Here is a 47,486-nt window from a genome sequence, read left to right as displayed (position 1 = left end):
TGAACGAGCCCCTTGAAACACAGGACACCGTTTCCCCCTTACCATAAGGGATAGGCAAACGACTGTGTTTATGACTACCAGCAAAGACAAAACCATCGAAGTGCTCGGCCAGGAGCGGCGTCGCCGCTGGAGCGTCGAGGAAAAACTGGCCATGGTGCGCGAGAGTCTCGAGCCCGGGCAAAGCGTCTCGGTGGTGGCCCGGCGCAACGGCATCAACCCCAACCAACTGTTCCACTGGCGCAAGCTCTACCAGGACGGCAGCCTCTCGGCGGTCAGTGCCGGTGAAGCGGTGGTGCCCGCCTCCGAGTTGGCCGATGCCCTCAAGCAGATCCGCGAACTGCAACGGATGCTGGGCAAGAAGACCATGGAGGCCGAGATCCTCAAGGAAGCGGTGGAGATCGCCCGCTCGCGAAAATGGATTGCGCACTCACCCTTGTTGCCGGGGGACGACCAGTGAAGGCGGTCAGTGAGAGTCTCGGTGTGGCGCGCTCGCAATTGACGGCTCGACTCAAACAACCCGCTCCAGGGCTGCGGCCTCGTCGGCGCCGAGCGTTCAACGATGTGACCTTGGTCGAGCAGATCCAGCAGGCAGTCGGCGCCCTGCCCAGCTATGGCTATCGTCGGATCTGGGGTCTGTTGCGTCGGCAGCATGAGCAACAGGCCCTGCCACCGGTCAACGTGAAGCGGGTTTACCGCGTCATGCGTGATCACGATCTGTTGCTGGAACGCCGTCGCAAGCAGCCGGGTGTGGCGCGGCGTCACGAAGGTCGTGTCGCCGTGGATACAAGCAACACCCGCTGGTGTTCGGATGGCTTCGAGTTCCGCTGCGAGGATGGTGACAAACTGCGCGTGACCTTCGCTCTGGACTGCTGCGACCGCGAAGCCATCAGTTGGGTGGCCAGCCCACACGGCTACAGTGGCGACGATGTCCGCGACGTGATGCTGGAAGCCGTCGAGCAACGCTTCGGTAGCGAGCTGCCTGCGTCGCCGGTGCAATGGCTGAGCGATAACGGCTCGGCCTATACCGCCGAACAGACCCGGGTCTTTGCCCGGCAGATCGGCCTGCTACCTCTGACAACACCGGTGTGCAGCCCACAGAGCAACGGGATGGCGGAGAGCTTCGTGAAGACCATGAAGCGCGACTATATCCGCCACATGCCCAAGCCCGATCGAGCGACGGCCCTGCGCAACCTGGCCATCGCCTTCGAGCATTACAACGAGGAACATCCGCACAGCGCACTGAACTACCGCTCACCTCGGGAGTTCAGACGCTTGGCTGAGGCATCAACTTAACGGGGTACCGGTGTCCGGTTTGATAGGGGCAAGTCCATGGCAAGATGTTGCTATTGAAGTCTTGAAGAAAGGCACCGAAGAACATAACTACTCTGCGGTAAAGGAACTGCTCAAGGCTGTAGGCATTACTCGACCAGTAGGTAGGCCACCTAAGGCAGAAGTAGAAAGACATATAGCGGTAGAAGCAAAGATTGCTGCGGACTATCAGAAGGACTTAGATAGGATGAACTCTATCCATCCACTGAAAGCGGTAAATTGAGAGGAATTATTTATTAAGACAAAGGGGCAGCATAGCCTTTCAGAAGGCATGACCACTTCTGACCTATGCGTTAGATGAATCTAACTGCCCTTTTAGGGTGCGCCAACAGTCACCTGCTAGGCCTTTCTTCAATGGGGGCCACGCCCGACATTGCCCAACTATTCGGTAGTGGTTCCCGTCCAAGCGTACTAAGCCCCTGCTTGGATATGGCTTATGCCTATGCGTCGACATATGACGGGGCTCTACCAACTGTGCCGTAGTCACTTAGAGCTTTCACTTAGAACTACGCCATTCAAGGCTGCGCCCTAAGGTACTTACACCTCATGCCCGATGCTTGCCATCGAGTACAGTTGGTGATTGCTGATCTTCGATCAACCTTCACAGGGCCCGTTTGCCCGAAGGGCTTTATATACCCGATTCACAAACATTGCAACGGGCTACAAAAAAGTAACTTGATAATCCACTACCACCAGCTCAACACCTTCCGCTAAACGCTTATACCGATTGGTTGCGTCCAACATATCACCCAGTTTAACTCCCGGACCTCGCTTGAAAGACCCAAATGCAGCATCGCTGAAGCACCCCACTCGGGAGCGGAAGGGCTTTACCACCCCTGTGAATGCATACCCTTTACCATCAAGAATGTTTCGACTATCCCCATCTCGCCAACCCTCCAATTTGACAGTGACCCGAGCAACCCTCTGAAAGGTGTAATTGCTCACTGAAATCTGAATAGGCGACTCCGAAGGACACCAATGATCGTCCTGACCGCTCAGGCTAGCTGTCACCTTCACCCCATAAAGCTGACTCAGCGCCACACCCGCCACAAGAGCCACCCCAGCAGCAGCGGCCGCTCCCTTTCCGAAGAGTTTCCAGCCCATATCACCACCCCCATCCATCCCTGCGAGAGCATATAGCCATCACGCACAAGACACGGAATTTCTTCTAGAAAATCTTGAGCGGCAATGTACATATAGGAAGCTCCCCCATATCCCCCTCCCTACCCCACCAGCAGCTAGCCCAGGATTTGCCATTGCAAAGCAATGAGCATTGAGCGGCCAAGCAAGCCCCTACGCTCTCGTATCAGCGTTGGTTGCGTCTCGCCCATGGCGTTATGGGGGATGAAGGATTACGCATTGCATACGAGCTTCTAGCACCCATCGAAGGCACATAGCTCAGCTGGATAGAGCTACCTGAGCGCAGCGATTCGGGGCGAATGCAATGAGTCCCACCTTAACTAGGTGGGGGATTCCCTAGGAGGATCAATAAGTTAGCTACCAGTTTTCACACTGAGAGCTGTGAAGGAGGGGCTTGGAGGCAGTGAAAGCAGACGTTCACATTGCCCCGTGTGAACGAGGCCTGTAAATTGTGAAGGTTTTCTAGGGGCAAACAAAAAAGGCAACCCTCTCGGATTGCCTTTTCTGCACCGCGCAATGCGGCTTTCGATTTGGTAGGCACAATTGGACTCGAACCAACGACCCCCACCATGTCAAGGTGGTGCTCTAACCAACTGAGCTATGTGCCTTCGATGGGTGCGCATTCTACGGACTGAGTTTTTCCTGTCAACACCTTTTTCCGCTAACTCTCTGAAAAAGTGGATTTTTTACTGTTCAGTGCCTCGTTGAATATTTTGCACAGAGGCTAGCCGGCCCGTTTCAACTCAGGTAGGATCACCACATCTGTAAAAAATAAAAAACAGAGATTCCATTATGACGCACACTCCCTACCCCCAGTCCTATTACGCGTTCTCGGCCAACCCGGTACCGGCACGCCCTGAACTGCAAGGTGAGATCGAAACCGACGTCTGCATTATTGGTGCAGGCTACACCGGTCTCTCCACCGCCCTCTTCCTTCTGGAGAACGGTTTCAAGGTCACCGTCCTCGAGGCTGCGAAGGTGGGCTTCGGCGCATCCGGTCGTAACGGCGGCCAGATCGTCAACAGCTACAGCCGCGACATCGATGCTATCGAGCGCACCGCGAATCCGAAGAACGCCAAGCTGATGGCTGACATGGCATTCGAAGGCGGCCGCATCATTCGCGACCGCATCAGCAAGTACAACATTCAGTGCGACCTGAAGGATGGCGGCGTGTTCGCAGCCTTCACCAAGAAGCAGATGGCGCACCTGGAATCCCAGAAGAAACTGTGGGAGCGCTTCGGCCACAACCAACTGGAATTGCTGGACGCCAAGGGCATCCGCAAAGTGGCGGCGACCGACAACTATATTGGCGGCATGCTGGACATGAGCGGCGGTCACATCCATCCGCTCAACCTGGCACTGGGCGAAGCCGCAGCCATCGAGTCCCTGGGTGGCGTGATTTACGAGCAGAGCCCTGCGACCCGCATCGAGCGTGGCGCCAATCCGGTGATCCACACCCCGAAAGGCCGCGTGAAGGCGAAATTCGTGGTGGTAGCCGGCAACGCCTACATGGGCAACCTGGTTCCCGAACTGGCCAGCAAATCCATGCCTTGCGGCACCCAGGTGGTCACCACCGAGCCGCTGTCGGATGAACTGGCCAAGTCCCTGCTGCCGCAGGACTACTGCGTCGAGGACTGCAACTACCTGCTGGACTACTACCGTCTTTCCGGCGACAAGCGCCTGATCTACGGCGGCGGCGTGGTATACGGTGCCCGTGACCCGGCGAACATCGAAGCCATCATCCGTCCGAAGCTGCTGAAGACCTTCCCGCAGCTGAAGAACGTGAAGATCGACTTCGCCTGGACCGGTAACTTCCTGCTGACCCTGTCGCGCCTGCCCCAGGTCGGCCGGATCGGCGACAACATCTACTACTCCCAGGGCTGCAGCGGCCACGGCGTCACCTACACCCACATCGCTGGCAAGGTGATCGCCGAAACCCTGCGTGGCCAGGCCGAGCGCTTCGACGCTTTCGCCAGCCTGCCGCACTACCCCTTCCCGGGTGGCCGCGTGTTCCGCGTGCCCTTCACCGCGATGGGTGCCTGGTACTACACCATGCGCGACAAGCTGGGCGTCTGATCCGCCTGCAAATGAAAACGGCGCCCTGGGGCGCCGTTTTTTATTTCCGCGATTGCCGATCAGGGCATCTGCAAGCGCGCCATCTTCGCGGCATTGACCTGGCCAGCCGCAGCAAGCTCATCGGCCGCCTTCAGCCAGCGAGCCCTCTCCACCGATGCCGGCAACTGATTCGGCGCCTGCACCAGCACTGCCCAATGACCTGCTTCCGCCCAACCCGACTCGAACTCACGGAAGCTCATCAGGGCGCGGCGCTTGTGGCCATGACGCAGCAGCACCTGCTGGTTGGCGCGGTCGTAACCGATCAGCAACGCGTAGCGCCAGGACGGCATCCAGCCAAACCCTTCGCGCAGATGCACGAGCACCGGATTGCCCGCCGCCACTTGCTCCAGCAGATCGTCTATCCGGCTACCCAGTGGATAGACCACAAGACCATGCTTGCGCGCCGTCTCCGCCAGCCCCTCGCGGAGGGAAGCTTCCTTCTGCGGCAGTTGCAGTTCCTTTTCGATCATGCCCGGCGTGACCTCGTCACCCTGCTGGGTCAGCAAGGCCGCCAATGAAGCCGGCGCGCTCTGATAGGCGTTCTGAGCGAAGAACGGGACACCGCTCAATTCCACCCGTTCCGGCCCCGAGCGCAGTTTCGGTGACAGCGGCTGAGCGCCACAGCCGGCCAACACGGCAATGCAAGTGGCCACAAGGATGGGACGAAACAGACGGCTCAGGACGGGCACGGCAACACTCGCTGTAAGCAACCTAGAACGGCCGTTGATGATACTGGCAGGAGCCCGGGCGGTACATCGCGAGAGGAATCGGACCCGATTCGGGACAATGCCGAGTGCACCCTGTATACCCAGTCCCACGAGAAAAACGCACAACGGCCGGTACAAAAATCGCTTACCCATTCATTTCAGCGACAAAAACTTAGTTTTTCACGACGTGCTGTGACTTATCGGTCGAGTCTCGCCATCCACATTCACGACGGTGCAATAAAGGTCTGAAGCTGCGCCGTCACCTTCATTGGGCACAATATGGAGAGACCCCCTCCCATGAATACTCCGCTGCGTTTCAACGAAGCACTGATCATTACCGGCCGTGCATTCAAACCCTTCCAGTGCGTTGCCTGGGCTTTGCAAGACGGCACCGGCGAACTCAGCATCAGCGTGATCGACCGTACCAACACCCGTCTTCTCGGCCGCTCGAAGATTCCCAGCAGCACCTATTCCGACCCGGAACAACTGGCGAGCATCCTCGAACAATCCCGCGAGGAACTGAGCCGCAAGGGTTACGACCTCGAACCCTGGTCGATGCCTGAGTAAAGGCTTCAGCGCCAGTGCCCAATGCGCGGCGAGCAGGCCTGACCTGCTCGCTCCGGCAAGTTTTCCCCCACGCTTCCCCCTCCTCGCTCGTGCCGCCCGGCCAATGCATGGCGCAAGTCGCCTGAATCCACGGTCTATCCCAGTACTGCCCCGTAAAGCCCTGCTGCGCGCAAGGAGCGGACTGGATGAATCCATTCGACTGGCAACGCATGCTGCTCCACGAGTTTCCCCTCGGATTCCTCGGCGAAGTGATGCTGCGGTCGTTGTTCGCCTTCATCGTCGTCTTCGCGTTCCTCCGACTCTCAGGACGGCGCGGTGTCCGCCAGATTTCGCTGTTCGAAGTCCTGGTCATCCTCACCCTCGGCTCCGCCGCCGGCGATGTGTCGTTCTACGAGGATGTCCCGCTCCTGCCCATACTCGCGGTGTTCGTCACACTGCTCGGTCTTTATCGCCTCACCACCTACGCCATGGAGCGCAACGCACAATTTGGCGCCTGGATGGAAGGCAAGCCGGTGGTGATCATCAAGGACGGGCTCTACGACACCGAAGCGCTCGGACGGAAGAACATCGCCAGTGACGAGTTCTTCATGGAGCTGCGTCGACAGAATGTCGAGCACCTTGGTCAGGTCCGCCTGGGGATACTCGAGGTCAATGGTGATGTCAGCCTCTACTATTTCGACGAGAGCGAAACGCGCCCCGGCCTTTCCGTCCTGCCACCTTGTCTGCGTCGTGACCACGCGCGGATTCCCTCCGACGGCCTCTACTCCTGCAACCATTGCGGCATGACCAGCCAGCAACGCGCCGGCGAAAAGCCGTCCTGCCAGCATTGCAACAACGACACCTGGTCAATGTCCATCGGCCGCAAGCGCCTGGCCTCGGCGACCCGCCCATGACAGAACGCAACAACCCGGACTGCCCCATCGACCTGCCCGCGCGGTTGCGCTATGTCGACGACGGGATGCCCGGAATTCGACGGCGCCGACTGCGCGGACGCTTCATTTACCTCGACCCGGACGGCGTGCGGATCCACGACCCGGACGAGGTGCACCGCATCAATCAGCTCGCCATCCCGCCTGCCTATCGTGATGTCTGGATCTGTCCGGACCCGAACGGGCATCTCCAGGCCACCGGTCGAGACGCCCGAGGGCGCAAGCAGTACCGCTATCACCCCTTGTGGAACGAGAACCGGAACAGCGCCAAGTACGAGCGCCTGCTGAGTTTCGGCAGCGCACTGCCCCAACTGCGCGCCAGGATCGACAAGCACCTCGGCGAAACGGGAATGGGGCGAGACAAGGTCATGGCCACCGTCGTCGCCTTGCTTGATGAGACGCTGATTCGGGTCGGCAATCGACGCTACGCACGGGAGAACAAATCCTATGGGCTGACCACCCTGCGCAATCGCCACATCAACGTAAACGGCAGCCAGATCCGCTTCAGCTTCAAGGGCAAGAGCGGCATCGAGCATGACGTGAGCCTGACCAGCCCACGCCTGGCAAGGATCCTTCGACGCTGCCTGGACCTACCCGGGCAGCAGCTTTTCCAGTACCTCGATGAAGACGGCCAACGGCACTCGGTCGGTTCCCATGACGTCAACGACTTCCTGCGCAGCCAGGCCAGCGGCGAGTTCACGGCCAAGGACTACCGAACCTGGGCCGGCAGCGCCTTGGCTCTGGAAGCGTTGCGCAAAGTAGCCCAAAGCACCCCGGAAAATCCCACCCAGCACGTAACAGAGATGGTCAAACAGGTCGCCCAACGCCTGGGCAACACCCCGGCCATTTGCCGCAAGTGCTATATCCATCCCGCCGTAGTCGACGCCTTCCTCACTGGCGAACTGGTCGGCTGCAAGCGACCACGCAAGCGCAAGGGCATGAGCCCGGAAGAAGTCGCCCTGCTTCAGTTTCTCCAGACCCGACAAACGAGCGGTTGAGCCTTTTGGCGAGATTTGTGGGCTTATTGTCGTTGTCGCCAGAACACGCTCGCAGCAGACTGGAGCCATCTTTCCTGCCGAGCCGGTCATGGACGCTATCCGCCACATCGCCTGCCTCACCTTCGCCGACGTCATGAGCCTGGACGTGACCGGTCCGCTGCAGGTGTTCGCCTCAGCCAACGACGAGCGTGCACGCCATGGCCTTCCGCCTTGCTATGGAATCCACGTGCTGGGCCCCAACGCGGGACCGGTGAAGACCTCCGCCGGCTTCGCCCTGGTGGCCGATCGGGCGTGGCGCGAGGTGGACCCGGCCAGCCTGGATACGCTGCTCGTTCCTGGCGGAATGGACATGGGAAGCCAATGCAAGGAAGGGCAACTGCTGGATTGGTTGCGGAATGCGGAGCCCCAGGTGCGGCGCTTCGGCTCAATCTGTTCGGGCGCACTGATCCTGGCCGCAGCGGAACTGCTGGATGGCCGCCAGGCCACCACCCACTGGGCGGACGTAGCAGCGCTGAGCTGCCATGAGGAAGTCGACGTGCACGGCGATCGGCTGCACACCTATGACCCCACAGGCCAGGATGGCGACCCCCACATCTTCACCTCGGCCGGCGTTACCGCCGGCATCGATCTGGCACTGGCATTGGTGGAAGCCGACCTAGGCCGTCCGATGGCACTGGCGATCGCCCGGCGGCTGGTCCTGTTCCTGCGACGCCCCGGAGGTCAGACGCAGTTCAGCGCACTGCTAACGCCGGAACCCAGCCGCACGCCCAAGTTGGCGGCTCTATTGGAATGGATTCCGGCCAACCTGGGCGCCGACCTGTCGCTGCAAGCGCTGGCCGCCCAGGCGAAGATGGCACCGCGCAGCCTGTCGCGCACCTTCGCTCAGGAACTGGGCGTGGGGCCCGGAAAGTATGTGGAACGGGTTCGGCTGGAAGCGGCCCGCACCCTACTGCAAGACTCCCAGGCCTCCATCGCCACCGTGGCGCGCCTGACCGGCTTCGGCCACCCGGAAAACCTCCGGCGCACCTTTCATAAGCACCTGTCCGTGGGCCCGCAGGAATACGCGGAACGCTTCGGACGCTCCACCACCGATTGAGGACCTGGCCATGCTCGAACTACGCCCCAACTGCGAATGCTGCGACAAGGACTTGCCCCCCGACTCCGAGCAGGCGCTGATCTGCTCATTCGAATGCACCTTCTGCCGGGACTGCACCGACCAGCACCTGCACGGCACCTGCCCCAACTGCGGCGGCGAACTGGTGCGGCGCCCCATTCGCCCCAAGACGAAACTGGCGAAATTCCCCGCCTCCGCTCAACGCGTCCTGAAGCCTGCCGGCTGCCCGGTCTAAGCTGAACGCCGACCATGAAAAAGGCGACCCGGGGGTCGCCTTTTTCATATCGCCACTACCTCAGTAGTAGGCGTTTTCCTTGTTGCTGTGATCGGTGACGTCACGTACGCCCTTCAGCTCCGGAATACGCTCCATCAGGGTCTTTTCGACGCCATCCTTCAGCGTCATGTCGACCATGCCACAGCCTTGGCAACCGCCGCCGAACTTCAGCACGGCGATGCCTTCTTCAACGACATCCACCAGGCTTACCTGACCGCCGTGGCTGGCCAGACCGGGGTTGATTTCGGTCTGCAGGTAATAGTTGATGCGCTCGGTGATCGGGCTGTCTTCATTGACCATCGGCACCTTGGCATTCGGCGCCTTGATGGTCAGCTGGCCGCCCATACGGTCGGTGGCGTAATCCACCACGGCGTCATCCAGGAAGGGTTCGCTCACGCCATCGATCCAGGCGGTGAAAGAAGCCAGCGCAACCGCATTGTCCTCGGGCTTCTGCTCGCCCGGCTTGCAGTAGGCAATGCAGGTTTCGGCGTACTGGGTACCGGGCTGGGTAATGAAGATACGAATGCCGATGCCCGGGGTGTTCTGCTTCTCCAGCAGGTCAGCCAGATAATCCTGGGCAGCTTGGGTAATGGTGATGGCGCTCATGGCAACTCCTCGCAAACATGGGCGCAGTGTACGCCAAAGGGGAACGGGGGTTAAAGCCTTACCAATTTGGTAGGAATTATTCTCGTCCAGTGTCTCAAAGGTTCTGATAGCGATTCATATCCAGTTCGCCGGCCTCGATGGGCTCGGTTTCGCGGATGTAGCCCGCCAGATCATGGAAGTAAGTCCAGAACTGCGGGTGAGTGCGACGGATGCCCCAGCGTTCCAGCACCTTGTCGAACGCTGCTCCATCCTTCGCCTGTTCCAGGGCAGCAACGAAGGCTTCGGCGTCTCCCGCCTTGAGACTGAAGATGAAGTTCGGGTAGCTGGACAGCACGCCCGGATACAACGTCAGCGTGTCCAGGCCCGGCTGGTAGCGCAATGCCTCGCCCAGCATGAAGGCCACATTGCTATGGGCCCGGTTGCGCAAGAGGCTGTAGACCTCGCGCCGGCCGTCACTCAGTTCTACCCGGAGCAGCGTCGCTTCCGGCAATTGATCGATCACCTTGAGCCCCGCGGCCGGCCGGCTCACCAGCCTGCTGAGTACCTGCTCTGCATCCTGCAGATCAGGCGCTATGCCCGGTCTGTAGCAACGCCCGTCCTGGCACCGGTTGATCGGATCGGGCCGCGCATTGAGGCCCGCGTAGCGAGTCAGCAGTTCCTGGGCAAAGGCACGTTTCGGGTCCTTCTCGGGCAGCGCCAGCGCGCTGGGGGTGTCGCTGTCGATGCTCTGGTAGTCCAGCCACATCTTCACTTTGCCGCTGTTCTGGTACCAGTCGCCAAGCAGCGCGGTGCGAGACTCGGCCGGCATCAAGCGAAGGAAGTTGACCTCGGCACCGTTGCGGATCAGATCGAAGTACAGACGTGTCTGCGCCTGGTGGGAAACATTGCCGAACACGTCGAAGTTGACCACCAACTGGTAATAGGTGCGTTCGAGCAGCGGGTAGTCCATCCACCAGATAGTCTGCGGGATCTCGCCGATCAGCCCTTTGCGCACCGAGGCGCTGTCGTACTGGCGGAAAATGGACAACAGCGCGTTGTCGTTGCCCGTCCAGATATGCGACCAGCTCGGCACCGGCGCATCGGCGTAGGCCTCCATGCGCAGCGCTTCGTACTCGTTGCGCTTGTTGCGGTAGGCGCGCCACAGACCGGGTAGGTCGCCAATCTCATCGAACTGACCCGGCATCGCCAGCAGCGGGGTTGCCTGCTCGCGGTAGCTGGCATCGGTGATGTACAGGTCATGGCTCGGTGCCTGGAACAACGCCCAGAAGTTGTCGCGAATCACGTCGGTGGCGATCTGGCCCCGGCACACCGGGCCGCGAATGAAGGTCCGCACGAAATACTCGGCGTTATCCAGCATGAACTGGTAGCGCGCCTGTGCCGGGATGGCCTGGAAGGTTTCAAAAGGATTGGCACGGCGCTGGGCGCCGTAGCCCGGCACTTGATCCGCCACCCAGTCACCGGAATAGAAGAGCTCCTTGACCCGCGCCAGCTTCTTCGCGCTCAGCGGATAGGTGATATGGGTCTTGTGCACGATCACGCCCTGGATGGGCCAGAGGCGGTAGTAGAAGGTGTTGCCCGGGTCTTCATTGGGGCGGCGCGTGGCAATGGGGTCGATGGGCTGGCCGCTAGGCGTACGTGAGCGCACCAGCTGGAAGAAGTGGCCGGGCTCATCGCCCTCGAAATAGAGATGCGCGAGGAACAGGTGCTCGAACAGCCAGCGACCGACCAGCACTTCCCGCGCTCCCGGCGCGTTCAACAGCGCCTCCCACTTGGCTACCTGACGAGCCTCGGCAATGCTGGGCTGCACCACCTGCTCCTCCACCTTCGCGCCCTGCGCCAACCAGCGTTGCAGGGTCTGGTACTCCGCCTCGCTGAGACCAGTGACGGCGAACGGCATGCCGGCCTGTGCGTGCTTACGCGCGTAGTCGTCGAACTCTCCCGGCAAGGGGCACTGGTTCTGGCGGTTGATGCTGATGTCGAGCTCGACGGAAAGCTTCTCATTGGCCTTCGGCGGATTGCTGCGACCCAGCTCCAGCATCCTTGCCATCAGGGCAGCCTGGGCGCCATTGGCGTCGAGCACGGAATGGAAGCCCTTGCGCCGCCAGGCTTCGGCGCCCTGCGCATCGAAGTACAAGCGGGTGGTCGCCTGAGCCTTGGTACGGCCCCCGTCATACACCGGCAGCTTGCTGGCGCCCCGCGCGGCACCTTCGGCACTGCCCAGGTTGAGCTGGCACGGCGAGTCATAGCAGGCGTGGCAGGCCACGCACTTCTGGGTGAAGATCGGCTGGACGTCGCGACTGTAGGAGAGCTCCTCAGCCACTGTCGGGCGAATCCACAGCATGAACAGAACAAACAGGGCGACACGGGCACGCAACGACATGACTCGATCCATGAGGAGCAAATGTGCGGATTCTACTGACTTACGGGACAGGTCGGCGAACCGACCCCGCCGCCAACATGAACAGAATTCATGGAAACGGCGAACAAGCTAAAAAATACTAAGGTTTTGCTATCATCCTCGCCTTTGTTCACGCCACCCCTCAGGTAGTTCCCATGTCCGACCGCATCGCCCGCCAGCAAGCCCTGCAACAGGCGCTCAAAGAGCGCATCCTGATCCTCGACGGCGGCATGGGCACCATGATCCAGAGCTACAAGCTGCAGGAAGAGGACTACCGTGGCGAGCGCTTCGCGGATTGGCCGCAGGACGTCAAGGGCAACAACGACCTGCTGATCCTGAGCCGCCCGGACGTGATCGGCGCCATCGAAAAAGCCTACCTGGACGCCGGCGCCGATATCCTGGAAACCAACACCTTCAACGCCACCCAGGTGTCCCAGGCCGACTACGGCATGGAATCGCTGGTATACGAACTGAACGTCGAAGGCGCGCGACTGGCCCGCAAGGTCGCCGACGCCAAGACCCTGGAAACCCCGGATCGCCCGCGCTTCGTCGCCGGCGTACTCGGCCCGACCAGCCGCACCTGCTCGATCTCCCCGGACGTCAACGACCCCGGCTACCGCAACGTCACCTTCGACGAACTGGTGGAGAACTACACCGAGGCCACCAAGGGCCTGATCGAGGGCGGTGCCGACCTGATCCTGATCGAAACCATCTTCGACACCCTCAATGCCAAGGCGGCGATCTTCGCCGTGCAGGGCGTCTTCGAGGAAATCGGCTTCGAACTGCCGATCATGATCTCCGGCACCATCACCGACGCCTCCGGCCGCACCCTGTCCGGACAAACCACCGAAGCCTTCTGGAACTCGGTGAGCCATGCCAGGCCGATTTCCGTCGGCCTTAACTGCGCCCTGGGCGCCGCCGAGCTGCGCCCCTACCTGGCCGAACTCGCGGCCAAGGCCGGCACCCATGTTTCCGCGCACCCCAACGCGGGCTTGCCCAACGCCTTCGGCGAGTACGACGAAACCGCGGAACAGATGGCCGAGGTGGTGGAAGAGTTCGCCAAGAGCGGCTTCCTCAACATCATCGGCGGTTGCTGCGGCACCACCCCGGCGCACATCAAGGCGATTGCCGAGGCCGTGGCCAAGTACCCGCCACGCGTCATCCCGGAAATTCCCCGGGCCTGCCGCCTCTCGGGCCTGGAGCCGTTCACCATCGATCGCAGCTCCTTGTTCGTGAACGTCGGTGAGCGCACCAACATCACCGGTAGCGCCAAGTTCGCCCGACTGATCCGCGAGGAGAACTACACCGAAGCCCTGGAAGTCGCCCTGCAGCAGGTGGAAGCCGGCGCCCAGGTGATCGACATCAACATGGACGAGGGCATGCTCGACTCCAAGGCGGCGATGGTGAAGTTCCTCAACCTCATCGCCGGCGAGCCGGACATCTCCCGCGTGCCGATCATGATCGACTCCTCCAAGTGGGAAGTGATCGAGGCGGGCCTGAAGTGCATTCAGGGCAAGGGCATCGTCAACTCGATTTCCATGAAGGAAGGCGTCGAGCAGTTCAAGCATCACGCCAACCTGTGCAAGCGCTACGGCGCCGCCGTGGTGGTCATGGCCTTCGACGAAGTCGGCCAGGCCGACACCGCCGCGCGCAAGAAGGAAATCTGCCAGCGCAGCTACGACATCCTGGTCAACGAAGTGGGCTTCCCGCCGGAAGACATCATCTTCGACCCGAACATCTTCGCCGTCGCCACTGGCATCGAAGAGCACAACAACTACGCGGTGGACTTCATCGAAGCCTGCGCCTACATCCGCGACCAGTTGCCCTACGCGCTGTCGTCCGGCGGTGTGTCCAACGTGTCGTTCTCGTTCCGCGGCAACAACCCGGTCCGCGAGGCCATCCACTCGGTATTCCTCTACCACGCGATCAGGAACGGCCTGACGATGGGTATCGTCAACGCCGGCCAGCTGGAAATCTATGACGAGATCCCGGCCGAGCTGCGTGAAAAAGTCGAAGACGTGGTGCTCAACCGCAACCCCGACTCCACCGAGGCCCTGCTGGCCATCGCCGACAACTTCAAGGGCGGCGGCGCGGTGAAGGAAGCCGAGAACGAAGAGTGGCGCAGCTACCCCGTCGGCAAGCGCCTGGAACATGCGCTGGTCAAGGGCATCACCACCTTCATCGTCGAAGACACCGAAGAGTGCCGCCAGCAATGCGCGCGTCCGATCGAAGTGATCGAAGGCCCGCTGATGAGCGGCATGAACGTGGTCGGCGACCTGTTCGGCTCGGGCAAGATGTTCCTGCCCCAGGTGGTCAAGTCGGCCCGCGTGATGAAGCAGGCCGTGGCGCACCTGATCCCCTTCATCGAAGAGGAAAAAGGCGACAAGCCCGAAGCCAAGGGCAAGATCCTCATGGCCACCGTGAAAGGTGATGTGCATGACATCGGCAAGAACATCGTCGGCGTGGTGCTGGGTTGCAACGGCTACGACATCGTCGACCTGGGCGTGATGGTGCCGGCGGAGAAGATCCTGCAGACCGCCATCGCCGAGAAGTGCGACATCATCGGCCTTTCCGGCCTGATCACCCCGTCGCTGGACGAGATGGTCCACGTTGCCAAGGAAATGCAGCGCCAGGGCTTCAACCTGCCGCTGATGATCGGTGGCGCCACCACGTCCAAAGCCCATACCGCCGTGAAGATCGACCCGCAGTACAGCAATGACGCGGTGGTCTACGTGACCGACGCCTCTCGCGCCGTGGGCGTTGCCACCCAACTGCTGTCGAAGGAACTCAAGGCCGGCTTCGTCGAGAAGACCCGCATCGAGTACGCCGAAGTCCGCGAGCGCACTGCCGCCCGTGCCTCCCGCACCGAGCGCCTGGCCTATGCCGACGCCCTGGCCAACAAGCCGCAGTTCGACTGGAACAGCTACCGCGCCGCCAAGCCGAGCTTCACCGGCGCCCAGGTACTGGAGGACATCGACCTGGCCGTGCTGGCCCAGTACATCGACTGGACCCCCTTCTTCATTTCCTGGGACCTGGCCGGCAAGTACCCGCGCATCCTCACCGATGAGGTCGTGGGCGAAGCGGCCACTTCGCTGTTCAACGATGCCCAGGCCATGCTCAAGCAGCTGATCGACGGCAAGCAGATCAAGGCCCGTGCGGTGTTCGGCTTCTGGCCGGCCAACCAGGTAGATCACGATGACATCGAGGTCTACGACAGCCACGGCAAGCCCCTCGCCCGACTGCATCACCTGCGCCAGCAGACCATCAAGCCCGACAGCAAGCCGAACTTCTGCCTGTCCGACTACGTCGCACCCAAAGAGAGCGGCATCACCGACTACGTGGGCGGTTTCATCACCACTGCCGGCATCGGCGCCGAAGAACTGGCCAAGCAGTACGAAGCCAAGGGCGACGACTACAGCGCGATCATGGTCAAGGCACTGGCTGACCGCCTGGCCGAAGCCTGCGCGGAATGGCTGCACGAGCGCGTGCGCAAGGAATACTGGGGCTATGCGGCCGACGAGCAACTGACCAACGAGGCGCTGATCAAGGAGCAGTACAAGGGCATTCGCCCTGCTCCCGGCTACCCGGCCTGCCCGGACCACACCGAGAAAGGCACCCTCTTCCGCCTGCTCGACCCGCAAGGCGCTTCCGGCGTCACCCTCACCGAGCACTACGCAATGTTCCCGGCAGCTGCCGTCAGCGGTTGGTACTTCGCCCACCCGGACGCGCAGTATTTTGCCGTCGGCAAAGTCGAGCGCGACCAGATCGAGAGCTACAGTAAACGCAAGGGCCAGGACCAGACCGTGAGCGAGCGCTGGCTGTCGCCGAATCTGGGATACGAGAACTGATCCCACAAGAAAAGCCCAAAGCCCAAAGCCGAAAACGAAAAAAAGCCCCGCATTGGCGGGGCTTTTTCATACCTGGGGATCAACCCTTGGTACGCCTCACAAACTTGATTGACCACTCGAAGTTGGGCTTGCGCGTCACGCTGATGGCGCGGCGGCTGACGGTGTCGAGGGTGACGTTCCAGAAGCCGGTGCTGGGGACCGCGATCTTTGCCGGGAAGCGATCGAACGCGCCGCCGATGTAATTGTGGCGGGCACCATTCTTGAAGCTGCGGAAGTTCGCATCGTTCATCAGGCGGATGTTGCAGGTCTGCGAGCACTGGATGACGACCAGGTCTCCCTCGTTGAGGTGCTCACGTTGATGGATGAACTTCATTTACAGCTCCTGGATCACTGGATCGAACAGCGCGCCAGAATACCACGGAGGCAAATGTCGCCGCCTCGCCTACGCTGAATAAGCCGACCAGGCGGGATGCCCGGATGAAGATGGACGACCACCAGCCGCGCATCCAACCCACATGGAACCCGATAGACAAGGTGGACACGATATGCCCCATTCCCGCCACATCCCTGCGCTCGTGATGACAATCAGCCTGCTCGCGGGTTGCAGCAGCCATGCCGAGAACGACGGCCTGGAAGCGACCACCAGCACAGGTGAAGCCTACGCCCAGGGTGTACCCGGTAGCGTCGTCACCGAGACGGAACGAGTCTCGGCGGTCGTCACCGCCATCGACCATCAGAAACGGACCTTTACCCTCGAAGACGACAAGGGCAATCGCCAGACCTTCAACGCGGTGCCGGAAATGCGCAATTTCCCGCAGCTGAAAGTCGGTGACCGGGTCAATGCGGTGGTGACCCACGAGCGCGTCATCCAGCTGCGCGCGCCCAATGAGCCCCACGAGGACGGGGCTGCGGGCTTGGTGGCAACTGCACCCGAAGGCGACAAGCCGGGCATTCTGGCGGCTAATACCGTGGAAGTCACGGCGGTGGTCAAGGCCATCGACACCACGCAGCACACGGCCACCCTTGAGTTCGACGATGGCACGCGCAAGGTCGTGAGAGTGCGCCCCGACATCGATCTCAAGCCGTCCTACCTCAACCAGGAAGTGGTCATCCGGATGACCTCCGCATTCGCCATCAGCGTAGAGGCTCCCTGAAGTCCTAGAACCGGGCGCCTGGCGGGTCTGCCAGGGTTTCGGGGACAGTGGTAGGATGCGCGCCCCATGCGTATCAGCGATATCCACCAGCACCTGGCCGACCTCGGCGCCCTCCCCGTCCACCGTGGACGGGTGGTGCGTGCCTGGCTGCAAGGCAAGCCCCTGGATGCCGGCACCCGGCGCCAACACACTGAAAACTTCCTGCCCCTGAGCGTCCGTGACGGCCTGCCCGCGCTGGCCGAACAGCTGGACGCTTTGGTGCGCCTGGATTCTCAGCACCCCGGCACCGACGGTTCAGCTCGCCTACTGGTGACGCTTGGCGATGGCCAGATGGTGGAAAGCGTGCTGCTGCCCCGCGACGGTCTCTGCGTCTCCACCCAGGTGGGTTGCGCCGTGGGTTGCGTGTTCTGCATGACGGGAAAAAGCGGCTTGCTGCGCCAGGTGGGCAGCGCCGAGATCGTCGCCCAGGTCGCCCTCGCCCGCCGCTTCCGACCAGTGAAGAAGGTCGTGTTCATGGGCATGGGCGAACCGGCCCACAATCTGGAGAACGTGCTGGAAGCCATCGATCTGTTGGGCACCGACGGCGGCATCGGCCACAAGAATCTGGTGTTCTCCACCGTCGGCGACATGCGCGTCTTCGAGCGCCTGCCTCGCGAGCGGGTCAAACCGGCCCTTGCCCTGTCGTTACACACCACCCGCGCCGATCTGCGCGAGCAGCTGTTGCCCAAGGCGCCGCGCATCACGCCGGACGAACTGGTGGAGCTGGGCGAAGGCTACGCCCGCACTATTGGCTACCCCATCCAGTACCAATGGACGTTGCTCAAGGGCATCAACGACAGCCAGGGCGAAATGGACGGCATCCTGCGCCTGCTCAAGGGCAAATACGCGGTGCTGAACCTCATCCCCTACAACAGCCTGGACGCGGACGAGTACCAGCGTCCGGACGGCGACCGTATCGTGCAGATCGTGCGCTACCTGCACAGCCGCGGCGTACTTACCAAGGTCCGCAACTCCGCCGGACAGGACGTCGAGGGTGGTTGCGGTCAGCTGCGCGCCCGCGCCGTGAAGTTGGTCAACACGCGTCGCCTGCACCGCACCGCGCCGTGAAACAACCCACGGCAATTCCGGGCCAACGAGCTAAGCTCAGGCCAGGAGGTGCTCCATGGACGACAAGAACCACGATCAACCCCTGACTTTCCGTGAAATGCTGCAAAGCGTGCTGGCTGCGGCCTTTGGCGTGCAGAGCGGGAAGAATCGCGCTCGCGACTTCAGCCGCGGCAAGCCCAGCCATTTCATCATCCTGGGCGTGCTGTTCACGGCGATCTTCGCGCTGGTGCTGTATGGGCTGGTGAAGCTGATACTGCACTTCGCAGGCATATGAGCCTCAATCGATCAGCGGCTCGAGGGAGAATCGATACGCGCCGGCCCCCTTCTTGCCGACCAGGCTGAACTTGCGGAAATCGAGCTCGAAGCCTTGCCGCTCGAAATGCCGTAGCAGGCGTGTCGCCCGGTTCCGATCCAGCGACATGAACAACCGCACTTCCTGGTCCTTGCCACCGTGCCTGGCGAAATCCAGCCCGGCGTCATAGTCGTGGATCAGCACCATGGCCCAGCCACCCAGGGTGAAGTGGCCGCTGACCAGCGCGCTGATCTTTCCATCGAGATAGGTGTGCAGGACTTCCGTGGAATTGTTCAAGGCGGAGAACACCACATCCTTTCCAGGTGCATGCCCAAGTTCAGTGGCAGCCTGCATTGCGCCGAAGGCCATCTCATCGTTGGCCGACCACACCACCTTCACGTCGGGATAGCGCTGGAACAATTGCAGCGCCTGCGTGTGGGCACGTTCGCGATTCCATTCGCTGTAGACCAGTTGCCGCAGGTGGGCATTGGGGACCTCAGCCAGGGCACGCATCAGGCCTTGCTCGCGTAGCTGGGCGGCGGGTGTCTGCTTCACGCCGGAAAATGCCAGCACATCGAAAGGCTGGCCGGGTGCGCGCTGCGCCTGCAGGTCCAGCAGCGTGCGCGCCATCAGGTAGCCGGCTTCCTCATCATTCGCGACCATGCTGCCGATCCAGTCGGGATAGCGCTCCCGGGTGCCGCCGGTGAGCGTCTGCTGGTCAGGAGTCAGGTTGCTGTTCACCGAGAACAGCTTGACCCCACTGCCGCGAGCCAGGCGCAAAATTTCCGGCCCCGCGTATTGTTCGTTGACGAACAGAAGGTAATCGGGCCGATTCTCGCCCTGCAGCACTTCGCGAGCCTGATCGAGCATCCGGTTCAGGTCGCGCTCGGCGTAACGGACCTCGAGATCCATGCCCAGGTCGCGGGCAGCGGCCTGCATGAACTGCACATAGCTGACCCAGAAGGGTTCGTTGGTCCGGCCGGGATTGAGAAACACCACGGAAGCGGCGCTCAGCGACTGGCTGAACACCAGGCAGAAGCCAAGGAGAAGGGAGGAGTAGCGACCTTTCATTCGATCACCCTGAAAAAGCAGCGGCGAAGTATAACCACTTCTTGCGGGGCAATCGGACGCGACGAAGCGGGCCGACTCTCGCCGGCCCGCTTCGCGCATCATTTATTGGTGGCTGACCCAGAAAACAGCAGTGGAAACGGCGATCAGAATCAGGAAGAAGATGGCCCAGGCATCAACCTTGCTGTCGCGGCTGGCGTCCTCGGAATGTTCGGTCATGGCGTCCCCCATTTGTTGTGGTTATAGGCGGCTTGCACAACGAGTAAAGACCACCCCCTGCGGCGGCTCAAGCCGAAGGGTTATGCACCCTCCAAAAGTAATAACCTTTGGTTCTTTACATATACTCAAACATCACTTTTGCGCATAACCCCGAACTGGTATCTTCCTCCGGCTCCGCGGGGAGTGCGCGGCCGTGCGCGCAGAAAAGCTGTAAGCAGCCTGATAACAGGACATTTCATGTACGTATACGACGAGTACGATCAACGGATCGTCGAGGACCGCGTCAAGCAGTTCCGCGATCAGACCCGCCGCTATCTGGAAGGCGCGCTTTCGGGGGAAGAATTCCGCCCGCTGCGCCTGCAGAACGGCCTGTACATCCAGCGTTTCGCGCCGATGCTGCGCGTTGCCGTGCCTTATGGCCTGCTCTCTTCGGTCCAGGTGCGTAAGCTGGCGCAGATCGCTCGCGACTACGACAAGGGCTACGCCCACATCAGCACGCGCCAGAACGTCCAGTACAACTGGCCGGAGCTGGAAGATGTGCCGGAAATTCTCGCCGAGCTGGCCACCGTGCAAATGCACGCTATCCAGACCAGCGGCAACTGCATCCGCAATACCACCACCGACCAGTTCGCCGGCGTCGCCCGTGACGAACTCGTCGACCCGCGCCCCTGGTGCGAGATCATCCGCCAGTGGTCGACGTTCCACCCGGAATTCTCCCACCTGCCGCGCAAGTTCAAGATCGCCGTCAATGGTGCCGTCAGCGACCGCGCCGCTATCGAAGTTCATGACATCGGCCTGGAAGCGGTACAGAACGCTGCTGGCGAGCTGGGCTTCCGTGTATCCGTCGGCGGCGGCCTGGGCCGTACCCCGATCGTGGGCAGCTTCATCAACGAGTTCCTGCCCTGGCAGCACCTGATCAGCTACCTCGACGCCATCCTGCGGGTGTACAACCGCTATGGCCGCCGCGACAACAAGTACAAGGCGCGCATCAAGATCCTGGTCAAGGCACTCACCCCGGAAGTCTTCGCCGAGCGCGTGAATGCCGAGTGGGCCAACCTGAAAGACGGTCCCACCACCCTGACCGAAGCCGAAGTGGTTCGCGTTGCCAAGCACTTCGTCGATCCGACCTACAAGGCACTGGAAGACCAGGACGCCGCCCTCGCCGCCCTGGATGCCGAGCACCCCGGCTTCGCCCGCTGGCGCACCCGTAACGTCGTGGCCCACAAGAAGCCCGGCTACGTGGCTGTGACCCTGTCGCTCAAGCCCACCGGCGTAGCCCCGGGCGACGTCACCGACAAACAGCTGGACGCCATCGCCGACCTGGCCGATCGCTACAGCTTCGGTGAAGTGCGCAACAGCCATAACCAGAACATCATCCTCGCGGATGTCGAGCAGTCCCAGCTCTTCACCCTGTGGGGCGAACTGCGCGAGCTCGGCTTCGCCACCCCGAACGTGGGCCTGCTGACCGACATCATCTGCTGCCCGGGCGGTGACTTCTGCTCCCTGGCCAACGCCAAGTCGATCCCGGTGGCCGAAGCCATCCAGCGTCGCTTCGACGACCTGGACTACCTGTTCGACATCGGCAACCTGGACCTGAACATCTCCGGTTGCATGAACGCCTGCGGCCACCACCATGTCGGCCACATCGGCATTCTCGGCGTGGACAAGAAAGGCCAGGAGTTCTATCAGGTTTCCCTCGGCGGCAGCGCCGGCCGTGATGCCAGCCTGGCACAGATCCTCGGCCCATCCTTCGCCCAGGACGAAATGGCCGATGTGATCGAGAAGATCATCAAGGTCTACGTGGAACAGCGCACCGAGGACGAGCAATTCCTCGACACCTTCCGCCGTATCGGTATCGATCCGTTCAAGGAGCGCGTTTATGCAGCGAATCATTAAGAACGGCCAGGTGATCGACGAAACCTGGCACCTGCTGGCCAAGGACTCGACCCTGGACGGCATTCCCAACTGCGACGACATCATCATCCCGCTGGCACTCTGGCGCGATCACGCCCACGCCCTGAAAGCCCGTGACGGCGGCCTTGGTGTCTGGCTGGACAGCGACGAGGAAATCGAGGAAATCGCCGGTGATCTGGAGCACTTCCAGGTCATCGCCCTGAATTTCCCGGCCTTCACCGACGGCCGCCACTCCTCCACCGCCTACCTGCTGCGCCAGCGTTATGACTACAAAGGTGAAGTGCGCGCCATCGGCGATGTACTGCGGGATCAGCTCTGGGCCCTCAAGCGTTGCGGTTTCGACGCCTTCGCCCTGCGTGCGGACAAGGATCCAGAGGACGCCCTCAAGGCCTTCGAAGAGTTCTCCGAGGTCTATCAGGCGTCCAGCGACCAGCCCCTGCCGCTGTTCCGCCGTCGCACGGCCTGAGTGATGCACCCACAAAAAGCCCCGCAATTGCGGGGCTTTTTGTTGGGCAGTGGGAGCGAATTCATTCGCGAATAAATTCGCTCCCACAAATACATCACCCCCATGAACTACGCACGAACCGCATCCCACGCCACCTGCATGAACAGCTCGCGGCAATCAGCCAGGCTCGTGCGGGTGCGCCCGGCCAGCCAGTTGCGGGTGAAGTCCTGGACCGGGCCGATGACGACTGAAACGAAGCAGTCGCGGGGCATCTCACGGTAGGCACCTGATTCGCGGTATGGCCGCAGGACCTCTTCGATACGCCCGTGGTGCAGGCGATTGGTTTCGCGGAGCTGCTCGCCCAGCTCGCTCGCCTCCACCCTCCCCCGGCTATGCAGGATGAAACGCGCCCAGTCCGGGTTCGCCAGCACCCAATCGACATAGCAACCCACCAGCAGCTTGATGCACCCCTCGGCACTGTCCACCTTGGCGAAACCTGCTTCCAGCAGTCGCGCATAGCCGCTGACCCCTTCGAGGTAGAGCGCGGCGATGATCCGCTCCTTGTTGCCGAAGTGGTGATAGAGACTGCCGATGCTGGCGCCTGAGCGATTGCGAATCATCTCGATGGTGGTGGCATCCACCCCCTGTTCGCCGAAGCAGGCCAGGGCGGCCTGGAGAATGTCGTCTTTGCGGGAGGGACGGCCCATGAATGTCCTCTGATGAAACTAGAATATTTTTCTAGAATACTTTTCTAGCTTTCGTATACTGCCCGGGTTCACGCTTTTCCAAAAGCCTCTCCACGTCAGGATGGACGCCATGATCAGCTCGACAGAAACCCGAATCGACAACGGCAACGGCCACTTCATCAGCGCCAACTGGTTCCGCCCCAAGGGCGAAGTCCAGGCCGCGGTGCTGATAGTACCTGCCATGGGTGTACCGCAACGCTATTACGCTCCTTTCGCCACCTGGCTGGCAGAACGTGGCTACCTGGTCGCCACGTTCGACTACGTCGGGATGGGCCAGTCGCGCAATGGCCATCTGCGTGACCTGAACGTGGACATCCTCGACTGGGCCCGCCATGACTGCAGCACCATGCTCTCGCTGGTGGTCAATGCCGCAGGCGGCAAGCCGCTGTACTGGATCGGCCACAGCCTGGGAGGACAGATCCTGCCCTTTGTGGAAGGGGCGGAGCGCATCAGCAAAGTGCTGACCATTGCCACGGGCAGCGGCTACTGGCGGGAAAATACTGCTGAACTGCGCCGCCGCGTCTGGCTCCTGTGGTTCCTGGTCGCACCATTGGTCACCCCCCTGGCCGGCTACTTCCCCGGCAAGCGTCTGGGCATGGTGGGTGACCTGCCCAAGGGCGTGATCAATCAGTGGCGTCGCTGGTGCCTCGATCCGGAATATGCCGTGGGTGCCGAAGGCGCGGAGGTGCGGGACGCCTACTCCGCAGTGCGCACGCCCATCACCTCCATCTCCTTCACCGACGACGAGATGATGTCTGGACGCAACACGGAGTCGCTGCACAGTTTCTATCGCCAGGCCGAGAAGCGCTTCAAGCGCATTGCCCCGGCGGATGTGGGGGAGAAGAACATCGGTCACTTCGGATTCTTCAAACCGCAGTACGAACAATCCCTGTGGCACGACGTGCTGCTACCCGAGCTGGCCTGATTTCCAGCGATCGCGGCCGCTACTGCCACCCTTTAACGCCCGTCATGTCGGGCAGGTGGTGCGCGATCCCTTTGTGACAGTCGATGCAGGTGGCTTCGCCGGAAGCCAGCGCGGTGGAGTGCATCTGCCGCGCACGCTGCCCCTGGCGGGTGAAGTCCATGTAGTCGAAGTTGTGGCAGTTGCGACATTCCAGCGAATCGTTGGCCTTGAGTCTCGCCCATTCGTGCTCGGCGAGTTCACGTCTCAAGGCCAGGAACTTGTCGCGGGTATCGATGGTGCCGAAGACCTTGCCCCAGACCTCCTTCGAGGCCTGCATCTTGCGCGCGATCTTGTCAGTCCACTTGTGCGGCACATGACAGTCCGGACACGTCGCGCGCACACCGGAGCGATTGGTGTAGTGGATGGTGTCCTTGAGTTCCGCAAAGACGTTGTCCCGCATCTCGTGGCAAGAGATGCAGAACTTCTCTGTATTGGTCGCCTCCAGCGCCGTGTTGAAGCCGCCCCAGAAGATGATCCCGGCGATGAATCCGGACAGGGTCAGAAAGCCCAGGCTGTAGTGCACGCTGGGTCGGCGCAGGATGCTCCAGTACCCGAGGAACCAGGCGAAAAGTGCTTTCATGGCGGCTCCTCAGGGCTTCTTGCCGGTGCTTTCTGTCTTCTGGAGCAACTGGTCGATGTTCTCGTAGGTGTTGCCGACCAGGGGCTGCACGTCCTTCTGCACCACGTGGCACTGGGTGCAGAAGTAGCGCCTGGGTGCCACTGCGGCCAGCGCCTGGCCGTCCCGGTCCATGTAATGGGTGATGCTGATCATCGGCGCCTGCGTCCTGGCGCTTGCAGCCCGGCTATGGCAGGTCAGGCACTTGTTGCTGTTGATGTCGATCAGATAGCCCCGGATGCTGTGGGGAATGGTTGGCGGCTGTTCGGGATAGTTGCGTTCACGTCGCAGGTCCTTGTTCTCGTCATTGGCCAACGGTGGCGCTGGCTGCGACTCGGCCAGGCTTCCGCCGGGGCGGCGGCCGTCGGGAGCCGGAGCATCCAGCGGGTAACCAGGGTCAGCGGCCGACACCGTCAGGCTGCACAGCAGGGCGAGGAGCGCGGGTGTGATCCGTTTCATGTCTGCGTCCTCACGCCAGGCTGACCAGTTCTATGCGGACCGCGCACTTCTTGAAATCGGTCTGCTTGGAGATGGGGTCAGTGGCATCCAGGGTGACCTTGTTGATCAGCTTGTTGGCATCGAAGAACGGTACGAACACCAGCCCCTGCGGTGGCTTGTTGCGCCCACGCGTTTCCACCCGCGCGCGGATCTCGCCGCGTCGGCTGATGACCTTCACTTCACTGCCACGGCGCAGCTTCAGCTCGCGCGCGTCGTCGGGATGCATGTAGACCAACGCATCGGGAACCGCCTTGTAGAGCTCGGGAACGCGCGCCGTCATGGTGCCGGTGTGCCAGTGTTCCAGCACCCGCCCGGTGCTTAGCCAGAAGGGAAATTCCTGGTCCGGCATCTCGGCTGGCGGCTCGTAAGGCAGCGCGAAAATGATCGCCTTCTTGTCCGGGTAGCCGTAGAACTGCACGCCGCTGCCTTTGGTGACATAGGGATCGTGCCCCTCCCGGTAGCGCCAACGGGTTTCCTTGCCATCCACCACCGGCCAGCGCAGTCCGCGCGTCTCGTGGTATGCGTCGAAGGGAGCCAGGTCGTGCCCGTGGCCTCGACCGAAACTGGCGTACTCCTCGAACAGGCCCTTCTGGAGGTAGAAACCGAACGCCTTGGCTTCGTCATTGGCGTAGCCCTGGGCGACCTCCTCTGAGCCATAGGCATCGACCTGGCCATTCTTGAAGAGCACCTCGAAAAGCGTCTTGCCCTTGAGTCCGGGCGCCGTGGCCAGCAACTCTTCTGGCCAGACCTCATCGGTGGTGAAGCGCTTGGAGAATTCGACCAGTTGCCAGAGATCGGACCTGGCCTGCCCCGGCGCACTGACCAGTTGATGCCAGAACTGCGTACGGCGTTCAGCATTGCCGTAGGCACCCTCTTTCTCCACCCACATGGCGCTGGGCAGGATCAGATCCGCGGCCTGGGCCGACGTGGTCGGATAGACGTCGGAAACGATCACGAAGTTGTCCGGGTTGCGCCAGCCCGGCAGGGTTTCCTGCATCAGGTTCGGGCCCGCCTGGATGTTGTTGCTGACCTGCTGCCAGTAGACGTTGAGCACACCATCCTTGAGCATCCGACTCTGCTCGACCGCGTGGAAACCTGGCTTTTCCTGGATCGTGCCGGCTGGAACCTTCCAGATTTTTTCGGCGGTTTCCCGATGCTTCGGATTGGCCACCAACAGGTCGGCGGGAAGGCGATGGGAGAAGGTGCCGACTTCACGGGCAGTGCCACAGGCGGACGGCTGGCCAGTGAGGGAGAACGGGCTGTTACCCGCTTCACTGATTTTCCCGGTGAGCAGGTGAATGTTGTAGATCAGGTTGTTTGCCCAGACCCCACGCGTGTGCTGGTTGAAACCCATGGTCCAGAACGACACCACCTTGCGTTTCGGATCGGCATACATCTCGGCCAGGGCTTTCAGGTGCGTAGTGGAAACCCCGGACTCCTTGGCCGCACGTTCGAGGGTGTAGGGTTTGACGTAGGCGGCGAACTCATCGAAACCGATGTCCGACCAGGTGTTGGCCTTGGCCGCGTTCTTCGCCTTTTGTTCCAGCGGGTCGGTGGGCCGTAGGCCGTAGCCGATGTCTTCGGCGCCGTGAGCGAACCTGACGTGCTTGTCGATGAAGTCCTGATTGACCGCGCCGCTCTGGATGATGTGGTTGGCGATGTAGTTGAGGATGAACAGGTCGCTCTGCGGCTTGAACACCATCGGGATGTCGGCGAGATCGAAGCTGCGGTGCTGGAAGGTGGACAGCACCGCGACCTTGACCTGGGGCGCACTGAGCCGGCGATCGGTGACCCGCGACCAGAGCACCGGATGCATCTCGGCCATGTTCGAACCCCAGAGCACGAAGGTGTCCGTGGCCTCGATATCGTCATAGCAACCCATTGGCTCATCCATGCCAAATGTGCGCATGAAGCCCATCACGGCGGAGGCCATGCAATGGCGGGCGTTGGGGTCGATGTTGTTGGAGCGGAATCCGGCCTTGAACAACTTGTTCGCGGCATACCCTTCCCAGATCGTCCACTGGCCGGAGCCGAACATGCCGATGGAGCTTGGCCCCTTGGCCTTGAGGGAGGCCTTGAACTTCTCCGCCATGATGTCAAATGCCTGGTCCCAGCTGATGGGCTGGAACTCGCCCTGCTTGTCGAACTTGCCATCCTTCATGCGCAGCAGCGGTTCGGTCAGGCGGTCGCTGCCGTACATGATCTTCGACAGGAAGTAGCCCTTCACACAGTTGATGCCTCGGTTCACTTCGGCCTTGATATCGCCGTGGGTCGCGACGACCTTGCCGTCGCGGGTGGCAACCATTACCCCGCAGCCGGTGCCGCAGAATCGGCAGGGTGCCTTGTTCCATTCGAGTCGGGTCATGTCCGATTCGGTGATGAGGTTGCTGGCGGTGCTGAAGATCGGCAGGCCGACAGCCGCAGCCGCGATGGCAGCAGCATTGGCCTTGGCGAATTCACGGCGAGTGAGTTTCATCAGGCATCTCCGGTGTGATTGCCGTCCACGGTCAGTTCGGTGAGCTCCGGATCGTCGAGGATTTCGTGATAGACCAGCGCGGCGTTGAGCACGCCCGGCAGGTTCTGAATGCTGTCGAGGGTCGCAAGAATCCTGCTTTCATCCGCTGCTTCGAGCACGACCACCAGTTTCCCTTCGGGGCTTTCCTGGTGGAGCTCAAGGCCCGGTATCCGGCGCAGGTTGTCCTTCACCGCGGCAAGCAGGTGGGGATGGAGATGTACGATCAGACTGGCGATGTGCAGAGGTTCCGGCATCGTCCTTGGCCTCATGGGAGTCGATCTGGCGACGGGCGAGGAGCGCGGCGGGCGCGTTACGCAGGCGGACCAGGCGGCCCGGCGATCATCTGGTACATCCAGACGATGAAGCCGTAGCCGCCGACGATCATCACGGAAAGGATGGGAAACAGGCAGGCAACCAGGAACAGGAAAAGCCGGGTTTCCTTGCGCTTGCTCGTGTCACTCCCGCTATCGGCAGTCATGGCAGCAGATCTCCATCGGAAACAGGAGTTAGCCTAGATCATGCAGAGGGAAGTGCAGCGAAGAAACGTGCGACGGAAGCGCGGCGACTCGACATGAAGGAGTCGAGACGCCGCACCGGAGACGATCAGAATGCCTGGGCAGCGATCAGGTTCACTGCCAGAAGCGCTGCTGGCTGAGACGCTCCCACCAGCTCAGCAGCACGCGATCGACCGCCACGCTGGCGGCAAGTCCTACGCGCTCCTGCAAGCTCTTGCGAGCGGCAAAGTGCAGATGGAACAGCTCCGCTTCCTTGGCGCGCGCAGCGAGGTACTCGTCGCTGGTACTCAGCTCATCCACCAGTTGCTTGTCCCGCGCCGCCATGCCCAGCCAGACCTCACCGGTAGCGATCTCGGCCATATGCAGCTGCGGGCGATAGCGCCCGACGAAGCCCTTGAACAGCTCATGGGTGGTTTCCAGGTCTTCCTGGAACTTCTGCCGGCCCTTCTCGGTGTTCTCGCCAAACACGGTCAGCGTGCGCTTGTACTCGCCGGCGGTGAGCACCTCGAAGTCGATATCGTGCTTCTTCAGCAGGCGGTGCACGTTGGGCAACTGCGCCACGACACCAATGGAACCGATGATGGAGAACGGCGCCGCGAGGATCTTATTGCCGATGCACGCCATCATGTAACCGCCACTGGCCGCGATCTTGTCCACGCAGACAGTGAGCGGTACGCCGGCATCGCGAATGCGCGCGAGCTGCGAAGAAGCCAGGCCGTAGCTGTGCACCATGCCGCCGCCGCTTTCCAGTCGCACCACGACTTCGTCCTTGCTCGTTGCCATGGACAGCAATGCCGTCACTTCATGACGAAGGTGGTCAGTCGCCGAAGCCTTGATGTCGCCATCGAAATCCAGCACGAAGACCCGGGGCTTCGCTTCGGCTGTCTTCTTCAGCTTCTTCGCGATTTTCGCCGCCTTGGTTTCGGCCTTGCGCGCGGCTTTCACATGCGCCTTGTCCAGCACCGAGTGCTCCAGGCGCTCGCGCAGGTCCTTGTAGAAGTCATTGAGCTTGCGCACATCCAGATGGCCACTGGCTACGCGACGGTTGCGGCCACGCAATGCCGCGATGACCACCAGCACGACGAGGATGGCCACCAGCACGGTCACGGTCCGGGCCAGAAAGCCTGCGTACTCGGCAAAGAACTCCACTTGAATCCCCCTTGTTATCCCACCTGGCGCCGGGCTTTTCAGCGGCGCCAAAAGCAGCAAGCATAACGGCGCCACCCCTGGCCCGCCAGCCAACGGAAACGTCTCCATAAACAGTGGGAATGCATTCAAACAAGCGTATGTTTTTTCGTTGACAGCCCCCGGGCTTCCTCATACCCTCGCGGAACTTTCAACCTCACGGGACGCCAGTACGTGGGCAGTATCTACCTGATAAGACATGGCCAGGCCTCTTTCGGCGCCGATGACTACGATGTCCTCTCGCCCACCGGCATCCGCCAGGCCGAGGTACTCGGCGCCCACCTTGCCCAGCTGGGCCTGCGCCTGGATCGCTGCTACAGCGGCGATCTCCGCCGCCAGCAGCATACCGCCCAGGCCGCACTCGCCCAGTTCGACGCTGCCGGCCTCGGCGCGCCTGCGGTACAGATCGATCCGGCCTTCAACGAGTTCGATGCCGACGCGGTGATTCGCTCCCTGCTCCCGGACCTTCTTCCAGAAGAACCCGAAGCCTTGCACATACTGCGCAACGGCGCGCAGAACCGGGCCGAGTTCCAGCGCCTGTTCTCCAAACTGGTACTGCGCTGGGTTTCCGGCGAATACGAAAAACCGGGACTGCAGAGCTGGGCCTCCTTCGTCGAGCAGGTCCGTGGCGGCCTTGAACGCATTCTCGCCGACGCGGACAGCAAGCAGAACATTGCCGTGTTCACCTCGGGCGGCACCATCACCGCCCTGCTCCACCTGGTCGCGGGCATCCCGGCCGACAGCGCCTTCGGCCTCAACTGGCAGATCGTCAACACTTCGCTCAGCCGCCTCAAGTTCCGAGGCAGCGAAGTGACCCTGGCTTCCTTCAACAGTCATGTGCATCTGGAACTGTTGAAGGCGCCGGAGCTCATCACCTATCGCTGAGTCCGGCCCACCGCGGCCGGAAAGGCCGCTGGATAAAACCCTAGAAAAAGGAAAACACCATGACCAACGTTGCTGACATCGTCAAAACCATGCAGTCCAAGTTCAACGCCGGTGCCGCCGCTGGCCTGGACCTGGTATTCCAGTTCAACATCGAAGATGGCGACAACCACTACCTGGTGGTCAAAGACGGCACCTGCGACGTACAGCAAGGTGATGCCCCGAACCCGAACGTCACCCTGATCATGGACAGCGCCACCCTGGTTGGCATCATGACCGGCGAAACCGACGGCATGCAGGCCTTCATGGCCGGCAAGCTGCGCGCCGAAGGCGACATGATGCTGGCGATGAAGCTCGGCGAACTGTTCCCGGTCTAAGCTCAACGCTCGGATCACGAACAAGAAACCGGAGTCCCAGGGCTCCGGTTTTTTTTCGCCCGATGCATTCGGTACGGGCGAATCAGGCAGCCTGATTGTGCTGCAACACCTTTGTCTATAACGGCTCGTTCGGCTTGTGACGCCGCCCAGGCGGCATTAGATTAGCGAATAGTCTCGGGCCCCCATCATAAGTAGAAGGGATAAGCATGGCGCTTACTGATCAGTCCACCCGTATCCGCGAAGGCGAAGAGCTCGACGCAGCCGTTATCGATCCATACCTGAAGGCCAACATTCCAGGTCTGACCGGAACCCCGCGCATCAGCCAGTTCCCGGGCGGCGCATCCAACCTGACCTACCTGCTGGAATACCCGGACCAGGAATTCGTGCTGCGTCGTCCGCCGTTCGGCCACAAGGCGAAATCCGCCCATGACATGGGCCGCGAATTCCGCATCCTCAACCAGCTCAATGCCGGTTTTCCCTACTGCCCGAAGGCCTACGTGCACTGCACCGACGAGTCGGTGATCGGCGCCGAGTTCTACGTGATGGAACGGGTGAAGGGCGTGATCCTGCGTGCCGACCTGCCGGCCGACATGAAGCTCGAAGAAAGCCAGGCGCGCGAACTATGCCGGAGCTTCATCGACAAGCTGGTCGAACTGCACAACGTCGATTACAACGCCTGCGGCCTGGGTGACCTGGGCAAGCCGGAAGGTTACGTTCAGCGCCAGATCACCGGCTGGAGCGACCGCTACGAGAAGGCCCGGACTCCGGACGCCCCGACCTGGGAGCCGGTGAAGGCCTGGCTCAAGGACAAGATGCCTGCCGACCACCACAAACCGGCCATCGTCCATAACGACTACCGCTTCGACAACGTCATCCTCGATCCGGCCAACCCGATGCAGATCATCGGCGTGCTGGACTGGGAGCTGACCACCATCGGCGACCCGCTGATGGACCTGGGCAATACCCTCGCTTACTGGATCGAAGCCAAGGACCCGGCCCCCGTGCAGCTGATGCGCCGCCAGCCGAGCCACCTGCCGGGCATGCTGACCCGCCAGGAGTTCGCCGACTACTACGCCGAGCGCGCCGGCCTGCCGCCCATCACCAACCTGGACTTCTACTACACCTACGGCCTGTTCCGCCTGGCTGGCATCGTGCAGCAGATCTACTACCGCTACTTCCATGGCCAGACCCAGGACAAACGCTTCGCCCAGTTCATCCACATGAACAAGCTGCTGGAGCAGATGAGCCTGCAGGTCATCAACCAATCACGGCTGTAAACCGGCTTACAACAAGGGGAACCCCATGTCCAAGACCAACCTGTTCGACCTCGACGGCAAGATCGCCTTCGTTTCCGGCGCCAGCCGCGGTATCGGTGAAGCCATTGCCAAACTGCTGGCCCAGCAAGGCGCCCACGTAATCGTGTCCAGCCGCAAGATCGAGGGCTGCCAGGCCGTCGCCGACGCCATCATCGCCGAAGGCGGCCAGGCCACCGCCATCGCTTGCCACATCGGTGAGATGGAGCAGATCCAGAGCGTCTTCGCCGAGATCCGCGAGAAGTTCGGCCGTCTCGACATCCTGGTCAACAATGCCGCCACCAACCCGCAGTTCTGCAACGTGCTGGACACCGACCTGTCGGCCTTCCAGAAGACCGTGGACGTCAACATCCGTGGCTACTACTTCATGTCCATCGAAGGCGGCAAGCTGATGAAGCAGAACGGTGGTGGCAGCATCATCAACGTCGCGTCCATCAACGGCGTCTCGCCGGGCGAGTTCCAGGGCATCTACTCCGTGACCAAGGCCGCTGTGATCAGCATGACCAAGGTCTTCGCCAAGGAATGCGCCCAGTTCGGCATCCGCTGCAACGCTTTGCTGCCGGGCCTGACCGATACCAAGTTCGCCTCGGCCCTGGTGAAGAACGACGCAATCCTCAACGTCGCCCTGCAGCGCATCCCGCTGAAGCGCGTGGCCGACCCGAGCGAGATGGCCGGCACTGTGCTCTACCTCGCCAGCGATGCCTCCAGCTACACCACCGGCGTTGCGCTGAACGTCGACGGCGGCTTCCTCTCCTGAGGATCACGCTGACGAAAAAGGGAGCCCAAGGGCTCCCTTTTTCATGTGTGTAATTCCGTGGGATCGAACATGCGAATGACTGCGCTCCCGCTGGCCCCGACACCCAAGGACGAACTTCAGCCGTAGGGTGGACCACGCTCCACCGGTCCACCATCCGAGGTCCGGCATAGCGCCGCTGGTGGATGAAAAAAGCGCTACCTACCCTACCGGACTGCGCCTGGCCGAACATGTAGGAGCGAGCTTGCTCGCGAAAAGGTCTACCCGGGCTGTTCGCGAGCAAGCTCGCTCCTACAAATGCGGCAATCAACGCCAGTCTTTCAACGCTTCCTTGGCCACCGGATTCAGTGGCTGGGCCAGCAGGCCAGTGGGTGACAGGCTCACGGAATACACCGCACCGTCAGCCATCGGCAGGTAGGTCACCCGTTGCGCTTCCGGCACGAACAGGAAGAAGTCGCGCTGGGCCAGGCGCAGCCAGCGCCAGAGATCGACGCCATATGGGCTGCTCGCCAACTGGGCACGCGGATGCTGGGCCAGGGCTTGCTGCTCGATGGCCAGGAAGCGGCCCGACAATCGCTCCAGGCGATAGCCCGGCTGCAGCCCCAGCAGATTGCCAAGCCCCTTCCACTTGAACATGCGGGCATCCAGTTGCCATAGGTCGCCGTCCAGCAGCAACTCGCGCTCGGTTGCGCCCTCCAGCAAGGTGACCTGATAGCTCTGCGGGCCCATGGCTTTGAAGTTCAGGGTCACCAGCGGCTTGTCCTCGGGAAGCGTGTTGTAGCTCCACAGGTCCCGCGCCACCAGCGCGACCAGCAGCGCCAGCGCCAGGAAAGCGAGGCCGCAGGTGCCGCGAAGCCAGCCGAGAAACCAGCTACGGTCGAGCAGGATGCGTCCGGCTACAACCGCGACCAACACTGCCAGCAGGGCGGTTGCCCAGGCCAGGCCGTCATACTGCATGGAGCCCATTCCTTATGCGTGAAAATGCCGGCATTATGCGCAACTCCCAAAGCCGCAGCCACAAGCCACGCGGCAGTTGTAGACACGGACCTCGTTTTCCATGCCAATCCCCTTCGAGCTGGCGGTCGATCCCGCCACCCTGGCGATTCTCGCCGCCGTTGCCTTTCTTGCCGGATTCATCGATGCCATCGCCGGCGGTGGCGGCCTCCTGACCATCCCTGCCCTGCTCACTGCCGGCCTGCCGCCCCACCTGGTGCTCGGCACCAACAAACTCTGCGCCACCTTCGGCTCCGCCACCGCCAGCTACACCTTCTACCGGCGCAAGCTGTTCGACCCGTCGAAGTGGCGTAATGCACTGATCGCCACAGCCATTGGCGCGGCACTGGGCGCCGTGATCGTCCACTGGCTTCCCGCCGCATGGCTCAACCAGATGCTGCCAGTGGTGGTCTTTGGATGTGGCCTGTACCTGCTGTTCGGCAAGACCCCGGATGCCGAGCATAGCCAGGACGCATTGATTCCCCGTGGCCGCCAATGGCCGCAAGGGCTCGGCCTCGGCTTCTACGACGGTGTGGCCGGTCCCGGCACCGGCGCCTTCTGGACCGTCAGCAGCCTGCTGCTCTATCCACTGGATCTGGTACGTGCCAGCGGTGTCGCCCGCAGCATGAACTTCGTCAGCAATGCCATGGCTCTGGTGGTATTCATCGCCGCCGGCCAGGTGGTCTGGGCCCTGGGCATCAGCATGGGGGTGGCGCTGATGGTCGGCGCCTTCCTCGGCGCGCGCACCGCCATCAAGGGCGGTGCCAAATTCATCCGCCCGGTATTCATTCTGGTGGTGTTGGCGCTGACCGCGCGCCTAGTGTGGCAGCACTGGATCGGCTAAGCCGAGGCGGCGCGCCACGTATAGGTCGATGAGGTAACGCGCGATGGAGCGCTGCGCCGGCAATGGTGGTAGCGCATCCACGGGGAACCAGCGGGCATCTTCGATCTCGCCGGGTTGCGGCACGATTTCACCGCTGCGGTATTCGGCGTGGAAGCCGAGCATCAGCGAATGTGGGAAAGGCCAGTTCTGGCTGGCGATGTATTGGATGTTGCCGATCTCGACGCCCACCTCTTCCCGCACTTCGCGAGCCACGCACTCTTCCACGGACTCGCCGGGCTCGACGAATCCCGCCAGCGTGCTGTAGACGCCACTGACGAAGCGCGGCGAACGCGCCAGTAACAACTCATCGCCCCGACTGACCAGCACGATCATGCTCGGCGACAGCCGCGGGTAGTGGTGGACTTCGCAGCTCGGGCAACGCATCGCACGCTCACCCGCGACCTGCTCCATGCGTTGGCCGCAGCTGCCGCAATAGCGGTTCTGGTCCGCCCAGGTGCCGATCTGGCTGGCGTAACCGAGCATGCGGAAGGTATCCGGGTCGCCCTGCAGCATCACCTGACGCAGGCCCTGCCAGAAGCAGCCCGCCACGTCGGTCGGGTGAGCCAGCTCCAGCAGGTAGATGGGGTCACCGTCGAAGTGACCGATGCCGTGTTCGGCCAGCACCGGCAATTCCTGGCGCTTCAGCCACTCACGGGGAAAGAGCACGCCATTGCTGTCGGTGAGGAACTGTTGCCGGCAATGCGCCACCGCCCAACCACCGGACGCGGAAGCATCCAGCAATCCCGACTGCCAACGTTCGCCCGCCATATCAGGCCGCCACCGGCAAGCCGAGGGCGCGCACGCTATTGGCGGCCAAGTCGAGTACATCGGTCTGGAAGCCGCGACGCATGCCGGCGCCGCCCTCGAGGTAGTACTCGAGGCTGGTCAGTGCATCGGCCAGGGTCTCCAGCATCTGCTCCGAAGGCATCAGGGAGGTTTCCAGCATCTGCTGCTGGATGTACTCAGCGCAGGCCGCGACCAGGGCGGCGGCGCGCTCCTGACCGAGGAACCACAGCCCGCCGCGCACGGCCTGCAGGCTTACCGGTACGTTGGCCAGGTGCAGTTTGTCGCCGTTGGATTCCAGGTACGCCGTGATCGCGCGCTTGGCCAGAGCGAGTCCGCCCTGGGCTTCATCCAGCACCACGATGCGCGCTTCAGCCAGTTGATGATTGGCGAAGGACTCCGCCTCGTGTCCCGGCTCGACGGCCTGACGGATACCACGGCGCTCGCCGCTGTCGAGACCGGCCACCATGCTTTCCACATAGAGCACCGCGTCGGCGAGCTTGAGCAGTTCAGCGGATTCGACCGGCTGGTCCGCGCCCCAGGCCGCCACCATCGGCAACTGCACCTGCAAGGCATTGCCGGGGGAGTTCAGACCGACCATGACCAGCGTCTTGGCCAGCTTGCCAAGCAAGAGGTGCAGGTTCCCGAAGGATTCGCCCGGCGCAGTGCTGCGTTCGATCAGGTCGATCATGTCCTTGACGCTGTTCAGCTCCTCGAAGATCGCCGAGGACAGCGAACGCATCACCGCCTGGCCGGGGCCGGACAGGCGCTGGTATTCCTGCTCAAGCAACTGGTCGGTGAAGGGCAGCGCGGTCATGCCGAAGACTTCGCGCAGCTCCTGGGAACGGGGAGCCTGGCTGTCAGCCAGCGCAACCAGGTAAAGGAGTTCCTTCTGCAGGTTGCGCGGCGCCTCGTAGGCGGCATTGGCCAACAGCGACTTGAGCTCACGGTCCACACGCGAGAACAGCTGTTTGCGCGACTTGCGCGCCAGCAATTGGCCGGCCAGCTGCGACTCGATTGCCGCCGCGCCGATCCAGCAGAGTCGGCCACGCGACTGATCGCCGTACAGGCGCTCGAGGCCACCGAGGGCGCGTTCCATCGTGCGCAGGGCGTTTGGCACGTTGTGCCCGCGCAGGAAGCCGAGCAATCCCTGCTGGTACGCCTGACGGAAACGCCGGGCCAGGGCATCGGGATCGGTGCCTTCCGGTAAGCGGGCTTGCACCGCGATGCGCCGCGCCTGATCCAGGCGGACGCTGAAGAAGTAACTCTCCGGCAGCGGCGGCTGCCCACCGGCCTGTCGCAGGTCGTTGATGGCGGGTAGCAACAGCTCCGGCATTTCCTGGCGATGCAGGTCGAGATTTTCCAGATAGCGACGCAGGACGTGCAGCGCATTGCTCAGCGCTGCCAACTGGACGTCACGCTCCTCGCCCGCTCCCGTGGGAATGTCGGTGGCCTGGTCCAGCAGCTCCTGGGCCAGCAGTTCGGCGCCAGTCAGCTCGATCAGGTTGAGCGTTCCACGTACCTGATGCATGGCCTCCACGGCCTGCTGCAGGAGGCTGCCGTTCTGACGCTCGGCAATGAAGTGTTCAAGACTCTGTTCCGCCTGCTCCATGGTGGCGAACAGTTCGTCGCGCACCAGCCCCAGCGAAGTGACTCCAGTGACCATGCCTTAATGCGCCTCCCGCGCGAGTGTGCGGAATCGCATCAGTCAGCGAACTCTGGCTTCTGCTTGCTCATGTGGGCTGCCATGGCGACGCGAAGATCGGCCGATTGCAGCATGGCCGCGTTCCAGGTGGCGACGTACTCGAGTCCGTCGTCGACCCGGTGGTCGCGCATATAGCGGATCATTTCCTTGGTGCCGCGCACAGCGATCGGGGATTTGGCGGCGATCTGATGGGCGATGCCGAACACGCCATCGAGCAGGGCATTCTGGTCTGCGTAGGTGCGGTTGACCAGCCCGAGGCGCAGCGCTTCTTCACCGTCGATGGTGCGGCCGGTGTAGGCCAGTTCGCGCATCATGCCGTCGCCGATGATGCGCGGCAGGCGCTGCAGGGTACCGACGTCAGCCGCCATGCCGATGTCGATTTCCTTGATGGAGAACTGCGCATCGGCGGTCGAATAGCGCATGTCACAAGCCGAAATGAGGTCGATGGCGCCGCCCAGGCAATAGCCCTGAATGGCCGCGATCACCGGTTTGCTGCAGTTGTCGACCGCGTTGAACGAGGCTTGCAGTTCGAGAATCTTGCGGCGCAAGGTACGCGCGTTGCGACCGGCATCCGGGCCCAACTGAGCGCCGACCGAGGCCAGCATCATCAGGTCGATGCCGGAGGAGAAATGCTTGCCCGCGCCGGAAAGCACCACAACCCGAACTTCATCGTTGTCCTCGATCTCACGGAAGATATCGACGATCTCTTTCCAGAAATCGGCATTCATCGCGTTGATCTTTTCCGGACGGTTGATCTGCACATGGGCGATCTTGTCTGCCAACTCTACGCGGAAGGCTTTGTAATCAGGCACGGGTCAGTCCTCGGCGTGCGCCACAGAAAAAGTGTCATTCAGGAAGCCCGGCAACTATAACAAGCACGAAGTAAAAGTCGATGCTGACCACTGTGACGCAGGCCACGCCATGCAATTGCCACCGCACATGGAAAAGCCGGCTTAAATGCTTGATCTACAGAGGCCGGGCTGCCATTTTCCCGCGCCCAATCATGCCCCATACGTTCAAGGACCACCTCGATGCCCGCCTCACCCGCTGCCGCACTCGGCCGCAACTTCCTCGGCAACTCCCCGCACTGGTACAAACTGACAATCCTGGGGTTCCTGGTGCTGAACCCCGTGGTGCTCTGGCTGCTCGGTCCGGTGGTGTGCTCGTGGTTGCTGGTGGGCGAGTTCATCTTCGCCCTGGGCATGGCGCTCAAGTGCTATCCCCTGCTGCCGGGCGGACTTCTGGTGCTGGAGGCGATACTGCTCGGCCTGGCGACACCCGATGCGATTTACCAGGAGCTCCAGCACAACTTCCCGGTGATCCTGCTGCTGATGTTCATGGTGGCGGGCATCTATTTCATGAAGGACCTGCTGCTCCTGCTGTTCTCCCGCCTGCTGCTCGGCGTGCGCAGCAAGACCCTGCTGGCCCTGATGTTCTGCCTGCTGGCGGCCTTCCTCTCGGCCTTTCTCGACGCGCTGACGGTAACTGCGGTGATCATCAGCGTTGCGCTCGGCTTCTATGGCGTCTACCACCGCGTGGCCTCCGGCAGCGGCGCCGGCGATGAACACAGCCTCGACTCCGACCACGAAGTCGCCAGTTCCAGCCGCGAGGACCTGGAAACCTTCCGCGCTTTCCTCCGCACCCTGCTGATGCACGCCGCTGTGGGCACCGCGCTGGGTGGCGTCTGCACCCTGGTGGGCGAACCGCAGAACCTGCTAATCGGCCACGAAGCCGGATGGCACTTCAAGGACTTCTTCCTGCGCGTGGCGCCAGTGTCGATGCCGGTCCTGGCAGCAGGGCTGTTGACCTGCGTGTTGTTGGAGAAACTGCGCTGGTTCGGCTACGGCGCCCAGTTGCCGGACAGCGTACGGAAAGTGCTGGCCGATCACGCCCTTGAAGAGAGCGCGCGGCGCACCCAGAACCAGCGCCTGGCGCTGATCGTCCAGGGCACGGCGGCGCTGATCCTGATCCTCTGCCTTGCGCTGCATGTGGCAGAAGTGGGTTTGATTGGCCTGCTGGTGATCGTGCTGATCACCAGCTTCAGCGGCATCACCGACGAGCACCAGATCGGCCGCGCATTCCAGGACGCCCTGCCCTTTACCGCCCTGCTGGTGGCCTTCTTCGCGGTGGTGGCGGTCATCCAGCAGCAACACCTGTTCACCCCGATCATCCACGCGGTACTGGAGCTGCCGGTGGATCAGCAGCCGGGCATGCTGTTCATCGCCAATGGGCTGCTCTCGGCCATCAGCGACAACGTCTTCGTCGCCACGATCTACATCACCGAAGTGAAGAACGCGCTGGAAGCTGGGAACATGACCCGCGAGCATTTCGACACCCTGGCGGTGGCCATCAACACCGGCACCAACCTGCCCAGTGTCGCCACGCCGAACGGGCAGGCGGCCTTCCTCTTCCTGCTCACTTCATCCGTTGCGCCGCTGGTGCGTTTGTCCTACGGCCGCATGGTGTGGATGGCCCTGCCCTACACCATCGTGATGGGAACACTTGGCTGGTGGGCCGTCAGCCATTGGCTCTGACGGCCCCCGCGTCGGCCTGAACCCGATTGCGCCACTGGCGCCAGGTGTAGAGGGGGATGCCGGCCATCAGCACGAGGAAGCCCCAGAAAATCGCCTGTTCGCCGGTGCCGTAAAGCGCCCAGATGGAGTAGACGAAGCCCAGCACGCCGATGGCCACGAGCCGGCTACGCTCGCGCTCGGAGAAATCACCGGGCTTGACCGCCAGTTGCTGCAGCAGCGCGGCGGTGCAGAAGGCGTATGGCACGACGCCGGTCATGGTGCCGAGCAGGATGATGACGTTGAACACGTCCACCAGGTCGCCCCGCCCATCAACCAGCACCAACGCCGTGACCAGCACGCCGGATACGAGCAGGCCATGGGCTGGCACGCCGTATTTGTTGGTCTGCGCCAGAGACTCGGGCAGCAGGCCATCGCGCGCGGTGGCCATGGGAATCTGCCCTTGCAGCAGCACCCAGCCGTTCAGCGCGCCAAGGCAAGCGATCACCGCGCCCGCCGCCACCAGGTGATAGCCCCACTCCCCCACCAGCACCCGCGCGGCATCGGCGAAAGGTGCCGTGGAACGCATCAGCACTTCCGGCGGCAGCACGCCCTGTACGGCGGTGATGGAGAGGATGTAGACCCCGGCCGCCACCAGGGTGCCGAATACCGTGGCACGGGGAATGGTGCGTTTGGGGTTGTCGACATCGTCCGCCGGCACGGTCGCCGACTCCAGTCCGATGAATGACCAGAGCGTCAATGCCGCCGTGGTGGCGATGGCATTGGCGTATCCGCCAGCGCCCGGCGGCAGCTCGCTGACCTCGGGAATTCGCAGGTATTCGGGATGGAACGAAAACCAGCCGAGTATCCCCACCAGCAACAGCGGGATGAGCTTGAGCGCGGTGAGGATGTTCTGCGCCAGACCGAACGCACCGATACCACGCAGATTGATCAGTGTGCAGAGCCAGATCGCGCCGATGGCAGTGCTCACCGTCAGCACCGGATCGCGCAGCGCCGGGATGAACACCTGCAGATAACCCACCAGGGTCACGGCGATGGCCGCGTTGCCGATCCAGGCCGCCTTCCAGTACGTCCAGGCGCAGAGGTAACCGGCAAAGCTGCCGAAGCCATCGCGGGTGTAGGCGTAAGGCCCGCCGGCCGAGGGGTTGAGCCTGGCCAGGCGGGCGAAGGTCAGTGCCAGGATCACCGCTCCGGTACTGGAGATCAGCCAGCCGAACAGGCTGAGGCCACCGTAGGCGGCCAGGCTCGAGGGCAGCAGGAACACGCCTGAGCCGATCATGTTGCCCACCACCAATGCGGTGCAGGTCCAGAACCCCATTCTTCCGCGAGGCTTCGCCCCTTCCCCAGTCGCCATCGCGTTCCCCCGCAAGCCGATTTATTCCTTTATGCAGTCCACTGTATAGCAGCGACCTGTAGGACTTTCCTGACAGTTGAGCCCATGGACGTCGATATCGAAGCCCGGGAAGCTGACGTCGAAGGTCCGGGCGAACTCCAGGTAGTCGATGATCGCGCGGGTTTCCGCGGTGAAGCGCTCACCCGGCATGATCAACGGAATGCCCGGCGGATAGGGCACCAGCATCACGGCGGCGATGCGCCCTTGCAGCTTGTCCAGGGGCACCGGCTCCACTTCGCCGCGCACCAGCTTGTCGTAGGCATCAGCCGGCTTCATCGCCAGTTCAGGCAGCTTGGTGTACATGCGCCGCAGCGCCTTCGGTGTGGCGCTGTTGCGATAGCAGGCGTGCAGCGCGTCGCAGAGATCGCGCAGGCCCATGCCGGTATAGCGCGCCCCATGGCCAGTGGCGATCGAGGGCAACGCGTCGGCCAGCGGCTGATTGGCGTCGTAGCCGCGCTTGAACTCCAGCAGCTCGGTGAGCAACGTACTCCACTTGCCCTTGGTGATGCCCATGGAGAACAGCACCAGGAATGAATAGAGGCCGGTCTTCTCCACCACCAGCCCCCTTTCCCAGAGGAACTTACTGACCACCGCCGCGGGAATGCCCTGCTCCCCCAGTTTGCCGTCCGCAGTCAGGCCCGGGGTCACCAGAGTGACCTTGATCGGATCGAGCAGCACATAGTCGTCTGCCACGTCGCCAAAGCCGTGCCAGTCCGCATCCGGGCGCAGCAACCAGTCCGTGGTGCTGACGACGTCGGTCCCTTCCACCAGGGGCGGCTCCCAGATATCGAACCACCAGTCGTCCGCCGCCAGGGTCTGCCACACATTGGCCAGGGCACGGCGGAAACGCAGTGCTTCGTCGAAGGTTTCCTGGATCAGCGAATGTCCGGCAGGTCCTTCCATCATCGCCGAGGCCACATCGAGCGAGGCGATGATGCCGTACTGGGGCGAGGTGGAGATGTGCATCATGAAGGCTTCGTTGAAGCGGTGCCGGTCGAGCCGGCGGGCGCCGCCATCCTGCACGTGGATCATCGACGCCTGGCTGAAGGCAGCCAGCAACTTGTGGGTGGAGTGAGTGGTGAACACCAGCGGCGAGCGTTCCTCGCGGCTGGTGCACATGCCGTAGCGGCCGGCGTAGAACTCGTGGAACGCGGCATAGGCGTACCAGGCCTCGTCGAAGTGCAGGACTTCCACCGAATCGCCGAGCGCCTGCTTGATCATCTCCGCGTTGTAGCAGAGTCCGTCGTAAGTGGAGTTGGTCACCACCGCGAGCTTGACCTTCGGCTCGCGCCCCTTGGCGAGCGGGCTGGCGTCGATCTTGGCCTTGATCGACTCCCGACTGAATTCGCGGAGCGGGATCGGCCCGATGATGCCCAGTTCGTTGCGCTCCGGCGTCAGATACAGCGGGATGGCGCCGGTCATGATGATGGAGTGGACGATCGACTTGTGGCAGTTGCGATCCACCAGCACCAGGTCGTCGCGGCCAACCATGGAATGCCAGACGATCTTGTTCGCCGTCGAGGTGCCGTTGATCACGAAGAAGGTGTGGTCGGCACCGAAGTTCTGCGCAGCCCTGGCCTCGGCTTCGGCCAGGGGACCGGTGTGGTCCAGCAGCGAGCCCAGTTCGGGTACCGATACCGAGAGGTCCGAGCGCAGCGTGTTCTCACCGAAGAACTGGTGGAATGCCTGCCCCACCGGGCTCTTGCGGTAAGCCACGCCACCGCCGTGGCCTGGCGTGTGCCAGGAATAGTTGGATTGCGCGGTGTGCTCCACCAGCGCCCGGAAGAATGGCGGCAGCAGCCCTTCCAGGTAGTTGCGCGCGGCCCGGGCTACCTGACGGGCGAGGAAAGGCACGGTGTCTTCGTAGAGATACAGCAGGCCGCGCAACTGATTGAGGTCGGCCATCGCCTCGGCGGGTGCGTTCTCGATGGTCACCTGTTCGCCCAGGGCAAAGATCGGCAACTGCGGTGCACGAACCCGGGCAACTCGGATCAGTTCCACCATGTCCTGAAGCAGGCGCTGGTTTTCCCCGGCCCCTTCAGCGGCGACCAGGATGCAGGCGAGCCCGTGGTGGGTAGAGGCGACGATGCGGCCTTCGGCGGAACTTGCGGTAGAGAGGATGGTGAAGCCTTCCTGCTCCAGCTCGCGGGCAATGGCACGGACCCGGTCGCCGGCAACGGTATCGGCCTTGATGTCACGATGGACGATGAGGACGGGGAACTTGAGCTCTTTATACATTGTGGCTCCCTGAGGGGCGGGCCTGCCCGCCTATGCCCTCAGGGTAGAAGCTCGATCACGGGGGCGGTACCCCCGTTTCCACTGGCTGTACGTAAAGGTCGCAATCAGGAAGCTGGCGGAGCGTCCATCTGCACCCACAGGGCAGGCGCCCCGGCGGATTTCTCGATGGCGGCCAGGCGCGAGGCGTGGGCGGCCAACTCTTCCTCACTGGCGCGGATGACCCGGCTGGGTGCGCGATCGGCCGGCAGGCGACGGATCGGTGTCGCCTGGGCGCGACCACCGCTGCCATCGCCACCTTCGCCGGCAAGGGACAGGTTGGTCTGGCCACCAGTCATCGCCAGGTAGACGTCGGCAAGAATCTCGGCGTCGAGCAACGCGCCGTGCAGTTCGCGGTTGGAGTTGTCGACGTCGTAGCGCTTGCACAGGGCGTCCAGGCTGTTGCGCTGCCCCGGGTGGCGCTCGCGGGCCATCATCAGGGTGTCGAGTACCGTGCAGTACTCGCTGACATCGCTGCGATCCGACTGCCCCAGCAGCGCGAACTCGTTGTTGATGAAGCCGATGTCGAACGCCGCGTTGTGGATGATCAGCTCGGCGCCCTTGATGAATTCGAAGAACTCGTCAGCGACATCCTTGAAGCGCGGCTTGCCCACCAGGAACTCGTTGGTGATGCCGTGGACCGCGATGGCGCCTTCATCCACCTCACGGTCGGGTTGCAGGTATACGTGGAAATGACGACCCGTAAGGCGCCGGTCTTCCATCTCGACGCAACCGATCTCGATGACGCGGTGGCCATCGGTGACCGGCATACCGGTGGTTTCAGTATCGAGGACTACAAAACGCATTATTCAGGGCCTATGAAGGAGGTTTGCCGCAAGGTCGCAATTCTAAGAGCCCGCTCACGATCTTGCGAGCCAGGTCGATGCAAGGCAAAAACAGGGGAGGAAGCGGAGTTTACAGCTGCAAATGAGCATTACTCGCCTCGCTCGCCCTTCGGGCCGCGCTGAAGCGCGTTAGCCGCAAGCGACTTTCCGAGTCTTTTCTTGACGCCGCGGACCGACGCGCAGTTGATCGTGAATGGGTACTAGCGGGTGTTGAGTTCGCTCACACCCCGGTTCGCCAACTGGTCAGCACGCTCGTTGCCAGCGTGGCCGGTATGACCGCGTACCCATTGCCAGCGCACGGTATGGCGATTGACCTGTTCGTCCAGTGCCTGCCAAAGATCGGCATTCTTCACCGGCTGCTTGGCGGCGGTCTTCCAGCCGCGCTTCTTCCAGTTCGGCATCCATTCGGTAATGCCCTGCATCACGTACTGGGAGTCGGTGATGATCTTCACCTCGCAGGAACGCTTGAGAGCGACCAGCCCCATGATGGCGGCCATCAGTTCCATGCGGTTGTTGGTGGTATCGCGCTCACCGCCCCAGAGCTCGCGCTCGGCACCCTTGTAGACCAGCAACGCACCCCAGCCGCCAGGGCCGGGATTGCCCTTGCAGGCGCCGTCGGTATAGATCTCGACCAGATCGCTCACTTAAGCCTCATGTTTCGAATCGCACCGGCTGACCTTGGCCACCGGCATGGGAACCAGCTTGCCCATGGGCTCTCGCCGGGCCTGACGCAGTGGGCGCAAGCCAATTACCAGCTTGCGCGCCACCAATAGATAGAAGCCTGCACCGAACCCTTGTCCGGCGGCGCCCCAGCGCTCCAGCCGAGCCAGGCGTGTTTGCCAGGCGGCCGAAGCAAGCGGCGGACGATAGCACCCGAAGCGGCGTTTCTCCAGCGCGAAGCCCAGCAGGTTCAGCCAGTCGCTGACCCGAGTCGGGGAGATGCAGCGCGCGCGGCGCAAGGCGTCATGCGCGAAGTAATGGCGCACCCCCCAGGCACTCCACGGGTTGACCCCAACGATGATCAGATGGCCGCCGGGGCGAACGCTGCGCGCGGCTTCGCGCAGCAGGCTATGGGGGGAAAGGCAGAAGTCCAGGCCGTGTTGCAGCACCACTACATCGGCGGCATGTTCGCTGAGCGGCCAGGCCGACTCCTCGCAGGCGATCTCCACGCCCGGCAGCGGTGCCCCAAGATGCACGCTGCGCTGGATCTGCTTGGCTCCGGGCGGCAATTCCGCACGCGGCCCGTAATGCACCAGGTAGCCGCCGAAGTAACGCGCCAGTTCGTCCTCCAGCAGGCGCTGCTCTTCGAACAGCATCAGGCCGCCCAACGGGCCGCAGAACCAGGAACGGGCCCCGGAGATCAGCTCCAGCCAGTCGGCATCGGCTTGGGCGAATGCTTTTTCGGTCATGGCAATCTCCTGCGTGAGAGCCCTAAGATGCTCCATTGCTCTCTGCTTGGCGACTCCCTTCATGATCCAGATCGATGCCCTCCCCGCCTTTTCCGACAACTACCTCTGGCTGCTGCAGGACGACGCAACCCGTTGCTGCGCCGTGGTCGACCCCGGCGATGCCGCGCCAGTGCTGGCCTGGCTGGAGTCCCATCCCGGCTGGAAGCTGACCGACATCCTGGTCACCCACCATCACCATGACCATATCGGCGGCGTGGCTCGCCTGAAAGAAGCGACCGGCGCCCGCGTACTGGGCCCGGCGCAAGAAAAAATCCCCGCGCGCGACGAGGCGCTGGGCGATGGCGACACCGTACAGGTGCTGGGGCTGGCGTTCCGGGTGATCGAGGTGCCCGGCCATACCCTGGGGCATATCGCCTATTACCATGGGGACGTAGCGCGGCCCCTGCTGTTCTGCGGCGACACGCTGTTCGCGGCCGGCTGCGGCCGGTTGTTCGAAGGAACGCCGGAACAGATGCACCACTCGCTCAGCCGCCTGGCGGCGCTGCCGGCGGCCACCCAGGTCTTCTGCACGCACGAATACACGCTCAGCAACCTGCGTTTCGCCAAGGCCGTGGAGCCCGGCAACCACGCTACTTCCAATCGCTTCGACGAGGTCACCCGCTTGCGCGAGCAAGGGGGCATCAGCCTGCCATCGACCATCGCCCTCGAACTGGCGACCAACCCCTTCCTGCGGGTGGCTGAAACATCCGTTAAACAAATGGCCGACGAGCGGGCTGGCCGGGATAACCCTACGCCGGCCGAGGTCTTCGCGACCCTTCGAGCCTGGAAAGACCAATTCTGAACACTCGGTCAGGCTGGGGAGAGCTGGTGAAAACTTGACCAACCATAGGTCGATTTCTAGAATCGCCGAACTTTTTTGCCGGAAAAACCCCTCAGCCAATGTTGTCTTCGCCGATCAAAACCTTCGACCTGGATGCATTGGCACGAGCCGCACGCGCGCTCGTGGTGGTGTGCGCCGCCACTCTCGCAGGCTGCGCCGGCACCGGTCAGAAGGACGACGACCAGGGCCGCGAAACCGACCGCGCACTGGCCATGCAGCAACAGGCTCAGTGGCTGGAAGAGGCACAAACCGAGCGCGAACCCCAGGATATCTGGGAACGCATGCGTAACGGCTTCAAGCTCCAGGACGAGATCGGCGTCAACCCGCGCATCGAGCGCCAGCGCCTCTGGTATGTGAGCAAGCCTTCCTTCCTGGAAACCGCCAGCGACCGCGGCAGCCTCTATATCCACTACGTGGTGGAGCGCCTGGAAGAGCGCAACATGCCCCTTGAACTGGCCCTGCTGCCGGTGGTGGAAAGCGCCTATAACCCCTTTGCCTACTCACGCAGCAATGCCGTAGGCATCTGGCAATTCATTCCCTCGACCGGTCGCCACTTCAATCTGCGCCAGACCAACTGGTACGACGGTCGACGTGATATCACCGCCTCCACCAACGCCGCGTTGAACTACCTCGAACGCCTGCATGAAATGTTCAACGGCGACTGGCTGTTGGCCCTCGCCGCCTACAACGCTGGCGAAGGCACCGTCAGCCGCGCCATGGAGCGCAACCAGAAGCTCGGCCTGCCGACCGACTACTGGAACCTGCCGCTTCCCCAGGAAACCCAGGACTACGTACCCAAGCTGCTGGCCCTGTCGCAGTTGGTGATGGCGCCGGAAGCCTATGGCGTGAACCTGAGCCCCATCGCCAACGAGCCTTACTTCGAAGTGGTGGAGGTCAAGCAACAACGCCTGGACCTTTCCCGTGTGGCCGCGATGGCCGACATGGACGCCGATGAGATGTACCAGCTCAATCCGGCCTTCAAGAAACGCATCACCATGGACGGCCCGCAACACCTGCTGGTCCCCACCGACAAGGCTGAGCTGCTCACCGCCAACCTCGCGCTGATGAAACCCCAGGAACTGGTGGACTGGCAGCAGTACCGCGTGCGCAATGGTGACAGCCTGCATGGCATCGCCAATCGCTACCACGTTACAGCCAAGACCCTGAAAGAGATCAATGGCCTGTCGGGCAATCACCTGCG

At 62.3% G+C, this 47,486-nt stretch carries 44 protein-coding genes and 1 tRNA gene (1 of these 45 only partly in view); 23 read left to right on the top strand and 22 right to left on the bottom strand.

All coding sequences use genetic code 11. The features are described from left to right. Window positions 1-70: 70 nt before the first annotated feature. Window positions 71-1,293 (top strand): IS3 family transposase gene (locus E8E95_RS17265; protein WP_280347810.1). Its coding sequence is split into 2 segments (ribosomal slippage): window positions 71-416 and window positions 416-1,293, totalling 1,224 coding nucleotides; the frame shifts between segments, so codons are not numbered across the junction. A 10-nt stretch (window positions 1,294-1,303) separates the two neighbouring features. Continuing rightward, on the top strand, window positions 1,304-1,552 hold the full coding sequence (locus tag E8E95_RS17260) for a hypothetical protein (RefSeq protein ID WP_280352162.1): 249 nt from the start codon (window positions 1,304-1,306) through the stop codon (window positions 1,550-1,552). Between the two features lie 1,448 nt (window positions 1,553-3,000). Here E8E95_RS17260 and E8E95_RS17255 read toward each other — a convergent pair. Further along, window positions 3,001-3,077 (bottom strand) — tRNA-Val (locus E8E95_RS17255). A 184-nt stretch (window positions 3,078-3,261) separates the two neighbouring features. On the opposite strand from E8E95_RS17255, the gene E8E95_RS17250 reads away from it, so the two are divergent. Next, entirely contained in the window at window positions 3,262-4,545 is a 1,284-nt protein-coding gene (locus tag E8E95_RS17250) for an FAD-binding oxidoreductase (protein WP_280352160.1), read from the top strand. A gap of 59 nt (window positions 4,546-4,604) precedes the next feature. Here E8E95_RS17250 and E8E95_RS17245 read toward each other — a convergent pair whose 3' ends face one another. Continuing rightward, window positions 4,605-5,273 (bottom strand): PA2778 family cysteine peptidase, encoded by a 669-nt coding sequence (locus E8E95_RS17245; protein WP_280352158.1) that lies wholly within the window; start codon window positions 5,271-5,273, stop codon window positions 4,605-4,607. Between the two features lie 315 nt (window positions 5,274-5,588). Here E8E95_RS17245 and E8E95_RS17240 point away from each other — a divergent pair, with 315 nt between their 5' ends. The 5 genes from E8E95_RS17240 to E8E95_RS17220 all read left to right on the top strand — a co-directional run bounded on the left by E8E95_RS17240 (window position 5,589) and on the right by E8E95_RS17220 (window position 9,134). Continuing rightward, entirely contained in the window at window positions 5,589-5,858 is a 270-nt protein-coding gene (locus E8E95_RS17240) for a hypothetical protein (RefSeq protein ID WP_077526025.1), read from the top strand. 185 nt (window positions 5,859-6,043) lie between these two features. Continuing rightward, window positions 6,044-6,751: a DUF421 domain-containing protein gene (locus E8E95_RS17235; protein WP_280352156.1), complete on the top strand. Its 708-nt coding sequence runs from the start codon at window positions 6,044-6,046 to the stop codon at window positions 6,749-6,751. Continuing rightward, window positions 6,748-7,785: a DNA topoisomerase IB gene (locus tag E8E95_RS17230; RefSeq protein ID WP_280352154.1), complete on the top strand. Its 1,038-nt coding sequence runs from the start codon at window positions 6,748-6,750 to the stop codon at window positions 7,783-7,785. The genes E8E95_RS17235 and E8E95_RS17230 overlap by 4 nt, the downstream gene beginning before the upstream one ends. Window positions 7,786-7,873: 88 nt before the next feature. After that, window positions 7,874-8,881: a DJ-1/PfpI family protein gene (locus E8E95_RS17225; protein ID WP_280352152.1), complete on the top strand. Its 1,008-nt coding sequence runs from the start codon at window positions 7,874-7,876 to the stop codon at window positions 8,879-8,881. A gap of 10 nt (window positions 8,882-8,891) precedes the next feature. After that, a complete protein-coding gene (locus E8E95_RS17220; RefSeq protein WP_280352150.1) occupies window positions 8,892-9,134 on the top strand; it encodes a DUF1272 domain-containing protein in 243 nt (80 codons plus the stop codon). Window positions 9,135-9,194: 60 nt separating this feature from the next. Here the strand turns inward: E8E95_RS17220 and nfuA are convergent, their stop codons facing one another. Next, window positions 9,195-9,779, bottom strand: coding sequence for a Fe-S biogenesis protein NfuA (gene nfuA / locus E8E95_RS17215; protein ID WP_280352148.1), 585 nt, complete (start codon window positions 9,777-9,779; stop codon window positions 9,195-9,197). Window positions 9,780-9,873: 94 nt separating this feature from the next. Then, window positions 9,874-12,120, bottom strand: a complete 2,247-nt coding sequence (locus E8E95_RS17210; protein WP_280352169.1) for a fatty acid cis/trans isomerase — start codon at window positions 12,118-12,120, stop codon at window positions 9,874-9,876. Window positions 12,121-12,332: 212 nt separating this feature from the next. On the opposite strand from E8E95_RS17210, the gene metH reads away from it, so the two are divergent. Beyond that, window positions 12,333-16,025 carry a methionine synthase gene (gene metH, locus E8E95_RS17205; RefSeq protein WP_280352146.1) on the top strand — a complete coding sequence of 1,231 codons (3,693 nt, stop codon included), beginning with the start codon at window positions 12,333-12,335 and terminating at the stop codon, window positions 16,023-16,025. 79 nt (window positions 16,026-16,104) lie between these two features. Here the strand turns inward: metH and E8E95_RS17200 are convergent, their stop codons facing one another. Beyond that, window positions 16,105-16,398 carry a DUF1883 domain-containing protein gene (locus E8E95_RS17200; protein WP_280352144.1) on the bottom strand — a complete coding sequence of 98 codons (294 nt, stop codon included), beginning with the start codon at window positions 16,396-16,398 and terminating at the stop codon, window positions 16,105-16,107. A 172-nt stretch (window positions 16,399-16,570) separates the two neighbouring features. Between E8E95_RS17200 and E8E95_RS17195 the strand changes: the two genes are divergently transcribed. From E8E95_RS17195 to E8E95_RS17185, 3 genes are all read left to right on the top strand, one after another. Next, window positions 16,571-17,179, top strand: a complete 609-nt coding sequence (locus tag E8E95_RS17195) for a hypothetical protein (RefSeq protein WP_280352142.1) — start codon at window positions 16,571-16,573, stop codon at window positions 17,177-17,179. 66 nt (window positions 17,180-17,245) lie between these two features. Continuing rightward, window positions 17,246-18,286, top strand: a complete 1,041-nt coding sequence (locus E8E95_RS17190; protein ID WP_280352140.1) for an RNA methyltransferase — start codon at window positions 17,246-17,248, stop codon at window positions 18,284-18,286. A gap of 55 nt (window positions 18,287-18,341) precedes the next feature. After that, window positions 18,342-18,560 (top strand): DUF2970 domain-containing protein, encoded by a 219-nt coding sequence (locus E8E95_RS17185; protein WP_280352138.1) that lies wholly within the window; start codon window positions 18,342-18,344, stop codon window positions 18,558-18,560. Window positions 18,561-18,563: 3 nt separating this feature from the next. On the opposite strand, the gene E8E95_RS17180 is transcribed toward E8E95_RS17185, so the two are convergent. Continuing rightward, the gene (locus E8E95_RS17180) at window positions 18,564-19,649 is read right to left on the bottom strand and encodes an ABC transporter substrate-binding protein (RefSeq protein ID WP_280352136.1); all 1,086 of its coding nucleotides are present in this window, start codon (window positions 19,647-19,649) and stop codon (window positions 18,564-18,566) included. A 453-nt stretch (window positions 19,650-20,102) separates the two neighbouring features. Here E8E95_RS17180 and E8E95_RS17175 point away from each other — a divergent pair, with 453 nt between their 5' ends. Together E8E95_RS17175 and E8E95_RS17170 are read left to right on the top strand one after the other, a co-directional pair. Beyond that, window positions 20,103-21,761, top strand: a complete 1,659-nt coding sequence (locus E8E95_RS17175; RefSeq protein WP_280352134.1) for a nitrite/sulfite reductase — start codon at window positions 20,103-20,105, stop codon at window positions 21,759-21,761. Next, window positions 21,745-22,245 (top strand): DUF934 domain-containing protein, encoded by a 501-nt coding sequence (locus E8E95_RS17170; RefSeq protein WP_179062157.1) that lies wholly within the window; start codon window positions 21,745-21,747, stop codon window positions 22,243-22,245. Before E8E95_RS17175 ends, E8E95_RS17170 begins: the two co-directional genes overlap by 17 nt. A 107-nt stretch (window positions 22,246-22,352) precedes the next feature. Here E8E95_RS17170 and E8E95_RS17165 read toward each other — a convergent pair whose 3' ends face one another. Beyond that, window positions 22,353-22,931 (bottom strand): TetR/AcrR family transcriptional regulator, encoded by a 579-nt coding sequence (locus E8E95_RS17165; RefSeq protein ID WP_280352131.1) that lies wholly within the window; start codon window positions 22,929-22,931, stop codon window positions 22,353-22,355. Window positions 22,932-23,040: 109 nt separating this feature from the next. Here E8E95_RS17165 and E8E95_RS17160 point away from each other — a divergent pair, with 109 nt between their 5' ends. Further along, on the top strand, window positions 23,041-23,895 hold the full coding sequence (locus E8E95_RS17160; protein WP_280352129.1) for an alpha/beta fold hydrolase: 855 nt from the start codon (window positions 23,041-23,043) through the stop codon (window positions 23,893-23,895). 19 nt (window positions 23,896-23,914) lie between these two features. Here the strand turns inward: E8E95_RS17160 and E8E95_RS17155 are convergent, their stop codons facing one another. The 6 genes from E8E95_RS17155 to sohB all read right to left on the bottom strand — a co-directional run bounded on the left by E8E95_RS17155 (window position 23,915) and on the right by sohB (window position 29,227). Continuing rightward, window positions 23,915-24,514 carry a cytochrome c3 family protein gene (locus E8E95_RS17155; protein WP_179062154.1) on the bottom strand — a complete coding sequence of 200 codons (600 nt, stop codon included), beginning with the start codon at window positions 24,512-24,514 and terminating at the stop codon, window positions 23,915-23,917. 9 nt (window positions 24,515-24,523) lie between these two features. Continuing rightward, window positions 24,524-25,009 carry a nitrate reductase cytochrome c-type subunit gene (locus E8E95_RS17150; protein WP_280352127.1) on the bottom strand — a complete coding sequence of 162 codons (486 nt, stop codon included), beginning with the start codon at window positions 25,007-25,009 and terminating at the stop codon, window positions 24,524-24,526. A 10-nt stretch (window positions 25,010-25,019) separates the two neighbouring features. Continuing rightward, window positions 25,020-27,524 carry a nitrate reductase catalytic subunit NapA gene (gene napA / locus E8E95_RS17145; RefSeq protein ID WP_280352125.1) on the bottom strand — a complete coding sequence of 835 codons (2,505 nt, stop codon included), beginning with the start codon at window positions 27,522-27,524 and terminating at the stop codon, window positions 25,020-25,022. Beyond that, window positions 27,524-27,817, bottom strand: coding sequence for a chaperone NapD (locus tag E8E95_RS17140; RefSeq protein WP_280352123.1), 294 nt, complete (start codon window positions 27,815-27,817; stop codon window positions 27,524-27,526). The genes napA and E8E95_RS17140 overlap by 1 nt, the downstream gene beginning before the upstream one ends. A 56-nt stretch (window positions 27,818-27,873) precedes the next feature. Further along, window positions 27,874-28,041: a periplasmic nitrate reductase, NapE protein gene (gene napE / locus E8E95_RS17135; RefSeq protein ID WP_077526004.1), complete on the bottom strand. Its 168-nt coding sequence runs from the start codon at window positions 28,039-28,041 to the stop codon at window positions 27,874-27,876. A gap of 151 nt (window positions 28,042-28,192) precedes the next feature. Beyond that, window positions 28,193-29,227: a protease SohB gene (gene sohB, locus E8E95_RS17130; RefSeq protein WP_280352120.1), complete on the bottom strand. Its 1,035-nt coding sequence runs from the start codon at window positions 29,225-29,227 to the stop codon at window positions 28,193-28,195. A gap of 210 nt (window positions 29,228-29,437) precedes the next feature. On the opposite strand from sohB, the gene E8E95_RS17125 reads away from it, so the two are divergent. The 4 genes from E8E95_RS17125 (at window position 29,438) to E8E95_RS17110 (ending at window position 32,592) form a co-directional block, all read left to right on the top strand. After that, window positions 29,438-30,148, top strand: a complete 711-nt coding sequence (locus E8E95_RS17125) for a histidine phosphatase family protein (protein WP_280352118.1) — start codon at window positions 29,438-29,440, stop codon at window positions 30,146-30,148. Window positions 30,149-30,207: 59 nt separating this feature from the next. Further along, a complete protein-coding gene (locus E8E95_RS17120; RefSeq protein WP_077526001.1) occupies window positions 30,208-30,522 on the top strand; it encodes an SCP2 sterol-binding domain-containing protein in 315 nt (104 codons plus the stop codon). 206 nt (window positions 30,523-30,728) lie between these two features. Then, window positions 30,729-31,799: a phosphotransferase family protein gene (locus tag E8E95_RS17115; protein WP_280352116.1), complete on the top strand. Its 1,071-nt coding sequence runs from the start codon at window positions 30,729-30,731 to the stop codon at window positions 31,797-31,799. A 25-nt stretch (window positions 31,800-31,824) separates the two neighbouring features. Continuing rightward, window positions 31,825-32,592 carry an SDR family oxidoreductase gene (locus E8E95_RS17110; RefSeq protein ID WP_077525999.1) on the top strand — a complete coding sequence of 256 codons (768 nt, stop codon included), beginning with the start codon at window positions 31,825-31,827 and terminating at the stop codon, window positions 32,590-32,592. Between the two features lie 303 nt (window positions 32,593-32,895). Here E8E95_RS17110 and E8E95_RS17105 read toward each other — a convergent pair whose 3' ends face one another. Next, window positions 32,896-33,546, bottom strand: coding sequence for a hypothetical protein (locus tag E8E95_RS17105; protein WP_280352113.1), 651 nt, complete (start codon window positions 33,544-33,546; stop codon window positions 32,896-32,898). Between the two features lie 106 nt (window positions 33,547-33,652). Between E8E95_RS17105 and E8E95_RS17100 the strand changes: the two genes are divergently transcribed. Next, window positions 33,653-34,426 (top strand): TSUP family transporter, encoded by a 774-nt coding sequence (locus E8E95_RS17100; protein ID WP_280352168.1) that lies wholly within the window; start codon window positions 33,653-33,655, stop codon window positions 34,424-34,426. Here E8E95_RS17100 and nudC read toward each other — a convergent pair. The 3 genes from nudC to E8E95_RS17085 are packed head-to-tail and all read right to left on the bottom strand — an operon-like array spanning window position 34,400 to window position 37,765. Further along, the gene (gene nudC, locus E8E95_RS17095) at window positions 34,400-35,233 is read right to left on the bottom strand and encodes an NAD(+) diphosphatase (protein WP_280352111.1); all 834 of its coding nucleotides are present in this window, start codon (window positions 35,231-35,233) and stop codon (window positions 34,400-34,402) included. The genes E8E95_RS17100 and nudC overlap by 27 nt on opposite strands. 1 nt (window position 35,234) lies before the next feature. After that, window positions 35,235-36,914 (bottom strand): ferrous iron transporter B, encoded by a 1,680-nt coding sequence (locus tag E8E95_RS17090; protein WP_280352109.1) that lies wholly within the window; start codon window positions 36,912-36,914, stop codon window positions 35,235-35,237. A 38-nt stretch (window positions 36,915-36,952) separates the two neighbouring features. Next, complete coding sequence (locus E8E95_RS17085) at window positions 36,953-37,765, bottom strand: crotonase/enoyl-CoA hydratase family protein (RefSeq protein ID WP_280352107.1); 813 nt, start codon at window positions 37,763-37,765, stop codon at window positions 36,953-36,955. A gap of 219 nt (window positions 37,766-37,984) precedes the next feature. On the opposite strand from E8E95_RS17085, the gene nhaB reads away from it, so the two are divergent. After that, complete coding sequence (gene nhaB / locus E8E95_RS17080) at window positions 37,985-39,487, top strand: sodium/proton antiporter NhaB (RefSeq protein ID WP_280352104.1); 1,503 nt, start codon at window positions 37,985-37,987, stop codon at window positions 39,485-39,487. On the opposite strand, the gene E8E95_RS17075 is transcribed toward nhaB, so the two are convergent. The 5 genes from E8E95_RS17075 to E8E95_RS17055 all read right to left on the bottom strand — a co-directional run bounded on the left by E8E95_RS17075 (window position 39,471) and on the right by E8E95_RS17055 (window position 45,405). Next, complete coding sequence (locus E8E95_RS17075) at window positions 39,471-40,838, bottom strand: amino acid permease (protein WP_280352101.1); 1,368 nt, start codon at window positions 40,836-40,838, stop codon at window positions 39,471-39,473. The two genes, nhaB and E8E95_RS17075, sit on opposite strands and share 17 nt — an antisense overlap. A gap of 21 nt (window positions 40,839-40,859) precedes the next feature. After that, window positions 40,860-43,115, bottom strand: coding sequence for an arginine/lysine/ornithine decarboxylase (locus E8E95_RS17070; RefSeq protein ID WP_280352098.1), 2,256 nt, complete (start codon window positions 43,113-43,115; stop codon window positions 40,860-40,862). A gap of 104 nt (window positions 43,116-43,219) precedes the next feature. Next, entirely contained in the window at window positions 43,220-43,957 is a 738-nt protein-coding gene (gene dnaQ / locus E8E95_RS17065) for a DNA polymerase III subunit epsilon (protein ID WP_280352097.1), read from the bottom strand. 239 nt (window positions 43,958-44,196) lie between these two features. Next, the gene (gene rnhA / locus E8E95_RS17060; protein WP_280352095.1) at window positions 44,197-44,640 is read right to left on the bottom strand and encodes a ribonuclease HI; all 444 of its coding nucleotides are present in this window, start codon (window positions 44,638-44,640) and stop codon (window positions 44,197-44,199) included. After that, complete coding sequence (locus E8E95_RS17055; protein WP_280352093.1) at window positions 44,641-45,405, bottom strand: methyltransferase domain-containing protein; 765 nt, start codon at window positions 45,403-45,405, stop codon at window positions 44,641-44,643. A 61-nt stretch (window positions 45,406-45,466) separates the two neighbouring features. Between E8E95_RS17055 and gloB the strand changes: the two genes are divergently transcribed. Together gloB and E8E95_RS17045 are read left to right on the top strand one after the other, a co-directional pair. Continuing rightward, complete coding sequence (gloB, locus tag E8E95_RS17050; RefSeq protein ID WP_280352091.1) at window positions 45,467-46,246, top strand: hydroxyacylglutathione hydrolase; 780 nt, start codon at window positions 45,467-45,469, stop codon at window positions 46,244-46,246. A 98-nt stretch (window positions 46,247-46,344) separates the two neighbouring features. Continuing rightward, window positions 46,345-47,486, top strand: partial view of a LysM peptidoglycan-binding domain-containing protein gene (locus E8E95_RS17045; protein WP_280352089.1) — the 5' portion only. The gene runs 442 nt beyond the window's last position; only the first 1,142 of its 1,584 coding nucleotides appear in the window; the start codon lies at window positions 46,345-46,347; its stop codon lies beyond the right edge, outside the window.

Source organism: Pseudomonas sp. BN414 (assembly GCF_029871275.1).
Lineage (GTDB): Bacteria > Pseudomonadota > Gammaproteobacteria > Pseudomonadales > Pseudomonadaceae > Metapseudomonas > Metapseudomonas resinovorans_C.
Note: the sequence above shows the minus strand (reverse complement) of the source record. Positions and strands in the feature narration are given on the sequence as shown.

Coding starts and splice junctions, on each gene's coding strand:
- napE (WP_077526004.1), bottom strand. CDS start 28,041: ATGACTGCCGATAGCGGGAGTGACACGAGCAAGCGCAAGGAAACCCGG.
- nfuA (WP_280352148.1), bottom strand. CDS start 9,779: ATGAGCGCCATCACCATTACCCAAGCTGCCCAGGATTATCTGGCTGAC.
- E8E95_RS17220 (WP_280352150.1), top strand. CDS start 8,892: ATGCTCGAACTACGCCCCAACTGCGAATGCTGCGACAAGGACTTGCCC.
- E8E95_RS17105 (WP_280352113.1), bottom strand. CDS start 33,546: ATGCAGTATGACGGCCTGGCCTGGGCAACCGCCCTGCTGGCAGTGTTG.
- E8E95_RS17225 (WP_280352152.1), top strand. CDS start 7,874: ATGGACGCTATCCGCCACATCGCCTGCCTCACCTTCGCCGACGTCATG.
- E8E95_RS17210 (WP_280352169.1), bottom strand. CDS start 12,120: ATGCTGTGGATTCGCCCGACAGTGGCTGAGGAGCTCTCCTACAGTCGC.
- E8E95_RS17190 (WP_280352140.1), top strand. CDS start 17,246: ATGCGTATCAGCGATATCCACCAGCACCTGGCCGACCTCGGCGCCCTC.
- napA (WP_280352125.1), bottom strand. CDS start 27,524: ATGAAACTCACTCGCCGTGAATTCGCCAAGGCCAATGCTGCTGCCATC.
- E8E95_RS17185 (WP_280352138.1), top strand. CDS start 18,342: ATGGACGACAAGAACCACGATCAACCCCTGACTTTCCGTGAAATGCTG.
- E8E95_RS17120 (WP_077526001.1), top strand. CDS start 30,208: ATGACCAACGTTGCTGACATCGTCAAAACCATGCAGTCCAAGTTCAAC.
- E8E95_RS17200 (WP_280352144.1), bottom strand. CDS start 16,398: ATGAAGTTCATCCATCAACGTGAGCACCTCAACGAGGGAGACCTGGTC.
- E8E95_RS17110 (WP_077525999.1), top strand. CDS start 31,825: ATGTCCAAGACCAACCTGTTCGACCTCGACGGCAAGATCGCCTTCGTT.
- E8E95_RS17150 (WP_280352127.1), bottom strand. CDS start 25,009: ATGAAACGGATCACACCCGCGCTCCTCGCCCTGCTGTGCAGCCTGACG.
- dnaQ (WP_280352097.1), bottom strand. CDS start 43,957: ATGCGTTTTGTAGTCCTCGATACTGAAACCACCGGTATGCCGGTCACC.
- E8E95_RS17230 (WP_280352154.1), top strand. CDS start 6,748: ATGACAGAACGCAACAACCCGGACTGCCCCATCGACCTGCCCGCGCGG.
- E8E95_RS17195 (WP_280352142.1), top strand. CDS start 16,571: ATGCCCCATTCCCGCCACATCCCTGCGCTCGTGATGACAATCAGCCTG.
- E8E95_RS17140 (WP_280352123.1), bottom strand. CDS start 27,817: ATGCCGGAACCTCTGCACATCGCCAGTCTGATCGTACATCTCCATCCC.
- E8E95_RS17250 (WP_280352160.1), top strand. CDS start 3,262: ATGACGCACACTCCCTACCCCCAGTCCTATTACGCGTTCTCGGCCAAC.
- E8E95_RS17155 (WP_179062154.1), bottom strand. CDS start 24,514: ATGAAAGCACTTTTCGCCTGGTTCCTCGGGTACTGGAGCATCCTGCGC.
- E8E95_RS17235 (WP_280352156.1), top strand. CDS start 6,044: ATGAATCCATTCGACTGGCAACGCATGCTGCTCCACGAGTTTCCCCTC.
- E8E95_RS17175 (WP_280352134.1), top strand. CDS start 20,103: ATGTACGTATACGACGAGTACGATCAACGGATCGTCGAGGACCGCGTC.
- E8E95_RS17165 (WP_280352131.1), bottom strand. CDS start 22,931: ATGGGCCGTCCCTCCCGCAAAGACGACATTCTCCAGGCCGCCCTGGCC.
- E8E95_RS17240 (WP_077526025.1), top strand. CDS start 5,589: ATGAATACTCCGCTGCGTTTCAACGAAGCACTGATCATTACCGGCCGT.
- metH (WP_280352146.1), top strand. CDS start 12,333: ATGTCCGACCGCATCGCCCGCCAGCAAGCCCTGCAACAGGCGCTCAAA.
- nudC (WP_280352111.1), bottom strand. CDS start 35,233: ATGGCGGGCGAACGTTGGCAGTCGGGATTGCTGGATGCTTCCGCGTCC.
- nhaB (WP_280352104.1), top strand. CDS start 37,985: ATGCCCGCCTCACCCGCTGCCGCACTCGGCCGCAACTTCCTCGGCAAC.
- gloB (WP_280352091.1), top strand. CDS start 45,467: ATGATCCAGATCGATGCCCTCCCCGCCTTTTCCGACAACTACCTCTGG.
- E8E95_RS17115 (WP_280352116.1), top strand. CDS start 30,729: ATGGCGCTTACTGATCAGTCCACCCGTATCCGCGAAGGCGAAGAGCTC.
- E8E95_RS17180 (WP_280352136.1), bottom strand. CDS start 19,649: ATGAAAGGTCGCTACTCCTCCCTTCTCCTTGGCTTCTGCCTGGTGTTC.
- E8E95_RS17090 (WP_280352109.1), bottom strand. CDS start 36,914: ATGGTCACTGGAGTCACTTCGCTGGGGCTGGTGCGCGACGAACTGTTC.
- E8E95_RS17055 (WP_280352093.1), bottom strand. CDS start 45,405: ATGACCGAAAAAGCATTCGCCCAAGCCGATGCCGACTGGCTGGAGCTG.
- E8E95_RS17170 (WP_179062157.1), top strand. CDS start 21,745: ATGCAGCGAATCATTAAGAACGGCCAGGTGATCGACGAAACCTGGCAC.
- E8E95_RS17160 (WP_280352129.1), top strand. CDS start 23,041: ATGATCAGCTCGACAGAAACCCGAATCGACAACGGCAACGGCCACTTC.
- E8E95_RS17070 (WP_280352098.1), bottom strand. CDS start 43,115: ATGTATAAAGAGCTCAAGTTCCCCGTCCTCATCGTCCATCGTGACATC.
- E8E95_RS17075 (WP_280352101.1), bottom strand. CDS start 40,838: ATGGCGACTGGGGAAGGGGCGAAGCCTCGCGGAAGAATGGGGTTCTGG.